Annotated in this window: 55 protein-coding genes (2 of these 55 cut by a window edge); 35 read left to right on the top strand and 20 right to left on the bottom strand. The window is 44.1% G+C overall.

Features of this window, described 5'->3' with window-relative positions; all coding sequences use genetic code 11:
* Positions 1-1,351: the 5' portion of an N-acetylglucosamine-specific PTS transporter subunit IIBC gene (gene nagE / locus OH461_RS00835; protein WP_270018784.1), read on the bottom strand. Its footprint begins 131 nt before the window's first position; 1,351 of the gene's 1,482 nt are visible here — the first part of the coding sequence; it begins with the start codon at positions 1,349-1,351; its stop codon lies beyond the left edge, outside the window.
* Positions 1,352-1,691: 340 nt separating this feature from the next.
* Here nagE and OH461_RS00830 point away from each other — a divergent pair, with 340 nt between their 5' ends.
* A complete protein-coding gene (locus OH461_RS00830; RefSeq protein ID WP_270019827.1) occupies positions 1,692-2,198 on the top strand; it encodes a Fe3+-citrate ABC transporter substrate-binding protein in 507 nt (168 codons plus the stop codon).
* Between the two features lie 163 nt (positions 2,199-2,361).
* On the opposite strand, the gene OH461_RS00825 is transcribed toward OH461_RS00830, so the two are convergent.
* From OH461_RS00825 to OH461_RS00810, 4 genes are all read right to left on the bottom strand, one after another.
* Entirely contained in the window at positions 2,362-3,327 is a 966-nt protein-coding gene (locus tag OH461_RS00825; RefSeq protein WP_270019826.1) for an OmpA family protein, read from the bottom strand.
* A 407-nt stretch (positions 3,328-3,734) separates the two neighbouring features.
* A complete protein-coding gene (gene gltX, locus OH461_RS00820; RefSeq protein ID WP_270018783.1) occupies positions 3,735-5,162 on the bottom strand; it encodes a glutamate--tRNA ligase in 1,428 nt (475 codons plus the stop codon).
* 121 nt (positions 5,163-5,283) lie between these two features.
* Positions 5,284-5,922, bottom strand: a complete 639-nt coding sequence (locus OH461_RS00815) for a DUF2057 family protein (RefSeq protein WP_270018782.1) — start codon at positions 5,920-5,922, stop codon at positions 5,284-5,286.
* Positions 5,923-6,032: 110 nt separating this feature from the next.
* Positions 6,033-7,109, bottom strand: a complete 1,077-nt coding sequence (locus OH461_RS00810) for a porin (protein WP_270018781.1) — start codon at positions 7,107-7,109, stop codon at positions 6,033-6,035.
* 476 nt (positions 7,110-7,585) lie between these two features.
* Here OH461_RS00810 and OH461_RS00805 point away from each other — a divergent pair, with 476 nt between their 5' ends.
* Together OH461_RS00805 and OH461_RS00800 are read left to right on the top strand one after the other, a co-directional pair.
* Positions 7,586-10,279, top strand: coding sequence for a heavy metal translocating P-type ATPase (locus tag OH461_RS00805; protein WP_270018780.1), 2,694 nt, complete (start codon positions 7,586-7,588; stop codon positions 10,277-10,279).
* Positions 10,280-10,287: 8 nt separating this feature from the next.
* A complete protein-coding gene (locus tag OH461_RS00800) occupies positions 10,288-10,731 on the top strand; it encodes a DUF411 domain-containing protein (RefSeq protein ID WP_270018779.1) in 444 nt (147 codons plus the stop codon).
* A gap of 72 nt (positions 10,732-10,803) precedes the next feature.
* Here OH461_RS00800 and OH461_RS00795 read toward each other — a convergent pair whose 3' ends face one another.
* The gene (locus OH461_RS00795) at positions 10,804-11,685 is read right to left on the bottom strand and encodes an AraC family transcriptional regulator (protein ID WP_270018778.1); all 882 of its coding nucleotides are present in this window, start codon (positions 11,683-11,685) and stop codon (positions 10,804-10,806) included.
* 194 nt (positions 11,686-11,879) lie between these two features.
* Between OH461_RS00795 and OH461_RS00790 the strand changes: the two genes are divergently transcribed.
* Positions 11,880-12,692: an alpha/beta hydrolase gene (locus OH461_RS00790; protein ID WP_270018777.1), complete on the top strand. Its 813-nt coding sequence runs from the start codon at positions 11,880-11,882 to the stop codon at positions 12,690-12,692.
* Positions 12,693-12,769: 77 nt separating this feature from the next.
* Here OH461_RS00790 and hemH read toward each other — a convergent pair whose 3' ends face one another.
* The 3 genes from hemH to htpG form a co-directional block, all read right to left on the bottom strand.
* Entirely contained in the window at positions 12,770-13,723 is a 954-nt protein-coding gene (gene hemH, locus OH461_RS00785) for a ferrochelatase (protein WP_270018776.1), read from the bottom strand.
* A 266-nt stretch (positions 13,724-13,989) separates the two neighbouring features.
* Entirely contained in the window at positions 13,990-14,634 is a 645-nt protein-coding gene (adk, locus tag OH461_RS00780) for an adenylate kinase (protein ID WP_270018775.1), read from the bottom strand.
* A 321-nt stretch (positions 14,635-14,955) separates the two neighbouring features.
* Positions 14,956-16,860: a molecular chaperone HtpG gene (gene htpG / locus OH461_RS00775; RefSeq protein WP_270018774.1), complete on the bottom strand. Its 1,905-nt coding sequence runs from the start codon at positions 16,858-16,860 to the stop codon at positions 14,956-14,958.
* 350 nt (positions 16,861-17,210) lie between these two features.
* Here htpG and OH461_RS00770 point away from each other — a divergent pair, with 350 nt between their 5' ends.
* From OH461_RS00770 to OH461_RS00755, 4 genes are read left to right on the top strand one after another with little or no spacing between them, the layout of a single operon-like run.
* Positions 17,211-18,059 carry a winged helix-turn-helix domain-containing protein gene (locus OH461_RS00770; RefSeq protein ID WP_270018773.1) on the top strand — a complete coding sequence of 283 codons (849 nt, stop codon included), beginning with the start codon at positions 17,211-17,213 and terminating at the stop codon, positions 18,057-18,059.
* Between the two features lie 10 nt (positions 18,060-18,069).
* On the top strand, positions 18,070-18,585 hold the full coding sequence (locus tag OH461_RS00765) for a regulatory protein ToxS (protein WP_270018772.1): 516 nt from the start codon (positions 18,070-18,072) through the stop codon (positions 18,583-18,585).
* A 44-nt stretch (positions 18,586-18,629) separates the two neighbouring features.
* Positions 18,630-19,385, top strand: coding sequence for a sulfite exporter TauE/SafE family protein (locus tag OH461_RS00760; protein WP_270018771.1), 756 nt, complete (start codon positions 18,630-18,632; stop codon positions 19,383-19,385).
* 7 nt (positions 19,386-19,392) lie between these two features.
* A complete protein-coding gene (locus OH461_RS00755; RefSeq protein ID WP_270018770.1) occupies positions 19,393-19,671 on the top strand; it encodes a SelT/SelW/SelH family protein in 279 nt (92 codons plus the stop codon).
* A gap of 3 nt (positions 19,672-19,674) precedes the next feature.
* On the opposite strand, the gene yfcE is transcribed toward OH461_RS00755, so the two are convergent.
* Genes yfcE through OH461_RS00730 form a run of 5 tightly spaced genes read right to left on the bottom strand, consistent with a single transcriptional unit; the run spans position 19,675 to position 22,530 of the window.
* Positions 19,675-20,223: a phosphodiesterase gene (gene yfcE / locus OH461_RS00750; RefSeq protein WP_270018769.1), complete on the bottom strand. Its 549-nt coding sequence runs from the start codon at positions 20,221-20,223 to the stop codon at positions 19,675-19,677.
* 40 nt (positions 20,224-20,263) lie between these two features.
* Entirely contained in the window at positions 20,264-20,671 is a 408-nt protein-coding gene (locus tag OH461_RS00745; protein WP_270018768.1) for a CBS domain-containing protein, read from the bottom strand.
* Positions 20,668-21,018 (bottom strand): P-II family nitrogen regulator, encoded by a 351-nt coding sequence (locus OH461_RS00740; RefSeq protein ID WP_270018767.1) that lies wholly within the window; start codon positions 21,016-21,018, stop codon positions 20,668-20,670. The genes OH461_RS00745 and OH461_RS00740 overlap by 4 nt, the downstream gene beginning before the upstream one ends.
* Positions 21,008-21,799: a DUF1538 domain-containing protein gene (locus OH461_RS00735; RefSeq protein ID WP_270018766.1), complete on the bottom strand. Its 792-nt coding sequence runs from the start codon at positions 21,797-21,799 to the stop codon at positions 21,008-21,010. The genes OH461_RS00740 and OH461_RS00735 overlap by 11 nt, the downstream gene beginning before the upstream one ends.
* On the bottom strand, positions 21,796-22,530 hold the full coding sequence (locus OH461_RS00730) for a DUF1538 domain-containing protein (RefSeq protein WP_270018765.1): 735 nt from the start codon (positions 22,528-22,530) through the stop codon (positions 21,796-21,798). Before OH461_RS00730 ends, OH461_RS00735 begins: the two co-directional genes overlap by 4 nt.
* A gap of 237 nt (positions 22,531-22,767) precedes the next feature.
* Here OH461_RS00730 and OH461_RS00725 point away from each other — a divergent pair, with 237 nt between their 5' ends.
* The 6 genes from OH461_RS00725 (at position 22,768) to OH461_RS00700 (ending at position 27,844) form a co-directional block, all read left to right on the top strand.
* A complete protein-coding gene (locus tag OH461_RS00725; protein WP_270018764.1) occupies positions 22,768-23,682 on the top strand; it encodes a TIGR01777 family oxidoreductase in 915 nt (304 codons plus the stop codon).
* A gap of 45 nt (positions 23,683-23,727) precedes the next feature.
* Entirely contained in the window at positions 23,728-24,555 is an 828-nt protein-coding gene (locus tag OH461_RS00720; RefSeq protein ID WP_270018763.1) for an SDR family oxidoreductase, read from the top strand.
* A 291-nt stretch (positions 24,556-24,846) separates the two neighbouring features.
* Complete coding sequence (locus OH461_RS00715; RefSeq protein WP_270018762.1) at positions 24,847-25,701, top strand: co-chaperone YbbN; 855 nt, start codon at positions 24,847-24,849, stop codon at positions 25,699-25,701.
* 152 nt (positions 25,702-25,853) lie between these two features.
* Positions 25,854-26,771: an SPFH domain-containing protein gene (locus tag OH461_RS00710; RefSeq protein ID WP_270018761.1), complete on the top strand. Its 918-nt coding sequence runs from the start codon at positions 25,854-25,856 to the stop codon at positions 26,769-26,771.
* An 8-nt stretch (positions 26,772-26,779) separates the two neighbouring features.
* The gene (locus tag OH461_RS00705) at positions 26,780-27,235 is read left to right on the top strand and encodes an NfeD family protein (RefSeq protein ID WP_270018760.1); all 456 of its coding nucleotides are present in this window, start codon (positions 26,780-26,782) and stop codon (positions 27,233-27,235) included.
* Between the two features lie 426 nt (positions 27,236-27,661).
* Positions 27,662-27,844, top strand: coding sequence for a hypothetical protein (locus tag OH461_RS00700; protein WP_270018759.1), 183 nt, complete (start codon positions 27,662-27,664; stop codon positions 27,842-27,844).
* Positions 27,845-27,901: 57 nt separating this feature from the next.
* Here the strand turns inward: OH461_RS00700 and OH461_RS00695 are convergent, their stop codons facing one another.
* The 4 genes from OH461_RS00695 to zipA form a co-directional block, all read right to left on the bottom strand.
* Positions 27,902-28,645: a YccT family protein gene (locus tag OH461_RS00695; protein WP_270018758.1), complete on the bottom strand. Its 744-nt coding sequence runs from the start codon at positions 28,643-28,645 to the stop codon at positions 27,902-27,904.
* Positions 28,646-28,729: 84 nt separating this feature from the next.
* Positions 28,730-29,758: a porin gene (locus OH461_RS00690; protein ID WP_270018757.1), complete on the bottom strand. Its 1,029-nt coding sequence runs from the start codon at positions 29,756-29,758 to the stop codon at positions 28,730-28,732.
* A 500-nt stretch (positions 29,759-30,258) separates the two neighbouring features.
* Positions 30,259-32,268, bottom strand: coding sequence for an NAD-dependent DNA ligase LigA (gene ligA / locus OH461_RS00685; protein ID WP_270018756.1), 2,010 nt, complete (start codon positions 32,266-32,268; stop codon positions 30,259-30,261).
* A gap of 172 nt (positions 32,269-32,440) precedes the next feature.
* A complete protein-coding gene (gene zipA, locus OH461_RS00680) occupies positions 32,441-33,334 on the bottom strand; it encodes a cell division protein ZipA (protein ID WP_270018755.1) in 894 nt (297 codons plus the stop codon).
* A gap of 202 nt (positions 33,335-33,536) precedes the next feature.
* Between zipA and cysZ the strand changes: the two genes are divergently transcribed.
* The 5 genes from cysZ (at position 33,537) to crr (ending at position 38,621) form a co-directional block, all read left to right on the top strand.
* Positions 33,537-34,286: a sulfate transporter CysZ gene (gene cysZ, locus OH461_RS00675; RefSeq protein WP_270018754.1), complete on the top strand. Its 750-nt coding sequence runs from the start codon at positions 33,537-33,539 to the stop codon at positions 34,284-34,286.
* Between the two features lie 223 nt (positions 34,287-34,509).
* Entirely contained in the window at positions 34,510-35,478 is a 969-nt protein-coding gene (cysK, locus tag OH461_RS00670; protein WP_270018753.1) for a cysteine synthase A, read from the top strand.
* Positions 35,479-35,778: 300 nt separating this feature from the next.
* Positions 35,779-36,036 (top strand): HPr family phosphocarrier protein, encoded by a 258-nt coding sequence (locus OH461_RS00665; protein ID WP_011078325.1) that lies wholly within the window; start codon positions 35,779-35,781, stop codon positions 36,034-36,036.
* Positions 36,037-36,173: 137 nt separating this feature from the next.
* Positions 36,174-37,898: a phosphoenolpyruvate-protein phosphotransferase PtsI gene (gene ptsI, locus OH461_RS00660; RefSeq protein WP_270018752.1), complete on the top strand. Its 1,725-nt coding sequence runs from the start codon at positions 36,174-36,176 to the stop codon at positions 37,896-37,898.
* Positions 37,899-38,111: 213 nt separating this feature from the next.
* Positions 38,112-38,621: a PTS glucose transporter subunit IIA gene (gene crr / locus OH461_RS00655; protein ID WP_260259135.1), complete on the top strand. Its 510-nt coding sequence runs from the start codon at positions 38,112-38,114 to the stop codon at positions 38,619-38,621.
* Positions 38,622-38,683: 62 nt separating this feature from the next.
* Here the strand turns inward: crr and OH461_RS00650 are convergent, their stop codons facing one another.
* Positions 38,684-39,835 (bottom strand): 2-octaprenyl-3-methyl-6-methoxy-1,4-benzoquinol hydroxylase, encoded by a 1,152-nt coding sequence (locus OH461_RS00650; protein WP_270018751.1) that lies wholly within the window; start codon positions 39,833-39,835, stop codon positions 38,684-38,686.
* Between the two features lie 269 nt (positions 39,836-40,104).
* On the opposite strand from OH461_RS00650, the gene miaB reads away from it, so the two are divergent.
* The 5 genes from miaB to lnt all read left to right on the top strand — a co-directional run bounded on the left by miaB (position 40,105) and on the right by lnt (position 45,754).
* Positions 40,105-41,529: a tRNA (N6-isopentenyl adenosine(37)-C2)-methylthiotransferase MiaB gene (miaB, locus tag OH461_RS00645; protein WP_270018750.1), complete on the top strand. Its 1,425-nt coding sequence runs from the start codon at positions 40,105-40,107 to the stop codon at positions 41,527-41,529.
* 97 nt (positions 41,530-41,626) lie between these two features.
* Positions 41,627-42,724, top strand: coding sequence for a PhoH family protein (locus OH461_RS00640; RefSeq protein ID WP_270018749.1), 1,098 nt, complete (start codon positions 41,627-41,629; stop codon positions 42,722-42,724).
* Positions 42,724-43,185, top strand: a complete 462-nt coding sequence (ybeY, locus tag OH461_RS00635) for an rRNA maturation RNase YbeY (RefSeq protein ID WP_270018748.1) — start codon at positions 42,724-42,726, stop codon at positions 43,183-43,185. Before OH461_RS00640 ends, ybeY begins: the two co-directional genes overlap by 1 nt.
* A 121-nt stretch (positions 43,186-43,306) precedes the next feature.
* On the top strand, positions 43,307-44,206 hold the full coding sequence (gene corC, locus OH461_RS00630; RefSeq protein WP_270018747.1) for a CNNM family magnesium/cobalt transport protein CorC: 900 nt from the start codon (positions 43,307-43,309) through the stop codon (positions 44,204-44,206).
* A gap of 30 nt (positions 44,207-44,236) precedes the next feature.
* Complete coding sequence (gene lnt, locus OH461_RS00625; RefSeq protein WP_270018746.1) at positions 44,237-45,754, top strand: apolipoprotein N-acyltransferase; 1,518 nt, start codon at positions 44,237-44,239, stop codon at positions 45,752-45,754.
* 31 nt (positions 45,755-45,785) lie between these two features.
* Here the strand turns inward: lnt and OH461_RS00620 are convergent, their stop codons facing one another.
* The gene (locus OH461_RS00620; RefSeq protein WP_270018745.1) at positions 45,786-46,256 is read right to left on the bottom strand and encodes a zinc ribbon-containing protein; all 471 of its coding nucleotides are present in this window, start codon (positions 46,254-46,256) and stop codon (positions 45,786-45,788) included.
* A gap of 224 nt (positions 46,257-46,480) precedes the next feature.
* Here OH461_RS00620 and leuS point away from each other — a divergent pair, with 224 nt between their 5' ends.
* The 11 genes from leuS to lipB form a co-directional block, all read left to right on the top strand.
* A complete protein-coding gene (gene leuS / locus OH461_RS00615) occupies positions 46,481-49,054 on the top strand; it encodes a leucine--tRNA ligase (protein WP_270018744.1) in 2,574 nt (857 codons plus the stop codon).
* A 151-nt stretch (positions 49,055-49,205) separates the two neighbouring features.
* Positions 49,206-49,823 (top strand): LPS-assembly lipoprotein LptE, encoded by a 618-nt coding sequence (locus OH461_RS00610; RefSeq protein WP_270018743.1) that lies wholly within the window; start codon positions 49,206-49,208, stop codon positions 49,821-49,823.
* Positions 49,824-49,832: 9 nt separating this feature from the next.
* On the top strand, positions 49,833-50,846 hold the full coding sequence (gene holA / locus OH461_RS00605) for a DNA polymerase III subunit delta (protein WP_270018742.1): 1,014 nt from the start codon (positions 49,833-49,835) through the stop codon (positions 50,844-50,846).
* 75 nt (positions 50,847-50,921) lie between these two features.
* The gene (gene rsfS, locus OH461_RS00600; RefSeq protein ID WP_270018741.1) at positions 50,922-51,239 is read left to right on the top strand and encodes a ribosome silencing factor; all 318 of its coding nucleotides are present in this window, start codon (positions 50,922-50,924) and stop codon (positions 51,237-51,239) included.
* 3 nt (positions 51,240-51,242) lie between these two features.
* Complete coding sequence (gene rlmH, locus OH461_RS00595; RefSeq protein WP_270018740.1) at positions 51,243-51,713, top strand: 23S rRNA (pseudouridine(1915)-N(3))-methyltransferase RlmH; 471 nt, start codon at positions 51,243-51,245, stop codon at positions 51,711-51,713.
* A 6-nt stretch (positions 51,714-51,719) separates the two neighbouring features.
* Positions 51,720-53,603, top strand: a complete 1,884-nt coding sequence (mrdA, locus tag OH461_RS00590) for a penicillin-binding protein 2 (RefSeq protein ID WP_270018739.1) — start codon at positions 51,720-51,722, stop codon at positions 53,601-53,603.
* Positions 53,603-54,724, top strand: coding sequence for a rod shape-determining protein RodA (gene rodA, locus OH461_RS00585; RefSeq protein WP_270018738.1), 1,122 nt, complete (start codon positions 53,603-53,605; stop codon positions 54,722-54,724). Before mrdA ends, rodA begins: the two co-directional genes overlap by 1 nt.
* Entirely contained in the window at positions 54,724-55,530 is an 807-nt protein-coding gene (locus OH461_RS00580) for a septal ring lytic transglycosylase RlpA family protein (protein ID WP_270018737.1), read from the top strand. Before rodA ends, OH461_RS00580 begins: the two co-directional genes overlap by 1 nt.
* 92 nt (positions 55,531-55,622) lie before the next feature.
* Positions 55,623-56,801: a serine hydrolase gene (locus OH461_RS00575; protein ID WP_270018736.1), complete on the top strand. Its 1,179-nt coding sequence runs from the start codon at positions 55,623-55,625 to the stop codon at positions 56,799-56,801.
* Between the two features lie 143 nt (positions 56,802-56,944).
* The gene (gene ybeD / locus OH461_RS00570) at positions 56,945-57,223 is read left to right on the top strand and encodes a DUF493 family protein YbeD (protein ID WP_270018735.1); all 279 of its coding nucleotides are present in this window, start codon (positions 56,945-56,947) and stop codon (positions 57,221-57,223) included.
* A gap of 178 nt (positions 57,224-57,401) precedes the next feature.
* Positions 57,402-57,671: the 5' portion of a lipoyl(octanoyl) transferase LipB gene (gene lipB / locus OH461_RS00565; protein WP_270018734.1), read on the top strand. 384 nt of this gene lie beyond the right edge of the window; only the first 270 of its 654 coding nucleotides appear in the window; its start codon is at positions 57,402-57,404; its stop codon lies off the right edge, out of view.

Raw genomic sequence — 57,671 nt, 5'->3', positions numbered from 1 at the left:
TTGCACCAAGAGCTTTCAATGTTGCTTCATCAGCAATCGACACATCTTTAAGCGAAAGACGCAGGCGAGTAATGCACGAATCGATACTGGTTAGGTTCGCATGACCACCTAGCGCTTTTAAATATTGAGCCGCTTTCTCGCTTGTACCTACCGCGGCGACCTCTGCCGTATCAGCATCTTCACGACCCGGCGTTTTCAGATCGAACTTGATGATTGCAAAGCGGAATACTGAGTAGTAAATAACTGAGAAGCATAGACCTTGCAGGATCAGCATGTACGGTTTCATTGCTAGAGGTAGGTTGAAGGACAACACAAAGTCAATCAAACCGCCACTAAAGGTGAAGCCCGCAATCCACTGCATGCTTGCTGCGATGTACATAGAAAGAGCTGTCAAGGCTGCGTGAATCACGTACAGCACAGGCGCAACGAACATGAATGCGAATTCAATTGGCTCAGTTACACCCGTTAAGATAGCTGTAAACGCTGACGCACCTAAAATACCGCCAATTTTCTTTTTATTTTCTGGTTTTGCACAGTGGTACATCGCCAAACATGCAGCAGGTAGACCGTAACCCATTACAGGGAAGAAACCGCCTTGGTAAATACCAGTAACACCTAGCTCACCCGTACCAGACCAGAATTTAGAAATGTCACTAATACCAACTAAATCAAAGATGAACACTTGGTTTAGTGCGTGGTGTAAGCCAACTGGAATGAGTAGACGGTTAAAGAAGCCATACAGACCGGCACCCGTTGCACCCATTTCAGAAATCGCGATACCGAAATTGACTAGCGATCCATAAACAACAGGCCATACATAAACCATGACTAAGCTAATGCCAATGGCCGCAAACGAGGTAACAATTGGTACAAAACGACGTCCGCCAAAGAAACCCAGTACCGCAGGTAACTGGATGTTATGGAAACGGTTATAGAGCGTCGCCGCTACAATACCAATCAAGATACCGGTAAAAGCACTTACCGCTGCGCCAGATGCTATCACTTGAGCTTGGCTCATTTGATCAACTGGAACACCTGTAATTTGCGAAATTACCGCCACGTTGCCCACTATCATTTCGATAATAAGCAAGCCCAATAGGCCAGAGAGTGCAGCCGCACCGTTATTGTCTTTCGCTAGGCCGTATGCAACACCAACTGCAAATAACCAAGCTTGGTTATCCATGATGCCTTTGCCGCCAAAGACCAAAATTGTTGCTAATGTACTGTTTGCACCCCAGCCGGCAGGGTCAATCGCATAGCCTAAGCCAAGCATTAAACCACCAGCAGGAAGTACAGCAATTGGTACCATCAAGGCTTTACCAATTTTTTGCAGATATCCAAGTATGTTCACCTTAGTTCCTCGTCTTTATTAGTTTTCAATCTGTTGCTGGACGTTACCTGTCCAGCTTTTCCCCGTTTGAAATACTAATCAGCTCAGAATTAAGGTTGTCTTGTGACTTGATTAACTTTTATTAATATTGTGTATTTTCGAGACAGTGGCTGACAGAAATCAGACCGAGTTCAATTTTTTTGACCAAAAAAAGAGAGAGTTAGAAAAAGGAGGAATGTGAGGATCAGCCATTTATGGGCAAGAACTCAAGATTGAACTATCTTTATTGAGTATTAACGCTTTAAAAATAGTCAGACTTTGCTTAACCTTTAAATTAATAATAAATATATCATTTAAAACTATGCCAAAGAGCAACTTAATCACCAATACTGGACACCGCTTTATCTCCAAAGCTAAGACCGCCTATAAAATTCACATCCATACACCAGACGATACCGTTTTGCATCGCTCCGTTGGCTATATAAAAATGGGTGAGAAAAAAGGCCTCAAAAAAGCCATCAAACTGCGCAATGAATTAGGCAGTGAGATGTGGGGGCGTTTTTGGCGTAAGTTGCTTAAAGATCCTTATTTGATGACGCGTTTACCCCACTCGCTTGAACCGAAAATCATCTACAAACCTAGACCAACCAAAGACAACCCTGATGCTAAGGACGAATGCTACATTGCGGCTTGGCGCAACTATGATGAGAACGGTAAATTAATCTATCGCAGTGTGGTGTGTTCGATAAAAAAACATGGCCGCCTTGGGGCTTACAGCAAAACTAAAAAAGCGCTGCTTGAGGCAAACAAAGAAAACCTCGAGATCTTGGAGTTCATGGGCCGCTTGAGCAGCATTGATTTAAAGTAATGCATTTAAAATAATGTATTTGAATAAATAGTGTTTGAAGTAGCAGATGTGAAATAGCGCTTTCAAAACAATTAACATTAACTGTTTAGAACATCGCAGCACTAAAGAATCAAAAAGCCCCGCCAACGAAAGCTGACGGGGCTTTTATTATACTACTTTGTCTCTATTGCTGAACTTGATACTCAAACTCAGGGATAGTCACATCAACACGGCGGTTTTGTGCGCGACCTTCACGGGTCGAGTTCGACGCCACTGGGTTATCTTCACCTTCACCTCTTACGCTAATACGCGCAGGGTCGATACCTTGATTCGCTAACGCATCAGCCACAGCTTGAGCACGCTTTTCAGACAAGGTTTGGTTATACGCTGCTGCGCCAGAAGAATCCGTATGACCAACCACTTCAACAGTCGCTTGTGGGAATTCATTCAATAGCTTAACGAACTCATCCAACTTAGCCGCACTTTCCGCTTTAAGCTCTGAGCTATTTAGCGCGAAGGTTTCAGTATCTAAAAGTGAAGTAGTGAAGGTTTTAGTCATCACTACCGGCTCTTCGACCACGACTTCTTCAACCATTTCTTCTTCCACAACGACAGGTACCGGCGCCGGTTCAGAACCACCGAATTTATATACAAAACCTAAAGTCGTGGTATTAGCAAAAGCTCGCACGATATCGTTGTTGATATCAGTCAGTGCTTGATATTCCAGACGAATAGCGCCATTTTCCATGATGTCATATTCTAACCCTAGCGCCCCTAAGAATGATGCGTCATTCTCATCGCCATAATTGACATACGCGCCGCCAAGCTTACCGTATACATCCAACGCATCGGTTAGTCCCATGCTCAGTTTAGGAGCCAGTGTAAATGCATCAACACTATCGTCATTCAGACCGGCAGCTGTAAATTTACCGAGGAAGTCCCAGCCCCCTTCAAGCGCGATAAAGTCATTGAAATCATACCCCGCGAAGATACCGCCTGATGCAGAATCGTTATCGTCGCACGATAGTCCGGCGATACATTCGTCATCTAGCCAAGAGTACCCTGCTTTAAGGCCGACATAAGGGTCTGCTAACGCGCTACCGGCGACCATGGTGAGAGATGCTGAAATAACCACTGCTAATTTTTTCATCATGAATTCCTTTAATCCATTTAACTTGAGCAAGCTTTACCAAGTAGGTACGTGCTTGTTTTCATCACTTCCAAAACGTTGCGTTTATTGATTTTAGAGAGCAACGAGAAAGAACTATAACGAGAAATAACGCTTTGAATAGGGGAAAGAAAACGCATAGAAGCACTACTATCGGCTAAATTTAGATTTTTGTAGGCCACGAGGCCTTTATGTGCAGCGGCTCGCACAAATCCGGAGATTAAATAAAATTTATTAAAATAATATAAACTTCTTATGCAATTTCTCACCCGTGACACAAGTAAAGCTAGTTCAGGCTGTGGGAAAATTCCAAAAATTTTCGCGGCATAAAAAAACCGCAGCTCAATAGCTGCGGTCTTGTCACATTTCTTACTGTTATTACTTTTTGATTACGCGTTAGCTTCACGCTCAGCAATAAAAGCCAATGCCATTTTGATGCGAGCAATACAACGCTCTTTGCCAACTAACTCCATCACAGCATCAACTGAAGGCGATTGACCACCACCCGTTACCGCTACGCGAAGTGGCATACCGATTTTACCCATGCCGATTTCTAGCTCTTCACAAACAGCAGCAATAACGTTGTCTTTAATGCTTGCCGTTTCCCACGCTTCTAGCGCTTCAACTTTAGCAAGAGCAAGTTCTAGAGGCTCTTTTGCTACGCCGCGAAGGTGTTTCTTCGCTGCGCCCGCTTCAAACTCAGAGAAATCTTCGTAGAAGTAACGGATTTGCTCAGCAAGTTCTACTAGCGTATTACAACGCTCACCTACTAATTTGATAACTTCTGTAATCGCAGGGCCATTTTCTACGTTCAGATTTTGCTGATCTAAATGCCACTGTAGATGTTCCGCCACGTATGCAGGATCAGATGTCTTGATGTAGTGGTTGTTTAACCACAATAGCTTGTCAGTGTTAAACGCAGATGCTGACTTAGAAATCGCATCAAGGCTGAACAGGTTGATCATCTCTTCTTGAGAGAAGATTTCTTGGTCACCGTGAGACCAGCCAAGACGTACTAAGTAGTTGTTTAGTGCGTTTGGTAGGTAACCTTCATCACGGTATTGCATTACTGATACAGCGCCATGACGCTTAGACAGTTTTGCACCGTCATCACCTAGGATCATTGCACAGTGAGCAAATACAGGTACAGGAGCACCTAGTGCTTCGTAAATATTGATTTGACGAGGCGTATTGTTGATGTGGTCTTCACCGCGAACAACGTGAGTGATACCCATATCCCAGTCATCAACAACTACTACGAAGTTGTAAGTTGGTGCGCCATCAGTACGACGGATGATTAGGTCATCTAACTGGCTGTTAGAAATTTCGATACGGCCACGAATTTGATCATCAAATACTACGCTGCCTTCTTTAGGGTTACGGAAACGTACCACAAATGCATCGCCTTCTTTTGCCGCTGCGTTTGCTGCAACGACTTTAGGGTGATTCGCATCGTAACGAGGCATTTCTTTTGCTGCTTCTTGCTCTGCGCGAATTTCTTCTAGCAGCTCTTTAGATGCATAACATTTGTATGCTTTATCTTCAGCAAGTAGCTTATCTACCATTTCATTGTAACGATCAAAACGCTTAGATTGGAAGTAAGGACCTTCATTCCACTCTAGACCCATCCATTGCATGCCTTCAATGATTGCATCAACCGCTTCTTGAGAGTTACGTTCTAAGTCCGTATCTTCGATACGCAGAACGAATTCACCGCCTTGGTTCTTTGCGAAAAGCCAAGAGTAAAGTGCTGTACGAGCACCACCAACGTGAAGGTAGCCAGTTGGGCTAGGAGCAAAACGAGTTTTAACCGTCATGTAAAATACCTTGATTGTCTATATGACCGCGCCGATGTCATAAACATCGGCACTAAAATTGGGCGTTATTTTATACCCAAGGGACACAAGGTGCTAGGGCTATTCAACAGTTAATAAGTAGTTATTCGTTGATATGCTGCACTGCCCACGAGATAAATGCTTGGCGTTGCTCTGGAGTTAAAGACAAATATTGCTGCTCAATACTCGCTTCTACAGCACGCATTGCTTCCCCTTCTGCTTTCTTTGTAGCTGCCACTGGTAATACTAGAGCCTCTGCTTTAGGTTTGGCCTGAATCGAAGCGTTTGAGCCAGATTGGTTATACCCCGCTAGCATTTCATTGTAATCTTTGATTAGTGCGAACGTTTGATCATAAATAATATCCATTTCAAATGGCACCGCGTTACCATTACTAGTGATACTCACTGATGGCTGCTGCTGAAATTTCTCAATAGCTCTCTCATCGCGGATTGCAAATGGTGTTTCTAAGTCTAAAGTCTGATCGCTAGCTTCAAATAACACCACCATTGGTGATGAGTTGAATTTCTTTTTACCACCATTGCTATCTACTAATGCAGTGACACGAATCAGTAGTTGATTGAGACCATTGGCGATCTTTAAATCCCCTTTGCCCTTATTCGGGATCTGATTAATCTCTTGATTAACCGCTAAAATCTCTACTCGGTTATCGGTTTTAATTGTCACTTGAGCGTGAGCCATTGCACTCATTACACAAAGAGCTACTGCGATGATTTTTTTCATTCTACTTTCTCCACAAAACATATAACGCCAACAAGCAAAATATCCCTCTCTTCGAAGCAAGAGAGGGATCAATATTAAAAGACTAATAAACTTTTATTGTTAACACTCGATTAGAATGTCCACTCTGTACCAATACGAACCATCACATCATCGTAGTCTTGACCAGTGAATGAACCGCTACCAGTACGGTATGTCCCACTGTGCTGCGCAATACGTAGGAAAGTGTATACAGAATTGAATGAGTAACCTACTTCACCACTAATACTTGAGAAGTCTAGAGTCTTATCATTTTGGTTATCCGTATCACCATCTTGGTCTGCGTAACCTAGACGGAAGTTCATGTCACCCATGTAGTAGTTAGTTTGGATTGAGTATGCAGTGATATCACGTTCTTTGTATGCACCACCAGCTTCTGTTGCTTCAAAATCAGCCGTTTTGTAAGCACCCAAGATATTCCAGTTGTCAGTTAGACGGAACTCAACACCACCAAAGTATGCTGAAGTATCACCTACTAGGTTTGCATCAAAATCAGTGTCATCAGCAGTTTCAAATGCTGCATGTAAAGTGATTTTCTCATGTGGAGTTACCGATACAGAACCACCGAAGAAGTTCGAGTCTTTATCGTTTGAGCTACCATTACCACCAGCTAAGCTGAACTTGACCATATCACCGAACATTGGAGAATCGTAACGTGCCATTTGGCTCTTACGGTCAAAGTTAAAGCGTTCACCTTCACGCCAACCGCGGTCAAACGTCATGCTTAGGTTCGAAGCAGAGTAAGGCCAGTCAACCAACTCGTACATAGGTGTCAACATACGACCAAAACGAACTGAACCCCAATCATCACCGCGGAAACCAACGAACGTATCGCGGTTACCTAGCTTAGCACCGTCATCCAATACCCAGCCTGATTCGATTTGCATGAATGCTTCAACGTCATCAGTCATGGTTTTAGCAGCACGGAAACCAACACGAGATTCGTTTTCGAATACCATACCATCAGCAGTTACTTCTTCATTGTTTTCAAATTTCTTTGAACCATAATCCACTGCTGAGATAGAAACCACACCGTACACTTCTACGTTGGCGTCGTTTGGATCGCCAAGCATGTAAGCGTTAGCGCTACCAGCGGCCATGGTAGTAGCTGCAATAGCCGCGCCTAGAAGTGTTTTCTTAAAGTGAGACATAAAATTAACCCCTTTATGTTTTTTAGTTGTTTTTCCGTTCCCCTCTCCTCACTGATTGGATTCGAGGGGAACGATTTATGGACGGGGAGCATGTTGGCAAACTTTTTTATCAGCAAAAAATTAACCCAATTAGAATCTGATCAGCTTCAAAGTGAAGAAAACAAAACAAACATAAACACCATAAAAACAAATACTTACAATCAAATATAAAAACATAAAAACGGCGATTTAGCTTTTAAGTGTCACTTTGTAACCAAATCGCGCTCAGTTCGTTATATGCATCACGCAACTTTTTGAAGAATTGACGGAACTTTATAATTCACCTAAAAAAACCTTGAAATGAGTCGCAAGAAAAAACGTCAAAATCTCTCTAACTCAAGAAAAAACCAAATCGGAAAATAGTTAATACTCATGCTTGACCTTACCCTTGAGGAAAGGTTTATCCTCAACAACAGTCAAAGTTTTGGGGATTCACCATGTATCAATACGACATTTCACTACACGGTCTCAGTTGCATGGGCTGTGCGCGGAAAGTAGAACGCTTATTAAACGAACACTTTTCAATCATTATCGAGCAGCTATCACCTACCCGCATTCAGTTACAAACAGAAGCAACGTTTTCTCAATTACAACAACAAATTGAGTCTTTAGGTTATCAAGCGGGAGAAGAGCGCCAATTTAGTTTATCTGGCTTGAGCTGTTGTAAATGCGTAAAAAAACTGACTGAGCATTTAGAATCCTCTCCTTATATAAGCAAAGTAAAGGTTTCTAAAACCGAGCTTGAGCTTTCCACCTCCTTACAAGATCAACCGATCATTGCAATGGTTGAAGAATGTGGCTATCGCGCGGCAATCCAAGCTGAAGTTGATGAAGAGGCTGTCGAAGCACAACCGCAACAAAAAACTTCAACGCCGCCAAACGCAAAAGCGACTGCGTCAGACGTAAAAACCAACCTACTAATCAGTGGGATGACTTGTGCAAGCTGCGTAGCATCTGTCGAGAAATCACTGCTAGGAGTGAGTGGTGTAAATAAAGTACAAGTCAACTTAGCAGAGCAGTCCGCTATCGTCTGGAGTGAATCATCTATTCAGCAGAATGAGCTATCTACCGCCGTGGCCAATGCTGGCTATCAAGCCCAAGTTTTAACAGACGCGAAAACCCAACAACAAAAACAGTTAGAGCAGCAATTGGCTACTCAACAGCACCACAAACGCAGCGCTTGGTTTGGTCTACTGATCGGCGGCCCATTAATGGCTTGGGGCGTATTAGGCGGCAACATGATGATTCGCAACGCGAGCGATCAGCTCACTTGGGGGATTGTCGGTATCATTTGTTTAGCCCTACTTGCAACCGCAGGCCGAAGTTTCTTTACCAACGCATGGCAAGCGCTCACCCATGGACGAGCGACTATGGATACCTTAGTGGCACTCGGCACGGGTGCCGCTTGGCTGTTTTCGATTTTGGTTGTCGTCATGCCGCATTGGTTCCCTGAAGCCTCTCGCCACGTCTACTTTGAAGCCAGTGCGATGATTATTGGCCTCATTTCACTTGGCCACTATATAGAGGCGAAAGCGAAAGCGAAAACTACCCAATCGTTACAAGCGTTAATAGACCTACAACCGAGCAAAGCAACATTGGTTACTGACTCGGGCGATCAAGAGATTGATGTAGAACAGATCCAACAAGGCATGCATATTCGGATTAAACCAGGAGAAAAGGTGCCTATTGACGGCATGATCATTCAAGGCTATTCCTATATTGACGAATCAATGCTGACTGGCGAGCCAATGCCAGTCGAGAAACAAAACGGTGATAGCATCTCGGCAGGCACACTCAACCAAGATGGCAGCTTAGTTATCGAAGCAACTGGTGTGGGTAGTGAAACCATGCTCGCGCGCATCATTCAAATGGTTCGCCAAGCACAAAGCAGTAAACCTGCGATAGCTAAACTTGCTGACCAAATTTCATCGGTGTTTGTGCCCGTGGTTGTCGCCATTGCTATTATTGCAGCCGGTGTTTGGTTTGCAGTAGGCCCAGATCCAAAAGCAAGCTACATGTTAGTCGTTGCAACAACAGTACTGATCATCGCTTGCCCTTGCGCGCTTGGCTTAGCAACGCCACTCTCTGTTACGGTTGGTGTGGGTAAAGCCGCTGAGCTGGGTATATTGATTCGGGATGCCGACGTCCTGCAATCAGCCAGTAAAATCAACACCGTCGTGTTTGATAAAACGGGAACGCTCACTCAAGGTACACCAAGCGTGGAGCGTATATTCACGCTTGACTCAACCGAGCAAGAACTCTTATCTCTGGCTGCCGGATTAGAGCAGCATTCCGAGCATCCTCTCGCCAAAGCCATCGTTGCTAAAGCAAACCAGAACGACGCTGAATTTGCCCATATTGATCAATTTAATAACCTGCGCGGCAAAGGGGTGACAGGAAGTTGGCAAGGAAAAGCCGTCTCTGTGGTATCACTTTCTCAAGCAATGAAAACTGACGTTGATTTAAGCGAGCTTTCTGGTGCAATAGTCCAATGTGAACAACAAGTGTGGACACCCGTTATCGTGACTTTAGATAACGTCGCTCAAGGCCTAATTGCAATAACAGACCCAATTAAGATTGATGCGAAGCAAGCCGTACAAGCGTTACTCGCACTGAATATCACACCGGTCATGTTGACTGGCGACAACCATTCTGTTGCTGCGGCTATCGCTGCACAGCTCGGTATTGAGCAAGTCATCTCGCAAGTATTGCCCGATGAGAAGGCCCAACATATCGAGCAACTTCAGCAGCAAGGTAAAACAGTTGCCATGATTGGCGATGGTGTCAATGATGCACCGGCACTTGCCCTAGCGGATATTGGTATTGCAATGGGAAGCGGCAGCGACGTCGCCATTGAAAGTGCGCAGATGACACTACTGAATTCTTCACCAATGTCGGTTGTAAAAGCGATCGAGCTTTCTAAAGCTACAGTGAAAAACATGAAACAGAATTTGTTTGGAGCGTTTATCTACAACTCTCTAGGCATCCCAATCGCAGCGGGCGTTCTCTTCCCTGCGTTTGGCTTTTTACTTAGCCCAGTAGTCGCAGGAGCCGCCATGGCGCTTTCTTCAATTACTGTGGTGAGCAATGCAAATAGACTAAGATTATTTGAAACGACTTATCGTTCGTAGAGGTTACTATGACTCTTAAAACCATCACTTTAGCAATGCTATTAGGCACTGCAGGTACTGCTTACGCTGCTGATGTTATCAACCATAAATCCCCATATTGTGGTTGCTGCACTGAGTGGACAAAACACATGCAAGAAGCAGGCTTTACTATTGAAGAAAAATTGCATGACGATATGAACGCGGTGAAAAAAGAACTAGGCTTATCACCTAAACTGGCTTCTTGTCATACCGCTGAAATTGGCGGTTATGTCTTTGAAGGACACATCCCAGCGGAAGACATCAAAGCCTTTCTTGCTAACCCACCTAAAAATGCCAAAGGCTTAGCCGTTCCGGGTATGCCTATGGGCTCTCCAGGTATGGAATATGGCGATGAAAAACACGCCTACTCTGTGTATGCCTACAACGAACATGGCCAAGTATTTGAGTACCGCCATTACGAAGGCAACCAATAGGTTTCAAGCGACCACAATCCAAACGCCCAGCATAGATGGGCGTTTTATTTTATGCCTGACATGACCTAAAGGTTAGCAATGCTCTCCCACATCCCATATTGGTTCATCTTGGTTTTTTAGCTCTTGAGGCACGATGTCGCGATAGCTTTCTCGATATTCCCTTGGGGATATTTTCAGCATTTGTTTAAACACCTTATTAAACTGACTGGAAGACTTAAAACCTGAACTCAGAGCGACTTGAGTAATGGTCTCGTTCCCCTCTCTAAGGGAGTCACAAGCAAGATTAATTCGAGTGTGGTTAACAAACTCAACATAACTCATTCCTAAACTCTTTTTTAGTGTTCGGTTAAGGGTCGATGTGGACATATTCAACTGATAAGCCACTTGTGACAAAGAGAGATCATCAGCGGCATTCAGCATAATAAAATTCATCACCTGATTCGACTTATCACACACCAGATAGTTCTCACTCGCGAACCTTATGGGCTGCTGTTTGAGCAGCTCAATAAACAGTGACAATATAGCTAAGAGCCTTTCCACACCCTGTTTTTCAAATACGCTGAAATACCGCTGCGTCATGCTTTGATCGAGTGGGTAAACCGCCCCTCGTCCAAATTGAATCAGCAATTGTTCAACAAACTCAAATTCAGCGATGTGCTTTAATGTCGCTAAGCAGCTTGGTTCAATATGAATATATTTAGAAAGTAGGGACTCTTTGGCATCACAATCAAGCTTGAATGAATGAGGAACGTTTGCGCCAATTAGCTGTAACTCACCACTTTTCAATATTTGCTTTTGATTGCCAATAAATGATTCAACATAGCCAGTTTCAATGAACACCATTTCCAATTCAGGGTGAAGATGAAAAGGACAAAAGAAATCTTCGCCTTGATAACTGCGACAAGTTAACGAACGTGAAGAATGAATATTGAGAACTTCAAAAACCGCTGCCATATCAATCCTTAATATGCATTTTGACGTATGAAATATGAGAACTATCAGTATCATATTAACATGACACCATGCGATATGATAAGCCGATCACACTTCATTTCAACTGGCTAAATATAGGAAAAGCTTGATTCAAAACGACAAGTTTCCAATACGAGCAATTGATGTAATGGCCTCAACAGAAAAGAGAGGTCATTATGAAAAAATTAGCCGTTATTATCTCAACCCTATTAGCAAGCCATGCTGCAAGCGCATTCCAAATTGATACTGTGGAGATTGCAAGCAAGAACACCCCTGAAAACCACAAAGCCACCGTCATCCTTCCTGATGGCTACAACCAGCAACAAGACTACCCAGTTGTCTACGTATTGCACGGTTGGAGCGGCGATTACAAAATTTGGCATGAGAACACTAGCATTGCCAAACAAGCTGACATCCATGATGTGATCATCGTCTTACCGGAAGGCAACTACGACAAATGGTACATCGATAGCCCAGTTAAAAAACGTTCTAACTATCAGACCTACGTAGGCCAAGAAGTGGTTGAGTACATAGATAAACACTTCAGCACTAAGGCAGAAAAAACGCAACGCGCCATTACTGGTTTAAGTATGGGTGGCTACGGCGCATTTAACGTTGCACTCAATCATTTAGATACGTTTGGTAATATTGGCAGCATTAGTGGCGGCTTTGAACCGAAAGACTTCCGTTACAACTGGGGGCTAGAAGAAGTATTTGGTGACTACGATAAACAGCCAACGAATTGGGACAACCGTGCAATCAAAAACATGGCTCATAAGCTGATCTTCAAAGATATCAATATCACCATTGATTGCGGAATTGACGATTTCTTTATTGAGTCGAACCGAGAACTGCACACTAAGCTACAACAGTTAGAACTAGACCACGACTATACTGAGCGTCCGGGAGGGCACACTTGGGTTTACTGGGATAACGCAATTCAATATCAAATGTTGTTCTTCAAGAATAAGTTCGACGCAGCCAAATAAGCGCTTTCCTACTGCTTTTAATAAAAACGCCCAGCAATGCTGGGCTCTCATCCTCTGAGTAGCAGCTAAGCGAATGGCTAGCTGACCAAATTCACCATCATGTCGATGTGTAAATCGTCATCATTTAAACATGGAATAAAGGTAAAGGACTCACCACCACTTTCTAAAAAGATGTCTTTGCACTCTTCTGAAATCTCTTCCAATGTTTCCAAACAATCTGCTGCGAATGCTGGCGTCATAATATCGAGTGATTTAATGCCTTTATCAGGCAGCGTTTCCAAAGTCTTATCGGTATAAGGCTGCAACCACTCTTCACGCCCAAAGCGAGATTGGTACGTCATACCTATTTGGTCATCATTCAAGCCAAGTTCTTGTTTAAGTAATTCAGTAGTCCGTTGGCAATGTTGCGGATAAATATCACCATTGTCAGCATAACGCTTTGGAATGCCGTGGTAAGAACACAGCAAGTAGTCCGCTTGGCCTTTCTTCGCCCAAGAGCGACGCACACTCTCAGCCAGCGCCTTGATATATAGAGGGTGATCATAGTAATCACGAATTAAGCGATAAGCTGGCAATACAGGCATTTTCTTAAAAGCCAATGTCATGGCATCAGACACCGCGCCCGTCGTTGTACCTGAATACTGTGGAAACAGAGGTAATACAATAACCTCTTCAACCCCTTGACTCATCAAATACTCAAATCCTTGTTGCATGCTTGGATTGCCATAAGTCATGCCAAGAGCAACGGGCATATCGACTTTTTCCGCCACTTTCGCTAGCTGGCGCTTTGAGTAGACCATCAATGGTGAACCCTCATCAAACCAGACACTTTGATAGAGCTTAGCTACCTTAGGTGAACGAATCGGTAAAATGACACCCTGCAATATTGGCTGCCAAAGAAAATCGGTAAGATCAACGACGCGCTTGTCACTGAGAAACTGTTTTAGAAATCGTTTAACGGCCGGAGCGGTTGGTGCATCTGGCGTACCTAAGTTAACCAACAATACGCCTTGTTTTTTATTGTTTTTCATCGTATCCAAATTTGCGTTATTCAAGAAGTACTAAACAGAATACTTCTCTTCCAATTCGATTCGTTTGATAAGTTCAAACGCGCGGCAGACATTCTCACATATTATTATACAAAGGCCGTTGGCCTTAAATTATCATTATTGACCTATGCTCAAGTTAGCGGGCTCAATTTAAGTTACGCACATTCAGTACGTTAGATCATTTTTCATCCATAAAAAAAGCGACCCTAAGGCCGCCTTCACTATAGCAAATTTTATCGAATATAAAATTACGCTAGTGCTTTTTCGATATCTGCACTTACTTCAGCAACTGCTTTAGTACCGTCGAATTTCAGGTACTTAGTGTTGCCCGCTTCTGCTTCTTTACCATAGTAAGAGATTAGCGGTGCAGTTTGATCATGGTAAACGCCTAGACGAGCACGTACTGTCTCTTCTTTGTCGTCATCACGTACAACTAGGTCTTCACCTGTTACGTCATCTTTACCTTCAACTTTTGGCGGGTTGTACACAACGTGGTAAGTACGACCTGAAGTAAGGTGAGCACGACGACCAGCCATACGCTCTACGATTACATCGTCAGCAACGTCGAATTCGATAACGTAATCTACGTTAACACCCATTTCTTTTAGGCCATCAGCCTGTGGGATAGTGCGTGGGAAACCGTCCAGTAGGAAGCCTTTTTCACAATCATCTTGAGCGATACGCTCTTTGATTAGGCCAAGGATGATTTCATCAGAAACTAGCTGACCAGCGTCAATAACAGCTTTAGCTTGTTTACCAAGCTCAGTACCTGCTTTGATAGCAGCACGTAGCATGTCACCAGTAGAGATTTGCGGAATACCGTATTTATCCATGATGAAATTTGCTTGTGTGCCTTTACCTGCACCTGGAGCACCTAGAAGAATGATGCGCATGTTATATCCTCTTTTGTTTTAAAATGTATACCGAAGCTCACAATCCTTTGCACTTACGCGAGTAAGGCGACGGTAAGTTTCGGTATAAACCCAGTCTATGGGCGTTTCGTTTCGGCGAGCAAAATACACGCCTTATTACTCACATTCAAGCCCTCGATTCTACCACAAATTCACGTGGCGACGACTCAAATAAGACTAAAGAATGTTTATCCCGCTCAAGATAAAGCAAAGCGTATAGTGGTTTAACGATATTGCGCCACTTTGCACGAACATCAAACAAAAAGCCCGCAAAATGCGAGCTTTTTCATACCAGTTAAGAGATTACACCTTAGTCAAAAGCGTATTAATTGCGCCTAAGAATTGAGATGGGTCTTCCATCGAACCACGCTCTGCAAGCATCGCTTGACCAAGCAGTACTTCAACCCAACGGCCAAACGCTTCTTCGTCAGCTTCATCGGCCATACGCTTAACCAATTCGTGGTTTGGGTTAATCTCAAAGATGTACTTCACTTCAGGAGCAGCTTGACCGGCAGCTTCAAGCAGCTTAGCCATTTGCGTCCCCATATCAAAGTCGTCAGTGACCACAACCGCAGGTGTTGTCGCTAACTTAAAGGTTGTACGTACTTCTTTTACGCGCTCACCTAAGTACTCTTTGGTACGATCGACAACAGACTTAAACTCTTCTTCGGTTTCTTTCTGTTTTTCTTTGTCCGCTTCATCTTCAAACTGACTAAGATCAAGACCCGCTTTGGTGATTGACTGGAACTGCTTACCATCAAATTCCGTTAGGTAGTTCATTAGCCATTCGTCGATGCGGTCAAACATCAAGATAACTTCGATGCCTTTTGCTTTGAACTGTTCCAAGTGTGGGCTGTTCTTCGCTGCTGCGTAGCTATCTGCTGTTAAGAAGTAAATCTTATCTTGACCTTCTTTCATGCGCTCTACGTAGCCATTTAGACCAACAGTTTGCTCAGCGGAATCCGTTGAAGTCGACGCAAAACGAAGTAGTGCAGCAACTTTCTCTTTGTTCGCCATGTCTTCCGCAGGGCCTTCTTTTAGCACTAGGCCAAACTCTTTCCAGAACGATTGGTATTTCTCTTCATCGTTCTTCGCCATGCGCTCAAGCATAGTAAGTACGCGCTTAGTACAAGCATTACGTAGTGATTGCGTCACTTTGTTGTCTTGTAGAATTTCACGCGATACGTTGAGTGGAAGGTCGTTTGAATCAATCAAACCACGCACAAAGCGTAGGTAAGATGGCATAAACTGCTCAGCATCATCCATGATGAATACGCGCTGCACGTACAGTTTTAGACCCGATTTATGGTCACGATTCATCATATCCCAAGGCGCTTTCGCTGGGATGTAAAGTAGGCTGGTGTAGTCGTTTTTACCTTCTACGCGGTTATGGCTCCACAATAGCGGATCAGCAAAGTCGTGCGAAACGTGCTTGTAGAACTCTTGGTATTCTTCATCTGTGATATCAGATTTGTTACGTGTCCAAAGAGCTTGAGCTTTGTTGATTTGCTCCCACTTCTTCTCGCCAGTTTCTTTACCTTCTTCATCGCGCTCTGCGGTTTGAATAGAAACTGGGATGCCGATGTGATCAGAGTATTTACCAATCACTTCACGCAAACGCCACTCATTTAAGAACTCTTTACCTTCTTCGCGCATGTGCAGCACGATATCAGTACCGCGAGTCTCTTTGGTGATGTCTTCGATGGTGTACTCACCTTCACCCGCAGAGTGCCATTGTACAGCTTGGTCAGAGTTAAGACCGGCAGCACGAGTGCGTACTGTCACCGCGTCAGCAACAATAAATGCAGAATAGAAACCGACACCAAACTGGCCGATAAGCTGAGAATCTTTGCTTTGATCTTCAGACAGTTTAGAGAAAAATTCAGCCGTACCTGACTTAGCAATCGTACCTAAATGCTCAATCACATCTTCACGACTCATACCGATACCATTGTCAGAAATGGTCAAGGTGTTAGATTGCTCGTCAAACGTCAGTTTAACGCCAAGGTCTGCATCACCTTGGTACAAGTCCGGATTTGATAATGCTTGAAAGCGTAATTTGTCTGACGCATCAGAAGCGTTAGAAATCAACTCACGCAAAAAAATCTCTTTGTTTGAGTACAGTGAGTGGATCATTAAATGAAGTAGCTGTTTTACTTCAGACTGAAAGCCACGAGTTTCTTTGTTGTGATTTGCGGTTTCGCTCATGTTTACTCCATAACATCTATACTTATCAGGCCTCTAGAATAACTCTGGAGCGCACAGGATGATGATTGCTAATAAACATGAGGGTGAGAAATGTAAATTCAAGGTCAAAAATTATAAAAACAATGTTTTTTTGATTTTCAATTGTCTATCCTGCCGCTACTCGACAGCAATTCTCTGGATGGACGTTTGCCGTTTTCTATGGGGTAACACACCGCAAGAACACGAAGTCAAAAATTATAAAAACAGTGTTTTTTTGAATTTTAATTGACTATCCTACGGCGTAATAATCCATCATATAAGATTGAGACTCTTTCGGGTGGTATTTAAGACCTTCCATAAGGCCAAACTAAATGAGTAATATCGGTACTAAGTTTAATCTAGCGAACACATTTACGTTCGATCCAAACACCAACTCGCTGCTTGAACAGCAAAACGAAGAAATCATTCGCCTTGGCAGCAATGAGAGTCGCATCCTTCTACTTCTTTGTGAGAAGCCTAATCAAGTTATTTCTCGCAATGATTTGCATGACTTTGTTTGGCGCGAACAAGGCTTTGAGGTGGATGACTCTAGCTTAACTCAAGCCATCTCTACTTTGCGCAAGCTGCTAAAAGATTCGACCAAATCACCTGAGTTCGTCAAAACTGTGCCTAAGCGCGGCTATCAGCTCATTTGTTCTGTAGAACGAACAACACCAATCATGAGCGGTGATGAATCTCCGCTAGAACAAACTGAAGAAGAGATTACAGAGGGCACACCAGAGCCGGAAATCAATCTTGCTGAAGATATCGAACGTGAGGTCGAAATTTCTCCGGTTGTAACTGAGAAGAGCACCGAGAAACGAAAACCATGGCTGATTAAAGCTGCGATCGCTATTGCATTAGCTCTTCCTTTATTGGCGCTAATGATTGAACGCCCAATTGAATCGCAGTTTAGGCAACTGGCAGTTTATGACAATGTTGAAGTTAAAACTCCGGTGAACCACCCTGACCTTTCCCCATGGGAATCCGTGATTGAGCGTTGTGTTGCTCAGTACAGTCGCTCTCACTCAGGTAATGTCGCACCTGTTGAAGTGATTGCCACAGGCGGACAGAACAACCAGCTTGTTCTTAACTATATCCATCGCCTAGAACATTCAGGGGAAAACGTCACTGTTCGTGTGTTTTCCGAGCAAGATAACTTAGCCGATTTGTGTCAGTAGGGAGTGTAAAATGAATCAAAAAATGGCATTAGCCCTACTTGCCCTTTCAGCGCTGTTCAGCGGCTGGCTTTATTGGGGCAGTGATATTCAAGTAGAAAAAACCATCACTTCTAAAGAATGGCAATCGAAGATGGTGACGTTTATTAATGGCGACATGCAAGAAGATGCGGTTGGCCCATTACGCCGAGTTGATGTAGTTTCAAACGTAAAATATTTGCCAAATGGTACGTATATCCGTGTTGCAACCGTTCGACTATACGCGAGCGATAAGCAGAGCGATGGTGTAATCAATATCTCTGAAACTGGCGACTGGGAAATCAGTGACAATTATTTACTGATATCACCAACTCAGTTTAAAGATGTTTCTTCTGCGCAAAGCAAAGACTTTACTCCGGTTCAGCTAAAACTGATCACGCAAATCTTTAAAATGGATGCGCAGCAAAGTCGTCGCATTGATATTGTTAATGAAAAGACGTTACTTTTGACTAGCCTAAGTCACGGTTCTACGGTACTTTTCTCTAATTAGCACTCAATGATACAAGGGAGCATGATGCTCCCTTTTTATTTGCCATGGATTGGATTCATTCTGTTGGGCTGTTTTTCGGCTCACTCTCAGCAAACACCCTTGCCGCGCTGTCTGGTGGTGGAGCGGGTTTATTGCAGTTCCCTCTTCTGCTGTTTTTAGGGTTACCTTTTTCTGTGGCTTTAGCCACGCACAAAGTCGCCAGTGTCGCTTTGGGATTAGGTGCAGCAGCCACGCACATAAAGCAAAAAACCATTAAACTGAATCACGCCTTGTACGTCATTGCTGTTGGCAGTATTGGGGTGGTTATTGGTGCCAATATTATTTTGCTCATCCCAGAGCACATCGCTGAGAAAATGTTGGGGGCGATGATTCTAGCTCTTGGCATCTATTCTCGTTGTAAAAAGCAGCTCGGCCAATCTGAACAGCCAATCCATAGAAACACCTTAGGTTGGATTATTGGTGGCATGGGTTTGATGCTGATTGGCATTATCAATGGCTCTCTTACCGCAGGCTCTGGACTATTGGTGACACTGTTTCTGGTGCGTTGGTTTGGTTACAGCTATAAACAAGCGGTCGCATTGACCATGATTTGCGTCGGACTGTTTTGGAATGGGATTGGTGGCGCAGCGGTTGCTCAAGCTGGCGCACCTATTTACTGGCCTTGGCTACCAATTTTATTATTGGGTTCTTTCTTTGGCGGTAGCCTTGGCGCTTACCTATCAACGCGCTATAGCAATAAAGTGATCAAGGTTTGTTTTGAAATTTTAACCTTACTCGTTGGACTAAAACTGCTGATTTAGAGGATTTATGGATAAAGCAATCATCAACATTTACTACTGCCGACAATGCAATTGGATGCTACGTTCAACTTGGCTAAGCCAAGAGCTTCTGCATACGTTTAGTGAAGAAATTGAAAGCGTTTCTTTGCATCCTGATACTGGCGGGCGATTCGAGATCCACTGCAATGGTCAATTAATTTGGGAAAGAAAAAGAGACGGCGGCTTCCCAGAAGCAAAAGTGCTCAAGCAAAGGGTGAGGGATGTGATTGACCCAGAGCGCGATCTGGGTCATTCAGACAGCAAATAAACACTAGCTCAGTGTCGTTTCTACCAGAGTATCACCTTCAAAGCTCACGACTTTAATTATGTTATCTTCAAGTAAGCCATAACTGGCTGCATGACCATTACGTGGGAAAGTGACTGAACCCGGGTTAAAGATAAATTGCTCACCATCGAGCTCAGCAACTGGGATATGGGTGTGACCATGTACAATCACATCACCTTGCTTGAGTGGTGGGCGTTTAGCGCTGTTATAAAGGTGACCGTGAGTAACGAACAAGCGCTGACCTGTCGGTAATAGCACCCAAGCGTAGTCTGTCATCATTGGAAACGACAATAACATTTGGTCCACTTCACTATCGCAATTGCCGCGCACAGCAATAATGCGATCTGCATATTGATTGAGTAGCTCAGCTACCGCAGGTGGGTTATAACCTTCTGGCACTGGGTTTCTTGGCCCATGGTTTAGCACATCACCAACAAGAACCAATGTCTCCACGCCTGACTTTTCAAATTCAGCAATGACTTGCTCGGTTGCAGGCAAACTACCATGCAGATCTGAGGCAAAAAATAATTTCACAACATCACACTCCTCAAAAATAATTGAGGCTATTCTAGCGTCATTCGTTGTCTCGAGCCATGCCGTTAATAACGATGTTGTTGTAGCTCACCATACCAATCACATTGCCATCCTCAATCACAGGAGCTCGGCTAATCCCGAAACGCTCAAACAGGCGCGCGCAATATTTCACATTCATCTCTGGGTTAACGCATAACGCGGGCTTAGTCATGATCTCGTAAATATTGGTTCTCTCCGGAGAGCGGTTCTGCGCCAACACTTTTTTGGCTATGTCATTCATAAGGACTAAACCAAATTCATCATCTTGGTTGCGCTTATTCACCACCAGCGCTTTCACTTCGTTTTGCCGCGCGGTTTGAATGCCTTCTTGCACGGTAATCAGGCCATCAACCAATACGTAAGTTGCGGCCATAACATCTCTGACTCGAATAATGGCTTGCGTTGTCATAGTTCATCCTCAACCACTTTAGTTAACTTTTCGACTTGGTGAGCGACGCCAACCGCATCTTCAATATCAATTTGAATTGCGATACCTTGACCAGACTCTTGATCAAACTCCCCCACCTCACTGATGGTTTCTAAAATTTGCCGTGATAGGTGCTCTTCCACGACAAATAAAATCACGTCTTTTTGGACTTCTAACGTCAGACCAAAAAAAGTTCGCTTTTGATTTAGCCCTTCACCCCTCGCATTGTTAATAACGGTGGCTCCAGTAGCCCCTGCCTCACGAGCCGCGTCGAGTACGAGGTCGGTCTTACCATCTTCAACAAAGGCCAATATCAGCTTAAAGCGCATTTTCCTTTTCCTCTTGATTGGATTCTCTATTCAGCCACTGAGTTATTTGGGCATAAGCCATGACTGAAATAATTGGGAATAGACTGGCAAAAGCAATTAAGCCAAAGCCATCTATCATGGGATTTCGCCCCGGTACGGTTGACGCCAACCCTAAACCTAGCGCCGCAACTAACGGCACTGTTACCGTCGAGGTAGTCACACCTCCAGAGTCATACGCGAGCGGAATAATCAGCTTAGGCGCGTAGAAAGTTTGAATTACCACGACTACATAACCTACGATGATGTAGTAATGAATAGGGTCGCCAACAACAATACGATAACTACCTAGCGAGATACCGATAGCAACGCCAAGCGCTACCGCAATACGTAAACCATTCACGCGGATGCTACCACCAGAAACTTGATTCGCTTTGATCGCCACCGCGATCAGCGATGGCTCAGCAATGGTCGTGCTAAAGCCGATACAAAACGCAAACAAATACACCCAATAATAATCGACCCAAGTGAGCGCTTGGCTAGCACTCATGCGCATTTCAGAGAGAAAGTCTGGCTCAGTCAGTTGCTGAGCCATGGTTTCACCAAGTGGAAACAACGCGAGCTCTAAGCCTAATAAAAAGAGCGACAAACCTAATATAACGTAGAAGAAACCAAGGATAACTTTGGGTAAGTTGGTGACCGGCCGGCGTAACACGGCGAACTGAAAACCAAAGATGATGGTCGCGATGGGTATTACATCGGTAATGGTATCGAGAAAGGTCGATAAAAATCGCTCAAGCATCATGCCACCACCATTCCGTAAACCATAACAAACATCATCGGCAACAAAGAGGCAAACGCAATTAACCCAAACCCATCAATCATCGGATTACGGCCTTTAATTGAGGAGGCTAACCCCACTCCCAAAGCTGTTACCAAAGGTACGGTAATTGTTGAGGTGGTCACGCCACCAGAGTCATAAGCCACACCAATAATGCTTTCCGGCGCAAACCCAGTAAGAATGACGACCCCGATATAACCACCAATAATTAGGTAGTGGATTGGCCAGCCTTTCAATATTCTCAAGACGCCTAATACAATCGCAAACCCAACGGATAACGCAACCGTCAATCGCAGGCCATTTGAATAGGACTCCCGTGCCTCTAATTGATTCGCAATCATGCCCCCTTCGGCTGCAACTTCTGCCGCTTCATCTGCAATGGCAGTCAATGCCGGCTCTGCCACTGTGGTTCCAAAACCTAAGCAGAAAGCAAAAATTAAAAGCCAAATAACACTCCCTTTTCTGGCAAAAGCCTGAGCCATGGTCTCACCAATAGGGAATAACCCCATCTCAAGCCCAAAGATAAAAAAGGTTAATCCGAGTACGACCAGTATCAAACCAAAAGCAATCGATAGTATGTTGGGCAGAGGTTCTTGGAGTACCACAATTTGGAAGAAACCAATCACCACAATGATAGGCAGCAGATCGCGTAAACTACCCAACATAGCTTTGATTAACGCGCTCAGTGCTTGCATAAGCTTCTCCATCCGTTCAACGCATTCCTTTGCCTTATGCAGACATATTGCCAAACAATCTGGGAGCAGTTTGTGACAGGCGCTACGTCACGCCTTGAAGATGTAACAAAATATTAATTCTGTGATTCTATACTCACCGTGACCGCACTCTCTATTGAGATTTAACACAATTATGTAAGCCAATGATCCGATTTGAATTTAAATCGCTATAATTAGAAATCAGACAGGGAGGTTGTGATGAAAATTTTATTGACTGGCGGCACTGGATTTATCGGTAGAGAGCTTCTTAAGCATCTTTCTACCCATGAAGTTGTGTTACTCACTCGCTCACCCGATAAAGCCAAACAAGCGATCAACCATGCTGATCTAGGCAATATCACTTATGTCTCCCATCTCAACGATCTCCATGATCTCAATGATTTCCACGCCGTCATCAATCTTGCTGGTGAACCCATTGCCGACAAACGTTGGAGTAATAAGCAAAAGAAAATGATTTGTGATAGCCGCTGGAATATCACCGAAAAGCTCGTCAATCTGATTCATGCCAGCACCACCCCTCCATCTGTTTTTATTAGTGGTTCCGCCGTTGGCTATTACGGAGATCAACAAGACCACCCATTTGATGAAAGCCTCCAAGTTCACAGCCAACACTTCTCCCATCAGGTTTGTCGAAAGTGGGAAGAAATCGCCAATCGCGCCCGCTCTGAGCAAACTCGAGTCTGTATTTTGCGCACCGGGATTGTACTCGGTTGCCATGGAGGAGCACTGGCGAAAATGGTTCCTCCTTACAAACTAGGCTTGGGAGGCCCGATTGGTTCAGGAGGACAGTTTTTACCTTGGATTCATCGACTCGACATGGTGCGTGGCATTGTCTATCTGCTCGACACCGAACATGCTCATGGAGAGTTTAACCTCTGTGCTCCACATCCAGTCACCAATCGCAGCTTTAGTAAGACTTTGGCCAAGGTGTTAAAACGTCCACATTTTCTCTTCACTCCCAAATGGGCACTAAAAATCGCGATGGGGGAAAGCTCAGAGCTGCTGTTTGATAGTGTTCGCGCAAAACCTAAAAAACTAACGGAACTAGGATTTATTTTCAGCTATTCTCGACTAGAGCCTGCGCTAAAAAATATATTACAACATCACGAATAATCCTTTACTCTTAATCGCTTAAGGACTGAGGTTAAGGGATAATAAATGTCGAAAGCGATTTTAATTACTGGCTGCTCTACAGGTATTGGCTATGAGGCAGCACTCGCCTTACACAAACGCGGCTATCAGGTCATCGCATCTTGTCGAAAAGCAGAAGATGTCGCCAAGTTGCAACAAGAGGGATTGACCTGTATTCAGCTAGACCTCGCCGATAGCAACAGCATTACAAACGCGGTTAAACAAACGTTACAAATCACCGATGGTAAGCTCTACGCCCTATTCAATAATGGCGCTTACGGCCAACCTGGTGCGTTAGAAGATCTCCCGACTCAAGCCCTTAGAGAGCAATTTGAAACCAATGTTTTTGGTTGGCATCAACTGGTACAAGAAATCCTCCCTATCATGAGAAAGCAAAACCATGGTCGAATCATACAAAACAGTTCGGTGCTTGGTTTTGCCGCAATGAAATATCGCGGCGCATATAACGCCTCAAAGTTCGCTTTAGAAGGTTGGACTGATACTATCCGCTTAGAGTTAATGGATACTAATATTCAGATAAGCTTGATTGAGCCGGGGCCAATTGAAACGGCATTTCGCGCGAACGCGTTAATTGCCTTTAAGAAATGGATAAATGTCGAACGCAGTGTTCACGCGACGCAATACCAACAGCAAATGGCACGTCTAGGTAAAGAGGCATCAAACAACGCCTTTGTTTTACCGCCCTCGTCATGTGTCACGCCATTGATTCATGCCTTAGAAGCAAAGCAGGCCAAAATTCGCTATCGCGTCACCAAACCGACTAAAGTTTTTGCAGTTTTAAAACGCTTGCTACCAACACGATTGCTGGACAAAATTCTCTCAAAAGCCGCTTAGCCTTGTCATTTTAACGTAACAATCCAGCGGTACTATTAACAATGAAATCACTTACTCAGCGTTTCATTCGGTACTGTTGCATGTCACTAAATCAACTCAATTGGCTGTGTGTGAGTGTTGCGCTAACTCTACTACTCGTAATATGAACACCTTCGCTTGCTAAACGCCATCTACTTCTTGATGGCGTTTTTGTTCATCACTTTTTCCTGTAACTCTCGGCGCGTACTTGATTAATCCCCTCCTCGCCCATATCTTTGATTTATCAGAGACAAATGGTAAGGACATCTCGATATGCAATCTCCTTTTATCGTCGAGCTAAACGAACAAAACTTCCGCCAAGTATTAGAAGGTTCAATGCAAACCCCTGTATTGATCCACTTTTGGGCACCAATGAGCCAAGAAAGCAGTGAAGCGATCCCACAATTACAGCAACTCACACAGCAGTATAACGGTGCGTTCACCCTTGCTTTGCTTAACTGTGAACAAGAACAAATCATTGCCTCTCAGTTTGGCGTTCAAACCTTACCAACCATCGCCTTATTCGTTAATGGCCAGCCTGTTGATGGCCTCGGAGGACCTCAACCGTTAGAAGCCATCCAACAAATGTTAGCCAAGCACTTGCCAAGCCAAGAAGAACTCACCTTAAAGCAAGCATTAGAGCTAATTCAAATCGGGCAACATGCGCAAGCATTAGCTCTGCTGCAAACTTTACCTGAAGAGCTTAAAAACAAAGGTGACATCAAATTAGCTTTAGCCGATTGTTATTTAGAGACTCAAGATTTCTCGCAAGCAGCTAATCTGCTAGAACATATTCCGCTTGAGTATCAAGACAATTACTACAAAGGCTTAATTGCTAAACTGGATTTACAACAACAATCCGCGAATAGCCCAGAGATTCAATCGTTAGAAACAAACTACGCGCAAGATCCAAACAATACCGAACTGGCCATTGAGCTGGCTCTTAGCTATCACAAGGTTAACCGTGATGAAGAAGCGCTAGAAGTGTTGTGGGGACATTTAAAAACCAACCTAAACGCACAAGACGGCGATGTGAAAAAAGCCTTCATGGATATCTTAAGCGCTTTAGGTCAAGGCCATGCCATCGCAGGTAAGTACCGCCGCCAGCTCTACTCAATCCTTTACTAGAGTGAAAATAAAATAACACGAAATCATAATGTTAAGGCCGAACTATTTCGGCCTTAATTTTTATAAATTCGGCAGAATATCTCGCAAACCCGTTTGTGATTAGATTCAATTTAAGCAACAATAGCAACAAACTAATATTAAAGGACTTTCTTATGCCTATAGATACACTCATCGTCATCGCGGTATTTGTCATCGTTGCTATTGCTATCGTGTTTGCCGGTGTAAAAACCGTTCCGCAAGGTAATCACTGGACAGTAGAACGATTTGGCCGTTACACCCACACATTAAAGCCTGGCTTAAACATCATCATTCCTTTCATCGATGGTATTGGCCACAAGATCAACATGATGGAACGCGTACTGGATATTCCGGCGCAAGAAGTCATCTCTAAAGACAACGCAAATGTCACCATTGATGCGGTTTGTTTCGTACAAGTTGTAGACGCAGCGAAAGCGGCTTATGAAGTAAACGATCTTGAACACGCGATTCGTAACTTAACCCTGACTAATATTCGTACCGTTCTCGGCTCTATGGAACTAGATGAAATGCTGAGTCAGCGTGACCAAATCAACGTTAAACTACTGTCTATCGTCGATGAAGCCACTAACCCTTGGGGTGTGAAAGTAACGCGTATCGAAATCAAAGACGTTCAGCCACCAGCAGACCTGACTGCTGCGATGAACGCGCAGATGAAGGCAGAACGTAACAAGCGTGCTGACATTCTTGAAGCAGAAGGTGTACGTCAAGCTGAAATCCTAAAAGCGGAAGGTCACAAACAATCTGAGATCTTAAAAGCAGAAGGTGAGAAACAAGCTGCGATTCTTCAAGCGGAAGCCCGTGAGCGTGCAGCAGAAGCTGAAGCCCGTGCAACTGAGATGGTATCAACAGCAATTGCTCAAGGTGACATGCAGGCCGTGAACTACTTTATCGCTCAAGGCTACACCGACGCGCTGAAATCTATCGGCCAAGCAGAAAACGGTAAGATCATTATGCTACCACTTGAAGCTTCTGGCCTAATGGGCTCGGTTGCTGGTATCGCCGAGATGTTTAAGCATCAACAAGATAAGTAGAGGTTAACGTGTTTGAGATTCTAGACAGCATGAATTATTGGCATTGGCTTGCATTTGGCTTAGCACTATTAGCCGCTGAGTTACTCGGAACGGCTGGTTACATGTTGTGGCTAGGTATCTCAGCGCTCGCCGTGGGTCTTCTCCTATCGATATTGCCAATCAGTTGGCAAATGCAATGGGTAAGCTTTGGTGTCTTTTCTCTGCTCACCACTTGGCTTTGGTGGCGCAAACAGCTACAAAGCGATAGTAAAGATGATCAATCACGCGATCTTAATCAAAAAGATAAGCAGTTGGTCGGTCAAGTCATCACTTTAGATCAAGACGTTCCTTCGGGTAAAGCTCGAATCCGAATCGGCGATACCACTTGGTCAGCTTATAGTGAGCACAAGTTAGCGAAAGGCACTGTGGTTCAAGTGACCGAAATGAACGGCATTACGCTGACCATCAAGCCCAAAGTAGATTAACCCCAACTTACTAATTTGAAAGGGGCTTAATTAAGCTCCTTTTTCATATCTTGCACCTCACAAACAAACCTACCTACTTTTAAAGCCTTTGTTCAACTGCCCAATAGCGTTTGCAATCACTCTCATTGCGCACCTGCTTATAACTAATGTTTATTCCTAATATCGTAAGGAAATATACAAACTATGCTTTGCCTGGTGAATAGCAACATCAAGCGCAAAGAAAAATAATAATAAATTCAGAACTCTATGCACTTCAATCATCTAAAAAATGCCAACCGATATGCAATGAGTTTTATTTTAAATCTCAAATTTTTAGTTATTTGTTGCAACAAATTATCATTTAAATTTGATCTTTGTCAGACTGTTTTCATACTAAAGGTATCTCGGAAACATTGAGATGAGTCACAAAAACAACGAGGATTTATTATGAAAAGTATTATTGCTCTATTTTGCTCTGCGCTGCTATCTTTCTCTGTTTTCGCTTCATCAAATCAGGGGGGCAACAATGGTTCAGCTTCCGAGCGTGGCCCTTGGGTAGAATGTCACCTATCTGATGGTACTTCAGATTATGTACCAAGTGGAGTGTGTAAAGAAAAAGGTGGGTTATAGACGAAGCGTGCCAATCGAGTTCGCGCACGAAACTTACGTTTCGTGCGCGTAAAATTATTATTTTGAAACTAACCAGGCTAAAATAGATTTTCGATCCGATATAGACGCCTCTCCATACCAGTAAGCCATCATTTCTAAAGCTTGCGACCCTTCTACAGAAATTTTCTTGTTTGACTCTCGATTTTCGAATGCTAGTCGAGTAAATTGCTTAAACTCTGCTGGAGTCGCTTTCTCACTCCAATAAACAATCATTTGAGCCGCATTTGATTCAACGCTTTTAGCTGTTTCAAATGGAGCATTATTTTTCTCAGACTGCGCAACTTCCGTTATAAGACCGTTGTTTTTATTGTAACGAACTAACTCTTTTTTATAGTCTCTTCCGATACCTAGTATTGGAGGAAGAGTATCAATCTTAAAATCAATATTATTTCCGTTAGCATCGACTAACCTAACTTGAGGATTTTCATTAAACTGATCTGCATGTACTTGTCGCGTTACTTTAACTGCAGGTTTTAGCAAAAGAGTTGTATCTTCAGCATCAAAAGTAATGACAAAAGCATCTGAATTAAACTTGTCGTTACTGCCTGAAGCTGTATTGATCAACTTTGAAAGACGAAAAACTATTTGGTTGGTGCCATTTTCTACTTCAAAAACAGGCATATCAAACAACCAGTAACCCGTTTCTTCCATATTAATCAATTGAGGGGAAATCTCGTCATCGAAGTTTAGTCCAACTTTCGCTTGAGAATTAAATGATGCAGTTAACACACCAATAGCTAATAGAGCTTTTATCACCTTCATTTATAATCTCCTGATAGAAAAAACGAGCATTCTCGAAAGAATGCTCGTGTAATAAGACAGTTAGACTAACTAATAAGACTTAGCTTAGAAGTAGTATTCAGCACCAAACACAAAGTTTGTACCATCTTCTGAGTTATCATCGCCATCGAAGTCGTAGTCACGAACATCGAAGTACAAGATAGAGCTTGGAAGTAGGTAAGCTACACGACCTGTTACCGCAGTATCTGAGTCATCTTGACCAGCTGCATCTGCAACAGTTGTTGTAGTCTTGTGAGCGTAACCAGCTTTAACAAACCAGTGATCATCAATTGTGTATTGAACAGCCATAGAGTAACTTTCTTGACCGTTTTCACCGCTGTTTGCAGTGTCAATTGTTGCATCACGGTATGCAGCGTTAAGAGTAAAATCACCTAGGAATAGGTAACCACCAAGAACAAAGTAGCTACGATCGTATTCTAGCGTCGCACCCTCGCCATGTTCACCTTGGTTATAGAAACCAGCGTGAGCTAGGAAGCGGTCGTTTTGGTATGCAGCTGTTGCACTAGCTACTAGAGCACTGGTGTCAGCTTCCATACCACTTAGAGTACCAGAGAATGTGAAGCCACCAAAATTAGCTGAATCATAACGAATCACGTGATCCGCACGTCCTTGCCAATCAGCGTCCAAGTCACCGCCAGCTGAACCATGCCAATCATCAAATACGTTACCAGTACCTGGGTTAGTGTGACCATCGACGATGTTGTAAGCTGCAACTAGTTGACGACCGTACTTGATAGAACCGAAGCCTTCCCAATCAAAACCAAGGTAAGTATCACGTACACCTAGGCCACCAGAGTTAGTACCGTTGTTCGCGTTGCCACCTTCCATTTGCCAAATAAAGTTTGGCTCTAGATCTTCAAACTCTACTACACCACGGAAACCGATACGAGATTCGATATCTGCGATTACAGTGTTAGTTGAATCTTGGTTAGAAGAATAAATTAAAGCACCCGCTGCTTGACCGTAAAATTGTACCGCGTCACCAACAACTTGTACTGCTGCGTTTGCTGAACCCGCTACTGCAGCTGCTGCCACTGCCGCACCTACTAGAGTGCGTTTGAAAAATTTGTCCATGGAAAAACTCCTAAAAATGGATATAGCTGTTTTATGTTTTCTCCCCTTAGTTGGCCGCCGAAGGGAGAAGGTATTCCTAATAAAATCTCAACCAGTCATATTTAGATTGATTTAGATTTTTAAGTTGCTGCATACACGTTGTGTATCCATGGGGCTTAGACTAACTTCGCGACAAAAAACATCAATGAGAACTTAATTTCTTTATAAAAAAATATGAGCCACGGCATACTTTTTAAAAAGTGGTGATCTGCGTCGAAAATATTTTTTGAACTTTACTGAACCACCAAAAGTTCCAACAAAAACAAAAACTTAAACAACACACCACAAAATAAAATTTGAACCTGATCGCATCAAATCACCTTTTAGCAATCCGTAAAATAGAACTATGACTCACATCACGGATTAATTTATCTAGTAAAAAATAAAAAGATGTCGCGTTAATTTCGCGCAAAAAAAAACGACTGAAATTGCTCTCAGCCGTTTATTTAGGACAAATTTAGTTACATGAGATCGACTAAATCTTGCTCGGTTTTGATTTCAATGCCTAACTCTTGCGCTTTAGCGAGCTTAGAACCCGCATTTTCACCGACAAACAGGACATCGGTTTTCTTGGAAACACTCCCCGTTACCTTAGCCCCTAAGTTTTGCAATGCCGCTTTGGCATCACTACGAGATAGCTGAGCTAAAGAACCGGTTAAGACTACCGTTTTTCCAGCCAATGGTTGTGGTACAGATTCATCACGCTCTTCAATTGCTGGCCAATGAACACCTTGGTCAATCAAGTCTTCTATAACTTGTTGGTTGGTCGTTTGAGCAAAAAAGCTAATTAGATGACTTGCGACGATCGCACCGATGTCTTGAACTTCAATCAAACTGTCGTGGCTAGCCGCCATCACCGCAGGTAAGGTTTTATAATGATTCGCTAAATTTGCCGCGGTAGCTTCCCCCACTTCGCGAATTCCAAGCGCATATAAGAAGCGCGGTAAAGTCGTCTGCTTAGACTTTTCTAGTGCGTCCACGACGTTTTGTGCTGATTTAGGCCCCATACGATCTAATACCGTAATTACGCCAGCACTTAACTTGAACAAGTCAGCTGGTGTCTCGACCATTTCACGGTCAACTAGCTGTTCAATCACCTTATCGCCAAGCCCATCGACATCTAAAGCTTTACGCGAAACAAAGTGTTTAAGTGCTTCTTTACGTTGTGCTTGGCAAACTAAACCACCAGTACAACGAGCAACCGCCTCACCCTCAACGCGCTCTACTGCAGAACGACACACAGGACAAGCTTCTGGGAACACGATCTCTTTCGCGCTATCAGGTCGACGATCTTTTACTACTGACACTACTTGCGGGATAACGTCACCTGCACGGCGAATAATCACACTGTCACCAACCATCACACCCAAACGTTCGATTTCATCAGCGTTATGCAGTGTGGCATTGCTGACTGTTACACCGCCGACAAATATTGGCTCTAACTTCGCGACAGGCGTAATCGCACCTGTTCGTCCTACCTGAAATTCCACATCATTAAGAACCGTTATCTCTTCTTGTGCAGGGAACTTATAAGCAATAGCCCAACGAGGTGCACGAGCTACAAAGCCTAGGCGATCCTGTAAAGCAATCTGGTCAACTTTGATCACAACACCATCAATTTCATACGCCAAATCATCGCGGCGAGTAAGAATATCTTGGTAATACGCTTTCACTTCATCTAATGAACTGACTAGTTTGGTCTCAGGACACATAGGCATGCCCCAACCTTTTAGCTGCAAAAAGCGCTCATAGTGGCTCGATGAAAGCTCTGCCCCCTCAACTACACCTACGCTATATGCGTAAAAACTAAGCGGGCGGGTTGCCGTAATGCGAGAGTCCAACTGGCGCAGACTACCAGCCGCGGCATTACGTGGGTTAACAAATGTTTTTTCACCTTTTTTTAGAGCGATTTCGTTCAGTTTGTCGAAACCAGCTTTAGGCATAAACACTTCACCGCGCACTTCAATACGGCTTGGCCACCCCTCGCCACGTAATTTCAATGGAATGGCACTGATGGTTCGCACGTTTTCTGTAATGTTCTCACCGGTAGCACCATCTCCTCGCGTTGCTGCTTGAACAAGAACCCCATCAACATAAAGAAGACTTACCGCCAAACCATCGAGTTTTGGCTCACAACAAAACTTATCAAACGTCGCGCTTGGAACACGATCGCCCATGCGCTTATGAAAGCTTTCTAACTCGCCATCATCAAACGCGTTATCCAGCGACAACATTGGGATTTCGTGAACCACCGACTCAAATCCAGCTAAAGGCTGACCACCTACTCGCTGACTTGGAGAGTCAATGGTCACTAACTCTGGGTGCTTCTGTTCGATATCTAGCAACTCTCGCATCAAACGATCATATTCTGCATCAGGAATTTCCGGGCTATCTTCCACGTAATAACGCACTGCGTGGTAATGAAGAGTGTCACGTAACTGTTCGAGTTTTTGTTGGATTTCTGTCGACATGGCTCGCTCGTAATAAAAAGAGAAATTGCGAATGTGGTGAGTATACGAAGTCCTCCACCTCACGCAAACAATATTGCTCAACTCATACGAACGGTTTCGCTTAAGTTGGCCTATAAAAAACAAAATAGGCCCCTACGTGAGGGGCCTATTTAGGAATCAAGCTAAAATACGATCAGCTTTTTTGCTTTGCTTTAAATTGCTGAATTTGAGCGCGGTACGCATCAAGACGATTTGGCGTCATCAAGTTGCGTGCATCATCTAATACGTTTGCACCCAAATCATCGGCAATCTGCTGCGCTGTTTTAAGCATCAGCTTAAAGTTTTGTTCAGCATCACCAAAACAAGGCAGAGTCATAAAGAAAGAAATACCCTTAGTTGTAAATTCTGCAGGGTCATCATGCTTTAAGGTGCCAGGCTGCATCATGTTAGCAACACTAAATAGCACTTTACCTGTACCTGATAAATCCGCATGGCGGTGGAAGATATCCATCTCGCCGTAAAGCAAGCCATTTTGCTGCATACTGTCAAACAGTTTAGTGCCGATAAATGCGTCTTCTCCAGAGCAGTGTACATTCAGTACAATTACTTCGAGCTCTGGCTCTGAATCAGGTTCTTCCACGACTGGGGCAGTAGCTTCAACGCTATCCGCTTGTTCAATTTCAGCAATCGTACTGTTGACTGAAATTTCATCCAGCGGTGCTTCTGGCTCATCTAATGAAGAAAAAGAAGGAATGTCGATTTCTTCCTCTACTTCATCGTTTTTTTCTGCTGGAGCTTGTGAGCTTGGCTCTTGATAATCATCAATCAATGGATCGCTCGTGATCTCTGGCTCAACAAATTCTGGTTCTTTTCGCTCTTTACGGATAATTTCAAAATCATCTTCCGGAGCAAATCCGCGCTCCGAACTGCGATCAAACACTTCATCGTTGTCTACATCTAATGTGCCTAACGGCTTATCACCAAATTTAGACTTTCCTTCTTTTTTACTTGTCCACAATCCATGGAACAACAGCGCCACGATGGCCAGTGCACCAACACCGATGAGTACAATTCGCAATTCCGGCATGTTTTACTCTCATTTGCTTAGCCGACAACAAACTCAGGCTAAGTGATTTAAATCTGAAACTGAATTCAATTACTTTACCAAAGTTAACTGGGTGTTTAGAACAAATTAATGTGAGAAGTTCCGACAATGTTGTGATTTTGAACACGCTTTTTTCTTGTTAAGATAGAAAAAGGTCAAAACATCAGCTTTCAAACACTTAATTATGAATACTATTAATTCTCAACGTTCAGGATTTGGCTATTTTTTCTACGGATTAGAAATTGCTCTAACTCCGGGAATTCGCCGCTTCGTCATCATGCCTCTACTAGCAAATATCGTTCTAGTTGGTGGCGCTCTATTTTACTTGTTTTCCCAACTCGACATTTGGATTGAGCAACTGCTCGGCCAATTACCAAGTTTTCTGTCTTGGCTCAGTTACGTATTATGGCCTCTACTGGTTTTAACCATCTTGGCCACCTTCTCATATTTCTTTAGCACTCTAGCAAATTTCATCGCCGCCCCCTTTAACGGTTTATTGGCCGAAAAAGTAGAAGAGCACTTAATCGGCGAAAAAATCAATGACGATGGCTTTAGCGCAGTGATAAAAGATACCCCACGTATTCTTGCTCGCGAATGGCGCAAGCTTCTTTATGTGTTACCTAAAGCGATTGGTCTATTTCTTCTATTGCTTATTCCTGCATTAGGTCAAACTGTCGGCCCTGTATTGTGGTTTATTTTCACCGCATGGATCTTAGCGATTCAATATTGTGACTACCCGTTTGATAACCATAAAGTTAAATTCAACGACATGAGAAACAATTTGAAACAAAAACAAGGAAAAGCGTACGGCTTTGGCGCATTGGTGAGCATCTTTACCACTATTCCAATTCTCAATTTAATTGTGATGCCAGTAGCGGTATGCGGTGCGACCGCGATGTGGGTAGCTGAATTTAAGCAAGACGCGATAAAATAGCGGCAACGTGGCGAGCGTAAAGACATCAAAGTGTGACTCCACTCGATGAATTAACCATTCGCTCGCCACTAACTTCAATAATCTCTTTCATATCATATAACTTTTTAATCCTTTTATAGTTTTTTCGACTAGCCTAATCTCTTAACCATATTCAAATACTGACTTGTTTGCGCTGCACTTATGCCATCACCGAGCAAGTTGCTAACTAATGAAGGATCATACAATGAGCAAAATCTTTGAAGATAACTCTCAAACCATCGGTAACACGCCACTTGTACGTTTAAACAAGGTTAGCAAAGGCAATGTTCTTGCTAAAGTTGAAGCTCGTAACCCAAGCTTCAGCGTTAAGTGCCGTATCGGTGCAAACATGATTTGGGATGCAGAGAAACAAGGCAAACTAAAAGAAGGCGTAGAACTTGTTGAGCCTACCAGTGGTAACACAGGTGTTGCTTTAGCATTTGTAGCAGCAGCTCGTGGCTACAAGCTAACCCTAACAATGCCTGAATCAATGAGCCTTGAGCGTCGTAAGCTACTTAAAGCACTTGGTGCAAACCTAGAGCTAACAGAAGCAGCGAAAGGCATGAAAGGCGCGATAGCTAAAGCAGAAGAGATTGTTGCAAGCAACCCTGAAAAATACCTGCTTCTACAACAGTTCAACAACCCTGCTAACCCAGAGATCCACGAAAAGACAACTGGCCCTGAAATTTGGGACGCAACTGACGGTGAAATCGACGTACTTGTTTCTGGTGTAGGTACAGGCGGTACGATTACAGGTACAAGCCGCTACATTAAAGGTGAGAAAGGTAAAGCCATCACTTCAGTAGCCGTTGAGCCAGCAGAATCTCCAGTCATCGCTCAAGTACTTGCAGGACAAGATCCACAACCTGCACCACACAAAATCCAAGGTATCGGTGCGGGTTTCATCCCTGGCAACCTCGATTTAGAGTTAGTTGACCGCGTTGAATCTGTAACATCAGATGAAGCCATCGAGATGGCTCGACGTCTAATGGAAGAGGAAGGAATTCTAGCGGGTATTTCTTCAGGCGCAGCGGTTGTTGCCGCAAACAGATTAGCAGAACTACCTGAATTTAAAGGAAAAACAATTGTAACCGTATTGCCAAGTTCTGGTGAGCGCTACCTAAGCACCGCGCTATTTGCAGGCATATTTACTGAAAAAGAGAACCAACAGTAATACGTGTTCAAATCAATTTTTCGTTCAAAAAAGCCCCATACAGGGGCTTTTTTGTTGATCCCTGCCGCACCTTTGGTAATATCAGCTCTGTTTTATTTTTAGCTTCAAAATAATGTAGCTAAAACAGAGTTTCCAAGGCAGAGAATTTAAAGCAAACGTTTTATTCTTTGCTGTAAAAATTGTAACCTGTTTGAGTTTTGGAACATTCAGAAGTTGGTTCGCTAGAACTACTCTCGATAAACCGTTAACCTAAACATGGTTAATAAACTATCTAAAAATAAATTAATTGGGGTATACAAAATGTACGAGAAGCAAGTTGAAATCACTGCAGAAAACGGCCTTCACACTCGTCCAGCTGCACAGTTCGTAAAAGAAGCTAAAGCATTCGACGCGGACATCACAGTGACTTCAAACGGCAAAAGCGCAAGCGCTAAGAGCCTATTCAAACTACAAACTCTAGGCCTAGTAAAAGGTACTGTAGTAACTATCTCAGCTGAAGGCCCACAAGCTCAACAAGCTGTAGACCACCTAGTTGCTCTAATGGACCAACTACACTAATACGGTCTCCTATTTTCAAAGCCATTTTGTGAAAACAAAATGGCTTTGTTGGAAATAGGCCCAAAGATAAGCTACACATTATCGTTAGCGCACCCATTATTTTTCCAGTTTAAAGTTGACCAATTTAAGGTAAGGCTATGATTTCAGGCATCCTAGCATCTCCTGGTATTGCTATTGGTAAAGCACTACTACTTCAAGAAGATGAAATTGTCCTAAATACAAACACTATCTCAGACGATCAAGTAGAAGCAGAAGTTCAGCGTTTCTTCGACGCTCGTAACAAATCTTCAGCACAGCTTGAGACTATCAAGCAAAAAGCACTTGAAACCTTCGGCGAAGAAAAAGAAGCGATCTTTGAAGGTCACATCATGCTTCTTGAAGACGAAGAGCTAGAAGAAGAAATCCTAGCACTGATCAAGAACGACAAGATGCACGCTGATAACGCTATCCACACGGTTATCGAAGAGCAAGCATCTGCGCTAGAATCTCTAGACGACGAATACCTAAAAGAGCGCGCGACTGATATCCGCGACATCGGTACTCGCTTCGTTAAAAACGCACTAGGCATCAACATCGTTTCTCTAAGCGATATCGACCAAGAAGTTATCCTAGTTGCTTACGACCTAACGCCATCTGAAACTGCACAAATCAACCTAGACTACGTTCTTGGTTTTGCTTGTGACATCGGCGGTCGTACTTCTCACACTTCAATCATGGCACGTTCTCTTGAGCTACCAGCAATCGTTGGTACTAACGACATCACTAAGAAAGTGAAGAACGGCGACATGCTTATCCTTGATGCGATGAACAACAAGATTGTTATCAACCCATCAGAGGAAGAGCTAGCAGAAGCAAAAGCAGTGAAAGCCGCTTTCATTGCTGAAAAAGAAGAGCTAGCTAAGCTAAAAGACCTACCAGCAGAAACTACTGACGGTCACCGCGTAGAAGTATGCGGTAACATCGGTACTGTTAAAGACTGTGACGGCATCATCCGCAACGGCGGTGAAGGCGTTGGTCTGTACCGTACTGAATTTCTATTTATGGACCGTGACGCTCTTCCTACTGAAGACGAGCAGTACCAAGCGTACAAAGAAGTTGCAGAAGCAATGCACGGTGAACCAACGATTATCCGTACTATGGATATCGGTGGTGACAAAGATCTACCATACATGGATCTTCCAAAAGAGATGAACCCATTCCTAGGCTGGCGCGCAGTACGTATCAGCTTAGACCGTCGCGAAATCCTCCGTGACCAGCTACGCGGTATCCTACGTGCATCAGCACACGGTAAACTACGTATCATGTTCCCAATGATCATCTCTGTTGAAGAAATCCGTGAGCTTAAGAAAGCAATCGAAGAGTACAAAGCAGAGCTACGCGCTGAAGGTCACGCGTTCGACGAAAACATCGAAATCGGTGTTATGGTTGAAACACCAGCAGCTGCAGCTATCGCGCATCACCTAGCGAAAGAAGTGTCATTCTTCTCTATCGGTACTAACGACTTAACTCAGTACACACTAGCTGTTGACCGTGGTAACGAAATGATTTCTCACCTATACAACCCACTATCACCTGCTGTACTTACAGTAATCAAGCAGGTTATCGATGCGTCTCACGCTGAAGGTAAGTGGACTGGTATGTGTGGCGAGCTAGCAGGCGACGAGCGTGCAACACTACTTCTACTAGGTATGGGGCTAGATGAGTTCTCAATGAGCGGTATCTCTATCCCTAAAGTGAAGAAAGTAATCCGTAACTCTAACTTCGCTGAAGTTAAAGCAATGGCTGAAGAAGCACTTTCTCTACCAACGGCTGCTGAGATTGAAGCTGTTGTTGAGAAGTTCATCGCTGAGAAAACTCAATAATTTGCAAGTACTGATCAAGTTTTAACTTAAATACATTGCAGCTGTGGGCTAGCAGCCTAATTCTTAATCATTATTTATGAATTTAGATTGCTTAACTAAGCAGGCTGCAATTGTTAAAACAAAAGGATAGATGGCTAAAAATGTTCGTCTATTCCACCAGATTGGTATACTATATTGCGAAAGAATAAAACTAAACGTTAGGAGCATGACACAATGGGTCTGTTTGATAAACTTAAGAAGCTAGTATCTGACGATAGCGCTGACGCTGGTGCAATCGAAATCATCGCACCTCTATCAGGCGAAATCGTAAACATCGAAGATGTGCCAGATGTAGTATTCGCAGAGAAAATCGTTGGTGACGGTATTGCTATCAAACCTGCGGGTGACAAGATGGTAGCTCCTGTAAACGGTACTATCGGTAAGATCTTCGAAACTAACCACGCATTCTCTATCGAGTCTGACGATGGCGTTGAACTGTTCGTTCACTTCGGTATCGACACAGTTGAACTAAAAGGCGAAGGCTTCAAGCGTATCGCTGAAGAAGGTCAAACTGTTAAAGCTGGCGACACTATCATTGAGTTCGATCTAGCTCTTCTAGAAGAGAAAGCGAAATCTACTCTAACTCCAGTTGTTATCTCTAACATGGACGAAATCAAAGAGCTAAACAAGCTTTCTGGTTCTGTAACTGTTGGCGAAACTTCAGTTCTACGTGTAACTAAGTAATTTCTACTTAGCCAAACGAAAAAACGCTGCCCTTGAGCAGCGTTTTTTGTTTTCTAGGTTCTCTATAAACCTAAAGCATACTTCAACACTTGATTCTTAATTGGCCCCGTTTTATTCGCCAATTTTAATACAGCATTACGCACTAGCTTTAACGGCGCCACATCATTACTAAAGCCTTTATAAAACACATCCATCCCAGATTGCATCAGTAGATTATCAGGACGACGCCTTAGATAATAACGACGCAGCACCTGCTCACTCAACTCATCTTCTTGCTGACAAACATCAAGCAATACCTCGACATCTTTAAAGCCAAGATTCACTCCCTGACCTGCCAACGGGTTGATTGTATGAGCTGAATCTCCAACCAAAATACAGCGATTCTTCACATACTCTTGAGCGTGACGACGAGTCAGCGGAAAAGAACCAAACTGTAGCACTTCAATATCACCCAATTCGGCTGGGAAATGAGCCAAGATTTCCTCTCGAAGTTGACTGTGGCTCATGTTGCAAAGTTGCTTAATACGCTTTGGCGAATCATACCAAACCAATGAACCTTGATTACCACATAGAGGTAAAAATGAACGAGGCCCAGTTGGATTAAACTGCTGCCAAGTAATGTCTTGTTGTGGCAGTTCCGTTTTAACGTTGATCAACATACAGTGCTGGCGATAATCCCAAGCAGTAATACCAATACCTGCCTGCTGACGAACTTGAGAGTTCGCACCATCTGCACCGACAACCCAATCAGCAGCTAAGCTTTCTCCTGACGCTAACTTAATGATGTTACTGCGCCCAAATTCAATACTCTCTAAAGAATCCGGGCAACGAAGTGTGAGGTTATCGCAGAGCTCAAACTGCTGCCATAAGCCCAATTGAATCAGGCGATTTTCGATAATGAAGCCCAGTTGATCGAGCTTTAGCTCATCACTATGAAAGCGAGTTCGACATTCAGGGTGCTCCCATGTTTCCAAGCGGCGATATGGACACACTCGCATCGCTTTAATGGCCTGCCATGCCCCTAACTGCTCTAACACAGCGACCGAATGGTGAGAAATAGCCGAAACACGGATATCCATTGGTTGTTCTTTAGAGAATGCCTTTGGCTCATGGCCTTCAACCAATACGACTTGTCGACCCTGTTTGGCAAAGCCGAGCGCTACAGCAGCACCAACCATGCCGCCACCAATAACTGCAATATCGAACTTGTTCATATTTTGCACTTCATCATCTTGATTTATGAGCGGATTTTTATTGTACGTATTGATCACCAAAATGTAACGAAAAACCTTAGTACAGTTACGGGCAAACCCCTTGTAAATTCAGGCCTTGGCTGATTGTGTAACAACACTAGTCAGTTGCTTTTTAAAGCAGTACAATACGCCGCTTACCGCCGAGATGGCGGCTATAATTTGAGCTAAACGTAATAGAATCCAAAATTATTAGTTCAATCTTTTTAAGAATTAACACGAGCGAAAGTGAGATGAGTAAGAAACTGCTAATTAAAACTTGGGGTTGCCAGATGAACGAATACGATTCATCAAAAATGGCCGACCTGCTTAACGCTGCAAATGGCTATGAGCTAACAGAGGATCCTGATGAAGCAGATGTTCTTCTTTTAAATACCTGTTCGATTCGTGAAAAAGCACAAGAGAAAGTGTTCCACCAGCTTGGCCGTTGGAAAACACTGAAAGACAAAAAAGACGGTGTGGTAATCGGTGTAGGTGGCTGTGTAGCTACTCAAGAAGGCGACCACATTCGTGAGCGTGCACCGTTTGTTGACGTTATCTTTGGCCCACAAACTCTTCACCGCCTACCAGAGATGATTCGCCAATCTCAAAGCGATTCTGCACCGGTGATGGATATTTCATTCCCTGAAATTGAAAAATTCGACAGCCTGCCAGAGCCACGCGCTGAAGGTGCAACTGCGTTCGTTTCTATCATGGAAGGCTGCTCTAAATACTGTACTTACTGTGTAGTACCTTACACTCGTGGTGAAGAAGTAAGCCGTCCTATGGATGACGTACTATTCGAAATTGCTCAGCTTGCTGAACAAGGTGTACGTGAAGTTAACCTACTAGGCCAAAACGTTAACGCTTACCGCGGCCCAATGCATGATGGTGATATCTGCTCGTTTGCAGAATTGCTTCGCCTTGTTGCGTCAATTGATGGTATCGATCGTATCCGCTTTACAACCAGCCACCCACTTGAGTTTACTGACGACATCATCGCAGTATACGAAGATACGCCAGAGCTAGTGAGCTTCCTGCACTTACCAGTACAAAGTGGTAGCGACCGTATTCTAACTATGATGAAGCGCCCTCACACAGCAATCGAATACAAATCAATTATTCGTAAACTGCGTAAAGCGCGTCCTGACATTCAAATCAGTTCTGACTTCATCGTTGCGTTCCCTGGTGAAACCGATAAAGATTTCCAAGATACGATGAAGCTAATCAAAGCCGTTGATTTCGATATGAGCTTTAGCTTTATCTTCTCTGCTCGCCCAGGAACACCAGCAGCAGATTACCCTTGTGATCTATCAGAAGAAACCAAGAAAGAACGTCTGTACGAGTTGCAACAAACCGTCAACGCACAAGCAATGCGCTACTCTCGCTTAATGTTAGGTACAGAGCAACGTGTATTAGTTGAAGGTCCATCTAAAAAGAATCTAATGGAGCTTCGCGCACGTACAGAGAATAACCGCGTGGTTAACTTTGAAGGTAGTGCTGACCTAATCGGTCAATTTGTTGATGTTAAAATCACAGACGTATTTGCTAACTCACTACGTGGCGAACTGGTTCGTACAGAAAAAGATATGGATCTACGTACTATCATTTCTCCAACTCAAATGATGGCGCGTACCAAGCGTGAAGATGAGCTAGGTGTAGCAACCTTTACGCCTTAAGCTTGAAATTACCCTGCTAAGTATCCATCTTAGACAGAGGTAAATAAGATCATTGGAAGTCCGGTCTAAATCGGACTTCCACAAATGAGAGGCAACTTTGAGCAATAAAATTGTAACCCTAGAAATCAATCTAGAACCTTCTGACAACCGTCGACTAGCCAGTCTATGCGGTCCTTTCGATGACAACATCAAACACTTAGAACGTCGTTTAGGCGTTGAGATCAGCTACCGAGGCAATTTCTTTACGATTGTGGGTAAACCACACACCTCAGCGGCTGCGTTAGAAATCATCAAAACTCTTTACGTGAGCACTGCTCCCGTGCGCGGCAATATCCCTGATATTGAACCGGAAGAGATCCACCTAGCGATCAAAGAAACCGGGGTACTAGAGCAAAGTGTTGAGTCGAATATCGAACACGGTAAAGAAGTGTTCGTAAAAACCAAAAAAGGCATCATCAAGCCGCGTACACCAAATCAAGCTCAATACTTGGTTAACATGGTCACGCACGATATTAGCTTTGGTATTGGCCCTGCTGGTACAGGTAAAACCTACCTTGCCGTAGCTGCGGCAGTCGATGCGTTAGAGCGCCAAGAGATTCGTCGTATTCTTTTGACTCGCCCTGCGGTTGAAGCAGGTGAAAAGCTCGGTTTCTTACCGGGTGATTTGAGCCAAAAAGTCGACCCTTACCTCCGCCCTCTTTACGATGCCTTATTCGAAATGTTGGGTTTTGAACGGGTAGAGAAGCTGATTGAGCGTAACGTTATCGAAGTCGCACCTTTGGCGTACATGCGTGGCCGAACGCTTAACGATGCCTTCATCATTCTTGATGAAAGTCAGAACACCACTGTAGAACAGATGAAGATGTTCTTGACTCGTATCGGCTTCAACTCGCGCGCTGTTATCACAGGTGATGTCACACAGATTGACTTACCTCGAGGCGCAAAATCGGGTCTACGCCATGCAATTGAAGTGCTAAATGAGGTTGATGACATCAGCTTTAACTTCTTCCAAGCTGATGATGTGGTTCGCCACCCAGTGGTTGCACGCATCGTCAATGCTTATGAGAAATGGGAAGCACAAGACCAAAAAGAGCGCAAAGAGTTTGAAAAGCGTCGCCGTGAAGAACGCGAAGCAAAGCTACTTGAAGCACAAAAAGCAGAACTGACTCCGTCAGTGCAGGAGAATAAGCAATAATGGCAATTGAACTGGATCTTCAATTGGCGGTCGAACAAGAAGATGGCCTGCCAAGTTTTGAAGATATTCATCTGTGGTTAAGCAAAACTGTTTCACAATTTCAGCCACAAGCTGAAGTGACAGTGCGCATTGTTGATGAACAGGAAAGCCATCAGCTTAACTTGGAGTACCGTGGTAAGGATAAGCCAACTAATGTGCTTTCTTTCCCATTTGAAGCGCCTCCAGGCATTGAAATGGATTTACTTGGCGACCTTATCGTATGCCGCCAAGTCGTTGAACAAGAAGCCATTGAGCAAGAAAAACCACTTTCTGCTCACTGGGCTCATATGATTGTACATGGCAGCTTGCATCTGCTAGGTTATGATCATATCGAGGATGACGAAGCCGAAGAGATGGAGTCCCTCGAAACAGAAATTATGCAATCTATGGGGTTTGAAGACCCATACATCTCTGAAAAGTAGATTGCACAATAGAGTAACCTTAGTGTTACTCGCTCGTGGAAGGTAAAGCACTGTCTTGTTTACGCTTTATCTTTCAATGTGCGCTATCACACATCTGATAGCACAACGAATTTGAGAAACAATGAACGAAGACAATTCGCCCTCTTCTCTAGAAGGTAAGAAAGAAAAATCTGAAGGTCCGAGTAGAAAGTCCTTCTTTGAACGCTTAGGTCAACTATTCCAAGGTGAACCAAAAGATCGCCAAGAGCTTGTCGAAGTATTTCGCGACTCAGAGGAAAACGACCTGATTGACCATGACACCCGAGACATGCTTGAAGGTGTAATGGAAATCGCCGAAATGCGAGTGCGTGACATCATGATCCCACGCTCGCAAATGGTTACTGTTGAACGCACCGATGATTTAGATGCACTCGTTGCACTCATCACAGACGCTCAACACTCTCGCTACCCTGTGATCAGCGAAGATAAAGACCATGTGGAAGGCATTCTATTAGCGAAGGACTTACTCAAATACTTAGGTTCAGGCAGCGCTGAGTTCGATATCGAACAAGTGATTCGTCCAGCAGTTGTTGTACCTGAAAGCAAACGTGTCGATAGACTGCTTAAAGAATTCCGTGAAGAACGCTACCACATGGCTATTGTGGTAGACGAATTTGGCGGTGTTTCTGGCCTTGTCACCATCGAAGATATCCTTGAGGAGATCGTCGGTGATATCGAAGATGAATTCGATGACGAGGAAGAGCTGGATATCCGTAAACTCTCAAAACACACTTATGCTGTAAAAGCATTAACCACGATTGAAGAGTTTAACGAAACCTTCGGTACTTCGTTCAGCGATGAAGAAGTAGACACAGTAGGCGGCTTGGTAATGACCACATTTGGGCACTTACCAACCCGTGGTGAAATCGTTGAAATTGATCACTACAGTTTCAAGGTAACTGCCGCTGACAACCGCCGTGTGGTTCAGCTTCAAGTAACGGTTCCAGATGAAGAACCATTACCTCAGCCACTAGAAGAGTGATCATTCACTTTTCCACAATAGATAATAACGATGATTAGTACTCTAGTTCATCGCCTAAAGCGGCCCATAGGGGCCGCTTTTGTTGGCGCTCTTACCACCTTATCTTTTGCCCCTTACCAGCTTTGGCCTATCGCCATTATTAGTGTTGCCCTACTCCTTTGGCTCATTCACGGTCAAACCGCCAAGCGCGCAATGTGGATTGGTTATGCATGGGGTATTGGTCAATTTGCCACGGGTATTAGCTGGGTTCATGTCAGCATCGATAACTTCGGTGGTATGCCTAAACTAGCTAGCCTGTTACTAATGGCTCTGTTGGTTGGCTACCTTGCCATTTATTCAGCGCTATTTACTGGGTTACTAAACCGCTTTGCACCTAACAATGACCGTACCCGCTACTTACTTGCCGCTCCCGCATTATGGTTGGTCTGTGATTGGTTACGCGGTTGGGTAATGACTGGCTTCCCATGGCTATGGATGGGTTATGGCCAAATAGAGTCTCCATTAGCAAGCTTTGCGCCTTTGGGTGGTGTCGAGCTTATCACTCTGTTTGTCGTCATAAGTGCCAGCGCCATTGTTTATGCGGCTTTAAATAAGCAGTGGTCAATTCTAGTCATTCCTGCGGTTATTTTTGCCACCGGTTTTGGTTTACGCGGTATCAGTTGGGTCACGCCAAACCCAACCAGCACCACCAAAGTTGCATTGATTCAAGGGAACGTTGACCAAGCGTTAAAATGGGTACCAAGCGAGCGCTGGCCGACGATCATGAAGTATGTTGATCTTAGCCGTCGTAACTGGGATGCTGATATTATCATTTGGCCTGAAGCCGCTATTCCAGCTTTTGAGTTCGAGATAACGTCTTTCTTATCCAACTTAGACAGTCTCGCCAGTGGCAACGATAGTGCAATCATTACCGGTGTAGTGAACCAAGGTGAAGACCGTCAGTTCTACAATAGTATTCTTTCGCTAGGGCAAAATGCTTATGGCGAATACAGCTACGACTTAGAACAACGTTACCACAAACATCACTTGCTACCGTTTGGTGAATTTGTGCCGTTTGAATCTATCCTGCGCCCGATTGCGCCTCTATTCAATTTGCCAATGTCTTCATTCTCGCGTGGCGACTTTGTGCAAAATAATATTGACGCGAATGGCAAGCAGTTAGCTCCCGCACTTTGCTACGAAATTATCTTCAGTGAGCAGGTTCGTCAAAACATCAATGACGATACAGACTTCATCTTGACTCTTTCTAATGATGCTTGGTTTGGGAATTCAATTGGACCTTTACAGCATATGGAAATCGCCCGTATGCGAGCATTAGAGTTTGGTAAACCAGTCATTCGCTCAACCAACAATGGTGTTACTGCTGTTACGGACTATCGCGGCGAGATTACTGCGAAAATCCCTCAATTTGAACAGCAAGTTCTAAAAACTGATGTCGTGTCGACCGATGGTCAAACTCCGTATCACAAGGTAGGTAGCTGGCCACTGTATGCATGGGTAATGGTTTGTTTTCTTTTTGTACTCATAAGAAGAAAGCGCAGCAAATAATTGAAAGGGCTCTTAGAGCCCTTTTCTCATTCTAAGGACGTAATGCTTTGCGTGAAAAGGCAGTAGTGCCGCATTGTACACATGGAATGATGACTGTCGGGTGATTGTATTCCGTCTGATGATTACAGTGGTCACACACTAAGACCCCTAAACCAATCACCTCTCCAGCTTGATAGAGCCCTTGATGCTCTAAGTCAGCAAACAGTTCAGCCCATTCCACTTTGGTTCTGTCGGTGATCTCCAGCATCCCTTGCCAAATAGAATCGGTAATCATCAAGTAAAACGGGCCACTTTTCGAGGCTTCATAATTGTCAGCGAACTCCTTTAAGTCAGACTTCATATAAGCTGAAATCAGTGACAATTCGTCTTTGGTCATATCATTTGCGGCATCAACCACTTTACCGGATGTTTCTAGCACATGGCTGACTTCTTCAGGACTATGCTTGAGAGCCTCTAGCACGTCATCAAACATTTCTTCATAACCGGATTTGCGTTTTGGCATGGCAGACCTCCTTCCAACACTATAGAACAAGTTTCCCCTAATTTTACGGGTTTCAGCTGGGTACTGGCTGATAAGCGGAGTGATTTACCAAGCCATCTCCCCTGCAACTTCAAGTATGACGGGTATAACTGTTGTTGTAGTTCGCTCCTTTAGGTATTCTATGACGATCAATTATTGTCTGTTCTAACTGAACTCACATTTTCCAAGATAACCGGATATCATCGATGCAAGAGCAATATAACCCGCAAGATATTGAACAGAAGGTTCAACAGCACTGGGACAACAACAAGACCTTTGTTGTAAGTGAAGACCCAAATAAAGAAAAATTCTACTGTCTATCAATGTTCCCGTACCCAAGTGGTCGACTGCACATGGGTCACGTGCGTAACTACACCATCGGTGATGTGGTATCTCGTTTCCAACGCCTACAAGGCAAAAACGTAATGCAACCAATCGGTTGGGATGCATTCGGTCTTCCAGCAGAAAACGCGGCTGTTAAGAACAACACAGCGCCTGCACCATGGACTTACGAAAACATCGAGTACATGAAGAACCAGCTTAAGCTTCTAGGCTTTGGTTACGACTGGAACCGTGAATTCGCAACTTGTACACCTGAGTACTACCGTTGGGAGCAAGAGTTCTTCACTAAGCTTTACAACAAGGGCTTAGTTTACAAAAAGACTTCATCAGTTAACTGGTGTCCAAACGACCAAACGGTACTTGCTAACGAGCAGGTTGAAGATGGCTGCTGCTGGCGTTGTGACACGCCTGTAGAGCAAAAAGAGATCCCACAGTGGTTCATCAAGATCACTGAATACGCTCAAGAGCTACTCGACGATCTAGATAACCTAGATGGCTGGCCTGAAATGGTTAAGACCATGCAGCGCAACTGGATCGGCCGCTCTGAGGGTGTTGAGCTTAAGTTTGAAGTTAAGGGTCAACAAGATCTAGAAGTTTACACAACACGTCCAGACACACTAATGGGTGTGACTTACGTAGGCATCGCAGCAGGTCACCCTCTTGCAGCAGTAGCAGCAGAGAACAACCCTGAGCTTGCAGCGTTCATCGACGAGTGTAAGAACAATAAAGTAGCAGAAGCTGAGCTTGCAATAATGGAGAAGAAAGGTATGGCGACTGGCCTTACTGCTATTCACCCATTGAACGGTCGTGAAGTGCCAGTTTACGTGGCTAACTTCGTACTGATGGACTACGGTACAGGCGCTGTTATGGCAGTACCTGCACACGATCAACGTGACTACGAGTTCGCAACTAAGTACGGTCTAGACATCATCCCTGTAATCAAGCCAGCTGATGACAGCGAGCTAAACATCTCTGAAGAAGCTTACACTGAGAAAGGCGTACTGTTCGATTCAGGTGAGTTCGACGGTCTTGATTTCCAAGGTGCATTCGATGCTATCGCAGCCAAGCTAGAAGCAGAAGGCAAAGGCACTAAGACTGTAAACTTCCGTCTACGTGACTGGGGTGTATCTCGTCAACGCTACTGGGGCGCTCCAATCCCAATGGTTACCACTGAAGACGGTGAAGTTCACCCAGTACCAGCTGACCAACTACCAGTAATTCTTCCAGAAGACGTGGTCATGGACGGCGTAACTAGCCCAATCAAAGCAGATAAAGAGTGGGCTAAGACAACATTTAACGGCGAACCAGCTCTACGTGAGACTGACACGTTCGATACGTTCATGGAATCTTCTTGGTACTACGCACGTTACTGTTCACCACAAGCTGACGACATCCTAGACCCAGAAAAAGCAAACTACTGGCTACCAGTAGACCAGTACATCGGTGGTATCGAGCACGCTTGTATGCACCTACTGTACTCTCGCTTCTTCCACAAACTACTGCGTGACGCTGGTTACGTAACGTCTGACGAGCCATTCAAGCAGCTACTATGTCAAGGCATGGTACTAGCGGATGCGTTCTACTTCGAGAACGACAAAGGCGGTAAAGAGTGGGTTGCTCCAACTGACGTTGCTGTAGAGCGTGACGGCAAAGGCCGCATCACTTCAGCTAAAGACAACGAAGGCCGCGACGTAACACACTCAGGCATGATTAAGATGTCTAAGTCGAAGAACAACGGTATCGACCCACAAGAGATGGTAGACAAGTACGGTGCTGACACGGTTCGTCTATTCATGATGTTCGCATCACCTGCAGACATGACACTTGAGTGGCAAGAGTCTGGCGTTGAAGGCGCTAACCGCTTCCTAAAACGTGTTTGGAAACTAGTAAACGAGCACGCATCAAAGGGCGCAGCAGAAGCTGTAGATGCATCTGCACTGTCTAGCGACCAAAAAGCACTTCGCCGTGACGTTCACAAGACAATCGCGAAAGTGACTGACGATATCGCTCGTCGTCAAACGTTCAACACGGCTATCGCTGCAATCATGGAACTGATGAACAAGCTAGCGAAAGCACCTCAAGAATCGGCGCAAGATCGTGCAATCCTTGATGAAGCACTGAAAGCGGTTGTTGCAATGCTTTACCCAATCACTCCACACATCTCTTACGAAATGTGGGCGGGTCTTGGTGAAACCGACATCGACAATGCTGTATGGCCAACTCACGATGAAAAAGCACTGGTTGAAGACGAGAAGCTAATCATCGTTCAGGTTAACGGCAAGCTACGTGCGAAACTGACTGTACCTGCAGATATTTCCAAGGAAGATATCGAGCAGCTAGGTCTAAACGATGAGAACGTAACTAAGTTCACAGAAGATAAAACGATTCGCAAAGTAATTTACGTACCAGGTAAACTACTGAATATTGTTGCAAACTAAGAACATGTGCGAACTAATCGCAGATAAATAAGTCTTAAGCAGGGTAGCCTAGTCCAATAAACTAGCGCATTACCCTGCTTTATTTATCTCAAACCATTTTTCAATAAGTGGTTTAAGATAAGTAACCCAATTAACAGAGAGCCGTACGTCAATGCGCCTATTTTCCCTTTCGACTTTGAAATTGACTAGTGTTGTTTTAGCCGCGAGTCTTTTATCTGCTTGTGGTTTCCACTTACGTGGTGATTACTCTATCCCCGAAGAGCTTGAAACTGTATCTCTGACCAGTTATGACCAATACAGCAGCTTTACGCGTATGATGAAAGGTCAACTACGCATGAGTGAAGTGAAAGTTGTACCACCAGCAGAAGGCATTCCTAATATTCACCTGTTGGGCGAGAGTGTTGGTGAACGTACACTTTCGCTGTACCAAAACACCCGCGCAGCAGAAAAAGAATTAACACTGAACGCTTCATACCGAGTCACTATTCCTGAAATTGGGTCAAAACAATTCTCAACCAGTGTTACTCGTAGCTACTTAGATAACCCGCTGACCGCATTAGCAAAATCGGTTGAACGCGATATGATCGAAGATGAAATGCGCAAACTGGCAGCGAGCCAAATTATCCGCCAAATGGCGCGCTTAAAAGCAGATTTAGAAGAAAGTGAATCACTGCAAGAGCGATATGAAGCGCAGGTCAAATTAGAAAACGAACAATACGATATTCGCACAACCGCCACTGATGAAACTGCCATCGGCACTCAGCAGTAAGAGGCGACAATGCGAATTTTTGCTGATCGCCTAGCAGAGCAACTAGCTAAGCAACTGCATCCTATCTATTTATTGTTTGGCAACGAACCTCTGCTACTGCAAGAATCTCGTCAAGCCATTCAAAAATCTGCATTCGCACAAGGCTTTGAAGAACGGCATCGATTCGCAATCGATGCCAGTTTTGATTGGAACCAAGTGTACGACTGCTGCCAAGCACTCAGTCTTTTCTCGGCACGCCAAGTCATTGAATTAGAGCTACCAGAATCAGGCGTCAATGCGGCAATAGCCAAAGAGCTAGTAAACGTCGCTGATATGCTTCACCCAGACATTTTACTGGTTATCGTTGGTAGCAAACTCACCAAAGCGCAAGAAAGTGCAAAGTGGTTCAAAACTTTATCGAGTAATGGATGTTGGGTTAACTGTTTATCGCCAGACATTCAACGCCTACCGCAGTTTGTTCAAGCTCGCTGCCGCAAATTGGGTTTAAAGCCTGATGCAGAAGCCGTGCAAATGTTAGCGCAATGGCACGAAGGCAACTTATTTGCACTGACTCAAAGTTTAGAAAAGCTGGTCCTGCTTTACCCTGATGGTCAATTGACCATGGTGCGCTTAGAGGAATCCTTAAGCCGCCACAACCATTTCACTGCCTTTCACTGGACGGATGCCCTGCTTGCAGGAAAAGCAAACCGTGCTCAACGTGTACTACGCCAGTTAGAAGCAGAAGGCACTGAAGTGGTTATCCTAGCGAGAACCATCCAAAAAGAGTTAATGCAGTTAGTGCAGATGCAGCAACAAGCGTCTACCAGTAGCATCGGTCAGGTATTTGATAGTTACCGTATTTGGCAATCAAAACGACCACTTTACTCTGCCGCGATGCAACGCTTATCCATTTCAAGATTGCAGCAGCTATTGCAACTTCTAACTCGAATAGAAGTACAAAGTAAAACTCAATATGATCAGTCTAGCTGGCCATTGTTACAGCAACTAAGTGCAGAGATGTGTCTGCCTCAGTTCCAAATATAAAAAGCGTGTTATACTCGCGCGCCAAATTTAGAGACTACCGACAGCGCATGAGAACATGCCAATGAGGAAAAGAACTTGCAAGACCAACAACTGAATGACTTTCTTATAGACAAAGCAGACGACATGAAAGCCGAAAAAATCCAGACTCTGGATGTGAAAGGCAAATCAAGCATCACCGATTTTATGATCATCTGTACTGGCACTTCGAAACGTCACGTTGCATCTATCGCTGACCACGTTGCACGTGAAGCTAAACTTGCAGGTATGACTCCTTTAGCCGTTGATGGCGAAGACGAAGGTGAATGGGTTGTAGTGGATATGGGCACAACAATTCTGCACGTGATGCAAGAAGAGCAACGTGAGCTTTACCAATTAGAAAAGCTTTGGAGCTAAGCAATGAAGCTGCAGCTAATTGCCGTAGGCACCAAAATGCCAAAGTGGGTTGAAGAAGGCTTTCAAGAATATAAACGCCGTTTCCCACATGACATGCCTCTAGAACTGATTGAAATTGCAGCAGGCAAACGCGGAAAAAACGCTGATATTGCAAGAATTCTGCAAAAAGAAGGCGAAGCTACGCTGGCTGCCGTGCCAAAAGGCAACCGAATTGTTACGCTAGACATTCCGGGTAAGAAGTGGGATACCCCACAGCTGGCCGAGCAACTAGAAAGCTGGAAGCTGGACGGTCGAGATGTCTCTATTTTGATTGGCGGCCCTGAAGGTTTAGCGCCAGCATGTAAAGCCGCAGCGGACCAAAGCTGGTCACTTTCTGCGTTAACATTACCTCACCCTTTAGTACGTATTGTAATGGCAGAAAGCCTTTACCGTGCTTGGAGTATCACGGCTAACCATCCGTATCACCGAGAATAAGCATTCATGTTGAGGAAGCGTACCCAGATAAGGGATTACCAAGCAGAAGCGCGACTGTTTAGCAGTCGTGCTATTGTTGCTTTTGTTGGCATCGTAGTCATGATGGGGCTATTGGTTGCCAACCTATACAACATTCAAATCAACCAATATCAAGACTACAAAACGCGTTCTAACGATAACCGTATCAAAGTCGTACCTATCGCGCCAAACCGCGGATTAATTTACGATCGTAACGGTAACCTATTAGCCGAAAACCGCCCTGTCTTTAGCTTAGACATCACGCCTGAAAAAGTGAAAGACATGGACGCGACTATCGCCGGACTACAGCAAATTCTAGAGATCACTCCAGACCAAGTTGAGCGATTCAATAAAGAACGCCGTCGTACCCGTCGCTTTAAGTCTGTGCCAATCCTTAGCCAACTCAACCAAGAGCAAGTGGCTAAATTCTCTGTTCAGCAACACAAGTTTCCTGGCGTTTCGGTTAATGCAAGCCTCAAGCGCTACTACCCATACGGCGAAGTGCTAACTCACGTCATCGGCTATGTCTCTCGTATCAATGACCGTGACATGCAACGTCTAATTCGTGAAGAAAAAGACGCCAACTACCAAGCGACTCGTGATATCGGTAAATTGGGCATAGAGCGCTTTTACGAAGATATGCTGCATGGCACCGCCGGTTACCAAGAAGTTGAAGTTAATAGCCGCGGCCGAATCATTCGTGTCTTGAAGTACGTGCCACCTAAACCGGGTAAAGATATCGTTCTTAACCTCGATATCCAGCTTCAAACATACATTCATGAACTATTAGCAGGCCGTCGTGGTAGTGCTGTGGTACTTGATCCAAAAGACAATGGCGTTTTAGCCATGGTGTCTAGCCCAAGTTACGACCCTAATGCTTTTGTTCATGGTATCTCCAGCAAAGCTTACAGCGCGCTGCTAAACAATAAAAACCGCCCACTGGTAAACCGAGCGACACTAGGTATTTACCCACCAGCATCAACGATCAAACCTATGATGGCGGTCGCCGCACTGCAAGAAGAAGTGGTTACCCCTTATACCACACGTAATGACCCCGGTTATTGGAAGATCCCAAATTCTAAGACCAAGCCATTCCGTGACTGGCTACGTTGGGGGCACGGTAAAGTCGATATCATCAAGTCAATCGAAGAATCCGTGGATACCTTCTATTATCAAATTGCCTACGATATGGGTATCGACCGCATATCAACATGGATGATGATGTTTGGTTTCGGTGATTACACCGGTATCGATATTCATGAAGAAAGCAAAGCCAACATGCCAACTCGTGATTGGAAGATGGCACGCCATCGCACGCCATGGTATCAAGGTGACACTATCCCTGTGGGTATCGGGCAAGGTTATTGGACAGCAACACCCATGCAGATTGCAAAAGCCACATCCGTGGTTGTAAATCGCGGTAAAGTGATTGCCCCTCACCTTCTGCGCGCCACAATCGAAAATGGCGATGCTTTTTCTAATCGCACATTATCAGAAGTAGAAACTTACCCACCTATTACCGGGGTAAAAGATCGCTACTGGGATATTGCCATCGAAGGCATGCGCTTAGTAAACCATGGTAAAAAAGGCACGGCGCGTCGTTCATTCTACAAAACGCCTTATATGAGTGCGGGTAAATCAGGTACAGCGCAGGTCTTTGGACTGGGTGAGAACGAAGAATACAACGCAGACGAAATCGCCGAGCACCTACGCGATCACGCTCTATTTACTGGCTTTGCACCAATTGAAGATCCTGAGCTGATTGTCACTGTCGTTTTAGAAAACGCTGGTGGTGGTTCAAGCAACGGTGCTCCGGTGGTACGCAAAGTGTTTGACCATGTAATTTTAAATGAGAATGAGGCAAACAAATAATGGACTTTGACCAAACAATCGGCCAAAACCGCTCCCTGTTCGAGCGTTTCCATATTGATATGCCTCTCCTGCTAGGCATCTTAGTTTTGATGGCCTTTGGCCTTGTGGTTATGTATAGCGCGAGCGGTCAAAGCCTCGCCATGATGGATCGCCAAGCAATGCGTATGGCCTTAGCGCTAGGTGTAATGGTCTTTTTAGCGCAAATACCTCCACGCACCTACGAAGCACTTGCCCCAGTGATGTTCTTCCTTGGTGTCATGTTGTTACTCGGGGTGCTGTTTTTTGGTGAATCATCCAAAGGCGCTCAGCGTTGGTTAAATCTCGGTTTTGTTCGCTTTCAGCCCTCAGAACTATTGAAGCTCGCGGTACCTCTTATGGTTGCTCGCTACATTGGTAAACGCGCACTACCACCAACGTTCCAAACATTAATCGCATCGTTGGTCATGGTGTTTGTTCCTACCATCTTAATCGCTAAGCAACCCGACTTAGGTACATCGATTCTCATCGCTGCATCAGGCATTTTTGTTATCTTCTTAGCAGGCATCAGCTGGAGAATTATTTTCGCCGCTGCCGCGGCATTAGGCGCGTTCTTACCCATCTTGTGGTTCTTCTTAATGCGTGAGTACCAAAAGGTGCGAGTGAGAACATTGTTCAACCCTGAATCTGACCCTTTAGGCGCTGGATACCATATTATTCAGAGTAAAATTGCGATTGGATCTGGCGGTATAGTCGGCAAAGGCTGGCTTCAAGGCACTCAATCTCAATTAGAGTTTTTGCCAGAGCGACACACCGACTTCATCTTTGCGGTTATCGCTGAAGAGTGGGGATTAATCGGTATTCTTGCGTTACTGAGCATTTACCTATTCATTATTGGTCGAGGTCTCTTCTTAGCCAGCAAAGCCCAAACCGCCTTCGGTCGTATGATGGCAGGCAGTATTGTGCTTAGCTTCTTTGTTTATGTGTTCGTAAACATTGGCATGGTGAGTGGTATCCTACCGGTAGTTGGTGTTCCTCTCCCACTGATCAGTTACGGCGGTACATCCATGGTTACGCTAATGGCAGGTTTTGGTATTTTAATGTCGATTCATACACATAGACGAGCATTCTCTAAGGCAAACTAATGAACTACTGGTACAAATTAACCACTATCGCTTTGCTCGGCGGTATTCTGATTGGCTGTTCATCTACCCCTGAAAAGAGTGAGGAAGAGCAACCAACAAGTCGTTACTCGCTCAAAGATGATATTGCGCCTGAGAAGCCTATCTCTGTCGAACATATTGAAGATGCTCGCCCTCAATACGAACCCTATAGCTTAGGCGGTAATAAAGATTACTCACTAAGAGGTGGCGACTATAAAATCATCAAAGACGCCAAAGGCTTTAACCAAAAAGGCCAAGCCTCTTGGTACGGAAAAAAATTCCATGGTCACCTTACCTCTAATGGTGAGATTTATGACATGTATTCCATGACCGCCGCGCACAAAACACTGCCGTTACCAAGCTATGTTAAAGTCACCAATACGGATAATGGCAAAACGACCATCGTTCGCGTGAACGACCGTGGCCCATTCCATCCTGGTCGTATTATTGATTTAAGCTATGCGGCAGCAACCAAACTTGATGTGGTGCGCACTGGTACTGCCAATGTGGAAATTGAAGTAATTACCGTAGAAAAGCCAACCGCTGATCACAAGCAGCAAGGCTTACCCAACTACAAAATTCAGGTTGCATCTTCACAACACAAAGATAGAGTGGAAACTTTAGCGAAAGATCTCGGTCAAAAGCTATCGGTTGGCAGCTTTGTGCTCTCTGAAGATGAGACCCATCGCGTATTTTTAGGCCCATTTGATGACTATACGCTGACGCAACAAATGCTAAAGCAAGTTAAACTTCTGGGTTACTCAAGTGCCTTCGTAAAGAAAAAATAGTCACCAAACTCGATCAAGCCAACAGTCCCGGACTGATTTGGGTTTAGGTTTCTGTTAAGATATGGACAGTTCAAGATAAATCTGTAGTCAATATGAAAAAAACATCGTTAATCAAAACCGTTTTTGCGTCTTCTATTGCGCTTTCAACCACTTTCGCTTCTTCTGCAATGGCTTCTCCTATTGTTGTGCCTGATGCACCACAAATTGCCGCGAAAGGTTTTGTGCTAATGGATTACCACTCAGGTAAAGTACTGGCGCAAAAAGAGATGGATACAAAACTGTCTCCTGCAAGTTTGACCAAAATGATGACCAGTTACGTTATCGGCCAAGAGCTTGCTCGTGGCAATATTAAAGAAAACGATGACGTAACCATCAGTAAGAATGCGTGGGCAAAAAATTTCCCAGATTCTTCAAAAATGTTCATAGAAGTGGGCACGACGGTCAAAGTAAAAGACCTCAACCGCGGCATCATCATCCAATCAGGTAATGATGCTTGTGTTGCAATGGCAGAACACATTGCAGGCTCAGAAGATGCTTTCGTTGATCTAATGAACGCATGGGCAGATACCATTGGTATGGATAACACCCACTTTGCTAACGTTCACGGCCTAGACAACGATGCTCTGTACTCAACGCCTTACGATATGGCGCTGCTAGGTAGTGCTCTAATCCGTGACGTACCAGAAGAATACCGCATCTACGCTGAAAAGAAATTTACCTACAACGGCATCACCCAATACAACCGTAACGGTCTACTTTGGGATAAAAGCATGAACGTTGATGGCATCAAAACAGGCCATACAAGCAACGCAGGTTACAGCCTAGTTAGCTCAGCAACTGAAGGTAAAATGCGCCTAGTAGCCGTAGTGATGGGTACTAAAAACGCTAATGCTCGTAAATCAGAAAGCAAAAAACTTCTCAGCTATGGCTTCCGCTTCTTCGAAACGGTAGCGCCTCATACTGCTGGCGAAACATTTGTTGAAGAAAAAGTGTGGATGGGCGACAAAGATACAGTTGCTTTGGGTCTAGACCAAGATACCTACGTAACACTACCTCGTGGCCAAGCGAAAAACCTAAAAGCGAGCTTCGTACTTGAAAAAGAACTAGAAGCCCCAATTAGTAAAGGTGACGTAGTTGGTAAGCTATACTACCAACTAGAAGGTGAAGATATTGCTGAGTACCCACTTCTAGCACTAGAAGACGTACAAGAAGGCAGCCTGTTTAGTCGCCTATGGGATTACATCGTAATGCTAGTGAAGAGCTTCTTCTAATAGGTCATTAACCTAAATATCACGAAGCCGCCTCCGGGCGGCTTTTTGTTTACGTCACCATATTTTCATCAACCTTGAGATTAAATCGGATTGGCAGTAACATTCGGCGCTGCGAATCGACATTCCAACTTGGAGTTATCAAAATGCTGACTATCAACTCAGATGCAAAACTAAAAGACCTGCTAGAGTTCCCTTGTTCTTTTACTTACAAGGTCATGGGCTACGCGAAGCCTGAACTGCCAGAGAAGGTACTTGAAGTTATCCAACGCCATGCTCCAGGTGACTACAGTCCATCAGTGAAGCCAAGCGCAAAAGGTAACTACCACTCAGTGTCAGTAACCATCAATGCAACCTCTATTGAACAAGTAGAAACTTTGTACAAAGAACTTGGTGAAATCGACATCGTCCGCATGGTGCTATAATTTTATTTGAAAAAATAAATTATTTTTGAAAGCAGCCTTAGGCTGCTTTTTTGTTATATATCAAACAGATATGATTTTCTTATCTTTTCAAGGGTTAAAAAACTGTTACCAACATATAGTTCAAAGCTAAGAAGCAGTTTATAATCCGATCAATTTATTAATATACATGGACTCTGCAATGCAAAAGCCGCTAGTTGTGAAGCATCTAGGCAGACAAGATTACGAGCCAATTTGGCGCGCAATGCATGCCTTTACCGATCAGCGCAATGATGACACCTGTGATGAGGTTTGGTTTGTTGAACACAACCCAGTTTTTACACAAGGGCAAGCGGGAAAAGCAGAACACTTGATCAATACCGGTGATATACCTGTAGTGCAAAGTGATCGAGGAGGACAAGTCACTTACCATGGCCCCGGTCAGATGGTGGTGTACTTCCTAATTAACTTA

This window comes from Vibrio sp. LaRot3 (assembly GCF_027587025.1).
In the GTDB taxonomy this organism is placed as follows: domain Bacteria; phylum Pseudomonadota; class Gammaproteobacteria; order Enterobacterales; family Vibrionaceae; genus Vibrio.
This window is presented reverse-complemented; position numbering and strand designations above follow the sequence as displayed.

Bases quoted from the DNA above. Each gene is read 5' to 3' on its own strand.
- OH461_RS00830 (WP_270019827.1), top strand. From the start codon at position 1,692: ATGCCAAAGAGCAACTTAATCACCAATACTGGACACCGCTTTATCTCC.
- OH461_RS00825 (WP_270019826.1), bottom strand. From the start codon at position 3,327: ATGAAAAAATTAGCAGTGGTTATTTCAGCATCTCTCACCATGGTCGCC.
- gltX (WP_270018783.1), bottom strand. From the start codon at position 5,162: ATGACGGTTAAAACTCGTTTTGCTCCTAGCCCAACTGGCTACCTTCAC.
- OH461_RS00815 (WP_270018782.1), bottom strand. From the start codon at position 5,922: ATGAAAAAAATCATCGCAGTAGCTCTTTGTGTAATGAGTGCAATGGCT.
- OH461_RS00810 (WP_270018781.1), bottom strand. From the start codon at position 7,109: ATGTCTCACTTTAAGAAAACACTTCTAGGCGCGGCTATTGCAGCTACT.
- OH461_RS00805 (WP_270018780.1), top strand. From the start codon at position 7,586: ATGTATCAATACGACATTTCACTACACGGTCTCAGTTGCATGGGCTGT.
- OH461_RS00800 (WP_270018779.1), top strand. From the start codon at position 10,288: ATGACTCTTAAAACCATCACTTTAGCAATGCTATTAGGCACTGCAGGT.
- OH461_RS00795 (WP_270018778.1), bottom strand. From the start codon at position 11,685: ATGGCAGCGGTTTTTGAAGTTCTCAATATTCATTCTTCACGTTCGTTA.
- OH461_RS00790 (WP_270018777.1), top strand. From the start codon at position 11,880: ATGAAAAAATTAGCCGTTATTATCTCAACCCTATTAGCAAGCCATGCT.
- hemH (WP_270018776.1), bottom strand. From the start codon at position 13,723: ATGAAAAACAATAAAAAACAAGGCGTATTGTTGGTTAACTTAGGTACG.
- adk (WP_270018775.1), bottom strand. From the start codon at position 14,634: ATGCGCATCATTCTTCTAGGTGCTCCAGGTGCAGGTAAAGGCACACAA.
- htpG (WP_270018774.1), bottom strand. From the start codon at position 16,860: ATGAGCGAAACCGCAAATCACAACAAAGAAACTCGTGGCTTTCAGTCT.
- OH461_RS00770 (WP_270018773.1), top strand. From the start codon at position 17,211: ATGAGTAATATCGGTACTAAGTTTAATCTAGCGAACACATTTACGTTC.
- OH461_RS00765 (WP_270018772.1), top strand. From the start codon at position 18,070: ATGAATCAAAAAATGGCATTAGCCCTACTTGCCCTTTCAGCGCTGTTC.
- OH461_RS00760 (WP_270018771.1), top strand. From the start codon at position 18,630: ATGGATTGGATTCATTCTGTTGGGCTGTTTTTCGGCTCACTCTCAGCA.
- OH461_RS00755 (WP_270018770.1), top strand. From the start codon at position 19,393: ATGGATAAAGCAATCATCAACATTTACTACTGCCGACAATGCAATTGG.
- OH461_RS00745 (WP_270018768.1), bottom strand. From the start codon at position 20,671: ATGACAACGCAAGCCATTATTCGAGTCAGAGATGTTATGGCCGCAACT.
- OH461_RS00740 (WP_270018767.1), bottom strand. From the start codon at position 21,018: ATGCGCTTTAAGCTGATATTGGCCTTTGTTGAAGATGGTAAGACCGAC.
- OH461_RS00735 (WP_270018766.1), bottom strand. From the start codon at position 21,799: ATGATGCTTGAGCGATTTTTATCGACCTTTCTCGATACCATTACCGAT.
- OH461_RS00730 (WP_270018765.1), bottom strand. From the start codon at position 22,530: ATGCAAGCACTGAGCGCGTTAATCAAAGCTATGTTGGGTAGTTTACGC.
- OH461_RS00725 (WP_270018764.1), top strand. From the start codon at position 22,768: ATGAAAATTTTATTGACTGGCGGCACTGGATTTATCGGTAGAGAGCTT.
- OH461_RS00720 (WP_270018763.1), top strand. From the start codon at position 23,728: ATGTCGAAAGCGATTTTAATTACTGGCTGCTCTACAGGTATTGGCTAT.
- OH461_RS00715 (WP_270018762.1), top strand. From the start codon at position 24,847: ATGCAATCTCCTTTTATCGTCGAGCTAAACGAACAAAACTTCCGCCAA.
- OH461_RS00710 (WP_270018761.1), top strand. From the start codon at position 25,854: ATGCCTATAGATACACTCATCGTCATCGCGGTATTTGTCATCGTTGCT.
- OH461_RS00700 (WP_270018759.1), top strand. From the start codon at position 27,662: ATGAAAAGTATTATTGCTCTATTTTGCTCTGCGCTGCTATCTTTCTCT.
- OH461_RS00695 (WP_270018758.1), bottom strand. From the start codon at position 28,645: ATGAAGGTGATAAAAGCTCTATTAGCTATTGGTGTGTTAACTGCATCA.
- OH461_RS00690 (WP_270018757.1), bottom strand. From the start codon at position 29,758: ATGGACAAATTTTTCAAACGCACTCTAGTAGGTGCGGCAGTGGCAGCA.
- ligA (WP_270018756.1), bottom strand. From the start codon at position 32,268: ATGTCGACAGAAATCCAACAAAAACTCGAACAGTTACGTGACACTCTT.
- zipA (WP_270018755.1), bottom strand. From the start codon at position 33,334: ATGCCGGAATTGCGAATTGTACTCATCGGTGTTGGTGCACTGGCCATC.
- cysZ (WP_270018754.1), top strand. From the start codon at position 33,537: ATGAATACTATTAATTCTCAACGTTCAGGATTTGGCTATTTTTTCTAC.
- cysK (WP_270018753.1), top strand. From the start codon at position 34,510: ATGAGCAAAATCTTTGAAGATAACTCTCAAACCATCGGTAACACGCCA.
- OH461_RS00665 (WP_011078325.1), top strand. From the start codon at position 35,779: ATGTACGAGAAGCAAGTTGAAATCACTGCAGAAAACGGCCTTCACACT.
- ptsI (WP_270018752.1), top strand. From the start codon at position 36,174: ATGATTTCAGGCATCCTAGCATCTCCTGGTATTGCTATTGGTAAAGCA.
- crr (WP_260259135.1), top strand. From the start codon at position 38,112: ATGGGTCTGTTTGATAAACTTAAGAAGCTAGTATCTGACGATAGCGCT.
- OH461_RS00650 (WP_270018751.1), bottom strand. From the start codon at position 39,835: ATGAACAAGTTCGATATTGCAGTTATTGGTGGCGGCATGGTTGGTGCT.
- miaB (WP_270018750.1), top strand. From the start codon at position 40,105: ATGAGTAAGAAACTGCTAATTAAAACTTGGGGTTGCCAGATGAACGAA.
- ybeY (WP_270018748.1), top strand. From the start codon at position 42,724: ATGGCAATTGAACTGGATCTTCAATTGGCGGTCGAACAAGAAGATGGC.
- corC (WP_270018747.1), top strand. From the start codon at position 43,307: ATGAACGAAGACAATTCGCCCTCTTCTCTAGAAGGTAAGAAAGAAAAA.
- lnt (WP_270018746.1), top strand. From the start codon at position 44,237: ATGATTAGTACTCTAGTTCATCGCCTAAAGCGGCCCATAGGGGCCGCT.
- OH461_RS00620 (WP_270018745.1), bottom strand. From the start codon at position 46,256: ATGCCAAAACGCAAATCCGGTTATGAAGAAATGTTTGATGACGTGCTA.
- leuS (WP_270018744.1), top strand. From the start codon at position 46,481: ATGCAAGAGCAATATAACCCGCAAGATATTGAACAGAAGGTTCAACAG.
- OH461_RS00610 (WP_270018743.1), top strand. From the start codon at position 49,206: ATGCGCCTATTTTCCCTTTCGACTTTGAAATTGACTAGTGTTGTTTTA.
- holA (WP_270018742.1), top strand. From the start codon at position 49,833: ATGCGAATTTTTGCTGATCGCCTAGCAGAGCAACTAGCTAAGCAACTG.
- rlmH (WP_270018740.1), top strand. From the start codon at position 51,243: ATGAAGCTGCAGCTAATTGCCGTAGGCACCAAAATGCCAAAGTGGGTT.
- mrdA (WP_270018739.1), top strand. From the start codon at position 51,720: ATGTTGAGGAAGCGTACCCAGATAAGGGATTACCAAGCAGAAGCGCGA.
- rodA (WP_270018738.1), top strand. From the start codon at position 53,603: ATGGACTTTGACCAAACAATCGGCCAAAACCGCTCCCTGTTCGAGCGT.
- OH461_RS00580 (WP_270018737.1), top strand. From the start codon at position 54,724: ATGAACTACTGGTACAAATTAACCACTATCGCTTTGCTCGGCGGTATT.
- OH461_RS00575 (WP_270018736.1), top strand. From the start codon at position 55,623: ATGAAAAAAACATCGTTAATCAAAACCGTTTTTGCGTCTTCTATTGCG.
- ybeD (WP_270018735.1), top strand. From the start codon at position 56,945: ATGCTGACTATCAACTCAGATGCAAAACTAAAAGACCTGCTAGAGTTC.